Source organism: Streptomyces sp. NPDC102259, from assembly GCF_044766465.1.
Classification (GTDB): Bacteria; Actinomycetota; Actinomycetes; order Streptomycetales; family Streptomycetaceae; genus Streptomyces.
In genome coordinates, this window is the sequence record NZ_JBIWMA010000024.1 from 56,660 (window position 1) to 114,330 (window position 57,671).

48 protein-coding genes (2 of these 48 running past the window's edge) are annotated in these 57,671 nt (G+C 72.9%); 22 read left to right on the forward strand and 26 right to left on the reverse strand.

All coding sequences use genetic code 11. The features are described from left to right. On the forward strand, positions 1–325 hold the 3' end of the coding sequence (locus tag ACIRPU_RS36215) for an SDR family oxidoreductase (RefSeq protein ID WP_403875019.1). 596 nt of this gene lie to the left of the window's left edge; only the last 325 of its 921 coding nucleotides appear in the window; its start codon lies off the left edge, out of view; it ends in the stop codon at positions 323–325. Here the strand turns inward: ACIRPU_RS36215 and ACIRPU_RS36220 are convergent. Together ACIRPU_RS36220 and ACIRPU_RS36225 are read right to left on the reverse strand one after the other, a co-directional pair. After that, positions 291–710 (reverse strand): Tn3 family transposase, encoded by a 420-nt coding sequence (locus ACIRPU_RS36220; protein WP_403875021.1) that lies wholly within the window; start codon positions 708–710, stop codon positions 291–293. The genes ACIRPU_RS36215 and ACIRPU_RS36220 overlap by 35 nt on opposite strands. Before the next feature lie 126 nt (positions 711–836). Then, positions 837–1,889 (reverse strand): PP2C family protein-serine/threonine phosphatase, encoded by a 1,053-nt coding sequence (locus tag ACIRPU_RS36225; protein ID WP_403875023.1) that lies wholly within the window; start codon positions 1,887–1,889, stop codon positions 837–839. Positions 1,890–2,281: 392 nt separating this feature from the next. On the opposite strand from ACIRPU_RS36225, the gene ACIRPU_RS36230 reads away from it, so the two are divergent. Beyond that, entirely contained in the window at positions 2,282–3,118 is an 837-nt protein-coding gene (locus ACIRPU_RS36230; protein WP_403875025.1) for a chitosanase, read from the forward strand. On the opposite strand, the gene ACIRPU_RS36235 is transcribed toward ACIRPU_RS36230, so the two are convergent. From ACIRPU_RS36235 to ACIRPU_RS36245, 3 genes are all read right to left on the reverse strand, one after another. Next, positions 3,103–4,308 carry an acyltransferase family protein gene (locus ACIRPU_RS36235; RefSeq protein ID WP_403875027.1) on the reverse strand — a complete coding sequence of 402 codons (1,206 nt, stop codon included), beginning with the start codon at positions 4,306–4,308 and terminating at the stop codon, positions 3,103–3,105. The genes ACIRPU_RS36230 and ACIRPU_RS36235 overlap by 16 nt on opposite strands. A gap of 138 nt (positions 4,309–4,446) precedes the next feature. Beyond that, positions 4,447–5,064, reverse strand: a complete 618-nt coding sequence (locus tag ACIRPU_RS36240) for a hypothetical protein (RefSeq protein WP_403875029.1) — start codon at positions 5,062–5,064, stop codon at positions 4,447–4,449. Next, entirely contained in the window at positions 5,061–5,708 is a 648-nt protein-coding gene (locus ACIRPU_RS36245; protein ID WP_403875031.1) for an RNA polymerase sigma factor, read from the reverse strand. Before ACIRPU_RS36245 ends, ACIRPU_RS36240 begins: the two co-directional genes overlap by 4 nt. Positions 5,709–5,914: 206 nt before the next feature. Between ACIRPU_RS36245 and ACIRPU_RS36250 the strand changes: the two genes are divergently transcribed. Continuing rightward, on the forward strand, positions 5,915–6,478 hold the full coding sequence (locus ACIRPU_RS36250; RefSeq protein WP_403875033.1) for a hypothetical protein: 564 nt from the start codon (positions 5,915–5,917) through the stop codon (positions 6,476–6,478). A gap of 56 nt (positions 6,479–6,534) precedes the next feature. Then, a complete protein-coding gene (locus ACIRPU_RS36255) occupies positions 6,535–6,978 on the forward strand; it encodes an ATP-binding protein (RefSeq protein ID WP_403875035.1) in 444 nt (147 codons plus the stop codon). Between the two features lie 116 nt (positions 6,979–7,094). Here the strand turns inward: ACIRPU_RS36255 and ACIRPU_RS36260 are convergent, their stop codons facing one another. Further along, a complete protein-coding gene (locus ACIRPU_RS36260; protein WP_403875037.1) occupies positions 7,095–8,420 on the reverse strand; it encodes an alpha/beta fold hydrolase in 1,326 nt (441 codons plus the stop codon). Positions 8,421–8,762: 342 nt separating this feature from the next. On the opposite strand from ACIRPU_RS36260, the gene ACIRPU_RS36265 reads away from it, so the two are divergent. From ACIRPU_RS36265 to ACIRPU_RS36295, 7 genes are all read left to right on the forward strand, one after another. Further along, complete coding sequence (locus ACIRPU_RS36265) at positions 8,763–9,410, forward strand: hypothetical protein (protein ID WP_403875039.1); 648 nt, start codon at positions 8,763–8,765, stop codon at positions 9,408–9,410. 50 nt (positions 9,411–9,460) lie between these two features. After that, positions 9,461–10,432 (forward strand): helix-turn-helix domain-containing protein, encoded by a 972-nt coding sequence (locus tag ACIRPU_RS36270; RefSeq protein ID WP_403875041.1) that lies wholly within the window; start codon positions 9,461–9,463, stop codon positions 10,430–10,432. Positions 10,433–10,837: 405 nt separating this feature from the next. Continuing rightward, the gene (locus ACIRPU_RS36275) at positions 10,838–12,319 is read left to right on the forward strand and encodes an MFS transporter (RefSeq protein ID WP_403875131.1); all 1,482 of its coding nucleotides are present in this window, start codon (positions 10,838–10,840) and stop codon (positions 12,317–12,319) included. Between the two features lie 241 nt (positions 12,320–12,560). Further along, complete coding sequence (locus ACIRPU_RS36280) at positions 12,561–13,451, forward strand: DUF1932 domain-containing protein (protein ID WP_403875043.1); 891 nt, start codon at positions 12,561–12,563, stop codon at positions 13,449–13,451. Positions 13,452–13,462: 11 nt separating this feature from the next. Continuing rightward, positions 13,463–13,909 carry a hypothetical protein gene (locus ACIRPU_RS36285; RefSeq protein WP_403875045.1) on the forward strand — a complete coding sequence of 149 codons (447 nt, stop codon included), beginning with the start codon at positions 13,463–13,465 and terminating at the stop codon, positions 13,907–13,909. Between the two features lie 254 nt (positions 13,910–14,163). After that, positions 14,164–17,214 carry a glycosyl hydrolase gene (locus ACIRPU_RS36290; RefSeq protein ID WP_403875047.1) on the forward strand — a complete coding sequence of 1,017 codons (3,051 nt, stop codon included), beginning with the start codon at positions 14,164–14,166 and terminating at the stop codon, positions 17,212–17,214. Between the two features lie 130 nt (positions 17,215–17,344). Beyond that, positions 17,345–18,382: a YihY/virulence factor BrkB family protein gene (locus tag ACIRPU_RS36295; RefSeq protein ID WP_403875049.1), complete on the forward strand. Its 1,038-nt coding sequence runs from the start codon at positions 17,345–17,347 to the stop codon at positions 18,380–18,382. 8 nt (positions 18,383–18,390) lie between these two features. On the opposite strand, the gene ACIRPU_RS36300 is transcribed toward ACIRPU_RS36295, so the two are convergent. From ACIRPU_RS36300 to ACIRPU_RS36315, 4 genes are all read right to left on the reverse strand, one after another. Continuing rightward, positions 18,391–19,170: a polysaccharide deacetylase family protein gene (locus ACIRPU_RS36300; protein ID WP_403875051.1), complete on the reverse strand. Its 780-nt coding sequence runs from the start codon at positions 19,168–19,170 to the stop codon at positions 18,391–18,393. A gap of 188 nt (positions 19,171–19,358) precedes the next feature. Continuing rightward, positions 19,359–21,299, reverse strand: a complete 1,941-nt coding sequence (locus ACIRPU_RS36305; protein ID WP_403875053.1) for a glycoside hydrolase family 5 protein — start codon at positions 21,297–21,299, stop codon at positions 19,359–19,361. Positions 21,300–21,472: 173 nt separating this feature from the next. Then, positions 21,473–22,045 (reverse strand): hypothetical protein, encoded by a 573-nt coding sequence (locus ACIRPU_RS36310; protein WP_403875054.1) that lies wholly within the window; start codon positions 22,043–22,045, stop codon positions 21,473–21,475. 145 nt (positions 22,046–22,190) lie between these two features. After that, a complete protein-coding gene (locus ACIRPU_RS36315; RefSeq protein WP_403875056.1) occupies positions 22,191–23,636 on the reverse strand; it encodes a hypothetical protein in 1,446 nt (481 codons plus the stop codon). A 113-nt stretch (positions 23,637–23,749) separates the two neighbouring features. Here ACIRPU_RS36315 and ACIRPU_RS36320 point away from each other — a divergent pair, with 113 nt between their 5' ends. Continuing rightward, positions 23,750–25,018: a molybdopterin-dependent oxidoreductase gene (locus ACIRPU_RS36320; protein ID WP_403875058.1), complete on the forward strand. Its 1,269-nt coding sequence runs from the start codon at positions 23,750–23,752 to the stop codon at positions 25,016–25,018. Positions 25,019–25,337: 319 nt separating this feature from the next. On the opposite strand, the gene ACIRPU_RS36325 is transcribed toward ACIRPU_RS36320, so the two are convergent. Genes ACIRPU_RS36325 through ACIRPU_RS36335 form a run of 3 tightly spaced genes read right to left on the reverse strand, consistent with a single transcriptional unit; the run spans position 25,338 to position 27,546 of the window. After that, positions 25,338–26,237: a class I SAM-dependent methyltransferase gene (locus ACIRPU_RS36325; protein WP_403875060.1), complete on the reverse strand. Its 900-nt coding sequence runs from the start codon at positions 26,235–26,237 to the stop codon at positions 25,338–25,340. Next, on the reverse strand, positions 26,234–26,851 hold the full coding sequence (locus ACIRPU_RS36330; protein ID WP_403875062.1) for a DUF2064 domain-containing protein: 618 nt from the start codon (positions 26,849–26,851) through the stop codon (positions 26,234–26,236). Before ACIRPU_RS36330 ends, ACIRPU_RS36325 begins: the two co-directional genes overlap by 4 nt. Continuing rightward, positions 26,848–27,546 (reverse strand): glycosyltransferase family 2 protein, encoded by a 699-nt coding sequence (locus ACIRPU_RS36335; RefSeq protein WP_403875064.1) that lies wholly within the window; start codon positions 27,544–27,546, stop codon positions 26,848–26,850. The genes ACIRPU_RS36330 and ACIRPU_RS36335 overlap by 4 nt, the downstream gene beginning before the upstream one ends. A 114-nt stretch (positions 27,547–27,660) precedes the next feature. On the opposite strand from ACIRPU_RS36335, the gene ACIRPU_RS36340 reads away from it, so the two are divergent. Both ACIRPU_RS36340 and ACIRPU_RS36345 read left to right on the forward strand, forming a co-directional pair. Next, entirely contained in the window at positions 27,661–28,398 is a 738-nt protein-coding gene (locus ACIRPU_RS36340; protein WP_403875066.1) for a response regulator transcription factor, read from the forward strand. Positions 28,399–28,400: 2 nt separating this feature from the next. Next, the gene (locus ACIRPU_RS36345; protein ID WP_384118789.1) at positions 28,401–29,510 is read left to right on the forward strand and encodes a sensor histidine kinase; all 1,110 of its coding nucleotides are present in this window, start codon (positions 28,401–28,403) and stop codon (positions 29,508–29,510) included. Between the two features lie 85 nt (positions 29,511–29,595). Here ACIRPU_RS36345 and ACIRPU_RS36350 read toward each other — a convergent pair whose 3' ends face one another. Continuing rightward, a complete protein-coding gene (locus ACIRPU_RS36350) occupies positions 29,596–30,597 on the reverse strand; it encodes an NAD-dependent epimerase/dehydratase family protein (RefSeq protein WP_403875068.1) in 1,002 nt (333 codons plus the stop codon). A 146-nt stretch (positions 30,598–30,743) separates the two neighbouring features. Here ACIRPU_RS36350 and ACIRPU_RS36355 point away from each other — a divergent pair, with 146 nt between their 5' ends. Then, a complete protein-coding gene (locus ACIRPU_RS36355; RefSeq protein WP_403875070.1) occupies positions 30,744–31,475 on the forward strand; it encodes a flavodoxin family protein in 732 nt (243 codons plus the stop codon). A 342-nt stretch (positions 31,476–31,817) separates the two neighbouring features. Here ACIRPU_RS36355 and ACIRPU_RS36360 read toward each other — a convergent pair whose 3' ends face one another. From ACIRPU_RS36360 to ACIRPU_RS36370, 3 genes are all read right to left on the reverse strand, one after another. Further along, entirely contained in the window at positions 31,818–32,315 is a 498-nt protein-coding gene (locus ACIRPU_RS36360; RefSeq protein ID WP_403875072.1) for a peptidylprolyl isomerase, read from the reverse strand. 96 nt (positions 32,316–32,411) lie between these two features. Then, the gene (locus tag ACIRPU_RS36365) at positions 32,412–33,890 is read right to left on the reverse strand and encodes a glutamate-cysteine ligase family protein (protein ID WP_403875074.1); all 1,479 of its coding nucleotides are present in this window, start codon (positions 33,888–33,890) and stop codon (positions 32,412–32,414) included. Positions 33,891–34,013: 123 nt separating this feature from the next. Then, on the reverse strand, positions 34,014–34,952 hold the full coding sequence (locus tag ACIRPU_RS36370; protein ID WP_403875076.1) for a hypothetical protein: 939 nt from the start codon (positions 34,950–34,952) through the stop codon (positions 34,014–34,016). Positions 34,953–35,119: 167 nt separating this feature from the next. On the opposite strand from ACIRPU_RS36370, the gene ACIRPU_RS36375 reads away from it, so the two are divergent. After that, positions 35,120–35,533, forward strand: coding sequence for a hypothetical protein (locus tag ACIRPU_RS36375; RefSeq protein ID WP_403875078.1), 414 nt, complete (start codon positions 35,120–35,122; stop codon positions 35,531–35,533). A gap of 121 nt (positions 35,534–35,654) precedes the next feature. Further along, positions 35,655–37,280 carry an MFS transporter gene (locus ACIRPU_RS36380; protein ID WP_403875133.1) on the forward strand — a complete coding sequence of 542 codons (1,626 nt, stop codon included), beginning with the start codon at positions 35,655–35,657 and terminating at the stop codon, positions 37,278–37,280. 353 nt (positions 37,281–37,633) lie between these two features. On the opposite strand, the gene ACIRPU_RS36385 is transcribed toward ACIRPU_RS36380, so the two are convergent. After that, entirely contained in the window at positions 37,634–38,824 is a 1,191-nt protein-coding gene (locus ACIRPU_RS36385; RefSeq protein ID WP_403875080.1) for an MFS transporter, read from the reverse strand. A 173-nt stretch (positions 38,825–38,997) separates the two neighbouring features. Here ACIRPU_RS36385 and ACIRPU_RS36390 point away from each other — a divergent pair, with 173 nt between their 5' ends. Continuing rightward, a complete protein-coding gene (locus ACIRPU_RS36390; RefSeq protein ID WP_403875082.1) occupies positions 38,998–40,503 on the forward strand; it encodes a glycoside hydrolase family 3 N-terminal domain-containing protein in 1,506 nt (501 codons plus the stop codon). A 67-nt stretch (positions 40,504–40,570) separates the two neighbouring features. On the opposite strand, the gene ACIRPU_RS36395 is transcribed toward ACIRPU_RS36390, so the two are convergent. Beyond that, positions 40,571–41,602: a glycosyl hydrolase gene (locus ACIRPU_RS36395; RefSeq protein ID WP_403875084.1), complete on the reverse strand. Its 1,032-nt coding sequence runs from the start codon at positions 41,600–41,602 to the stop codon at positions 40,571–40,573. A gap of 268 nt (positions 41,603–41,870) precedes the next feature. On the opposite strand from ACIRPU_RS36395, the gene ACIRPU_RS36400 reads away from it, so the two are divergent. After that, positions 41,871–42,899 (forward strand): N-acetylglucosamine kinase, encoded by a 1,029-nt coding sequence (locus ACIRPU_RS36400; RefSeq protein WP_403875086.1) that lies wholly within the window; start codon positions 41,871–41,873, stop codon positions 42,897–42,899. A 251-nt stretch (positions 42,900–43,150) separates the two neighbouring features. Next, positions 43,151–45,460 carry a glycoside hydrolase family 3 N-terminal domain-containing protein gene (locus ACIRPU_RS36405; RefSeq protein ID WP_403875088.1) on the forward strand — a complete coding sequence of 770 codons (2,310 nt, stop codon included), beginning with the start codon at positions 43,151–43,153 and terminating at the stop codon, positions 45,458–45,460. On the opposite strand, the gene ACIRPU_RS36410 is transcribed toward ACIRPU_RS36405, so the two are convergent. From ACIRPU_RS36410 to ACIRPU_RS36435, 6 genes are all read right to left on the reverse strand, one after another. Continuing rightward, positions 45,424–46,302, reverse strand: a complete 879-nt coding sequence (locus ACIRPU_RS36410; RefSeq protein ID WP_403875090.1) for a carbohydrate ABC transporter permease — start codon at positions 46,300–46,302, stop codon at positions 45,424–45,426. The two genes, ACIRPU_RS36405 and ACIRPU_RS36410, sit on opposite strands and share 37 nt — an antisense overlap. Beyond that, positions 46,299–47,321 (reverse strand): carbohydrate ABC transporter permease, encoded by a 1,023-nt coding sequence (locus tag ACIRPU_RS36415; protein ID WP_403875135.1) that lies wholly within the window; start codon positions 47,319–47,321, stop codon positions 46,299–46,301. The genes ACIRPU_RS36410 and ACIRPU_RS36415 overlap by 4 nt, the downstream gene beginning before the upstream one ends. Continuing rightward, complete coding sequence (locus ACIRPU_RS36420; protein ID WP_403875092.1) at positions 47,321–48,691, reverse strand: extracellular solute-binding protein; 1,371 nt, start codon at positions 48,689–48,691, stop codon at positions 47,321–47,323. The genes ACIRPU_RS36415 and ACIRPU_RS36420 overlap by 1 nt, the downstream gene beginning before the upstream one ends. A 178-nt stretch (positions 48,692–48,869) precedes the next feature. Beyond that, a complete protein-coding gene (locus ACIRPU_RS36425) occupies positions 48,870–49,580 on the reverse strand; it encodes a peptidyl-prolyl cis-trans isomerase (RefSeq protein WP_403875094.1) in 711 nt (236 codons plus the stop codon). Then, a complete protein-coding gene (locus ACIRPU_RS36430; protein ID WP_403875096.1) occupies positions 49,577–53,842 on the reverse strand; it encodes an NEW3 domain-containing protein in 4,266 nt (1,421 codons plus the stop codon). Before ACIRPU_RS36430 ends, ACIRPU_RS36425 begins: the two co-directional genes overlap by 4 nt. Before the next feature lie 106 nt (positions 53,843–53,948). Beyond that, complete coding sequence (locus ACIRPU_RS36435; protein ID WP_171395067.1) at positions 53,949–54,833, reverse strand: MurR/RpiR family transcriptional regulator; 885 nt, start codon at positions 54,831–54,833, stop codon at positions 53,949–53,951. Between the two features lie 171 nt (positions 54,834–55,004). Between ACIRPU_RS36435 and ACIRPU_RS36440 the strand changes: the two genes are divergently transcribed. Then, complete coding sequence (locus tag ACIRPU_RS36440) at positions 55,005–55,769, forward strand: sugar isomerase domain-containing protein (RefSeq protein WP_403875099.1); 765 nt, start codon at positions 55,005–55,007, stop codon at positions 55,767–55,769. A gap of 92 nt (positions 55,770–55,861) precedes the next feature. On the opposite strand, the gene ACIRPU_RS36445 is transcribed toward ACIRPU_RS36440, so the two are convergent. After that, positions 55,862–56,266, reverse strand: coding sequence for a hypothetical protein (locus ACIRPU_RS36445; protein WP_403875101.1), 405 nt, complete (start codon positions 56,264–56,266; stop codon positions 55,862–55,864). 326 nt (positions 56,267–56,592) lie between these two features. Between ACIRPU_RS36445 and ACIRPU_RS36450 the strand changes: the two genes are divergently transcribed. Beyond that, on the forward strand, positions 56,593–57,671 hold the 5' portion of the coding sequence (locus ACIRPU_RS36450; protein WP_403875103.1) for a sigma-70 family RNA polymerase sigma factor. Its footprint extends 568 nt past the window's final position; 1,079 of the gene's 1,647 nt are visible here — the first part of the coding sequence; the start codon lies at positions 56,593–56,595; the stop codon falls past the right edge of the window.

The window sequence follows — 57,671 nt, forward strand, 5'->3', positions numbered from 1 at the left end:
TGCCGACACCCAGAACGGTGAGCGCATCGACATCGGCTGGGACCGGCCCGTCAGCATGCGCGAGGTCGCCGACCTGAGGGGCGACCGCGCCGGAAAGAACATAAAGGTGTGGGCCGTCCCGTCCCCCGTCGCCCGCACCGCCAGCGCCGTCGCCGGCCGCTTCATGCCCCTGCTCAAGGACATGGCCGCGATGTTCCACTGGTTCGACACCGGCCGCTACGTCGCCGACCCCACCCGCCAGGAAGAACTCTTCGGCCCCGCCCCCACCGCCGAACAGGCCTTGGCCCGCTTCACCGACGAACTGCGCACCGCACAGCGCCGGTGACGCCCTCGTCGAGGACCTGGTCACCCACTCCTACGGCCTCGTCCACACGGCGCCGCGCGGAAAGCGCCGATGACCCTGTCGAACCCGCGCTGCCCCTCTTCAGAACGTCCTGCTCCCGCAGCGGTGTGAAATCAACGTCGAGTTTCGCCTCGTACGCCTCGGGCTGGATGCCGAGCTCGTGCGTGCTGTACTCGCCGAACCGGTTGATGTGCTCGGTCAGGTATGGCGAGATCTGCGCCAGGTCCTCCGGCTCGATCTCCCAGCCCTCTGCCAGCAGCTGCCGCACGATCTCGGCGATGTCGGCCCGACCGCCAGACGGCCTGACGGGCGGGAGATCATGGTCGTGGACCAGCCGACTGAGCTGGCCAGCAGTGACGGCAGGCACCGTTGCAGTACCAGGGCCTGTCGTTTGGATCATGCCGCCCGCCGCCAGGCCACCGTGGGTCGGGCCGACCTGATCCGAACGGCAGACCCCAGCCGCCCTCGGTGGCTCGTTGCGAAAGGGAATGGATCAGTGCTCCTGAGCCGGGACGGGCCGGCAGCGTACGGCGAGGGCCGCGATGTCGTCGTCGAGTCGTCCTCCGGCGTAGCGGAGCAAGTCTTTGTGAAGCCGGCTCAGCAGCTCACGGGGCGGTGCCGCGCGGTGCCGACCCATCCAGTCCGGCAGCGGGAAGAACGTGCCGTTGCGATCGCGGGTTTCCGTGACGCCGTCGGTGTAGAGCAGCATCTGATCGCCGGGGACGAAGGCGACGGTGTCCACGTGGTAGTGGTCTCCGAGGAGCGCCGCGAGATTGAGGGGCGTGGAGGGGCGGGTGGGCTCGAGAACGTGGATTTCGCCGCTCTGTACGAACACCGGCGGCGGATGCCCGCAGTTGAGGACCTTGACGTGCCCGCCGCCGTAGGGGATCTCGGTGATCAGAGCGGTGGCGAAGTGCTCCTGTTGATCGTCGGCGGGGATCGCGGCGCTGTAGCGGGTCATCGTGATCTGCAGGCGGTGGATCAGGCCCTTCAGGTCGGGCTGGTCGTACGCGTTCTCCCTGAAGCAGTTGATCACCGCCGCGGCCGCCCCCACCGCTGACAGCCCCTTGCCGCGTACGTCGCCGATGAGCAGGCGGACTCCGTACGGTGTGTCGGCCGCCTCGTAGAAGTCGCCTCCGATCCGGGCCTGCTCCTGGGCCGCTCGGTACAGCGACTCGAGCTCGATGCCCTGGATGTGGTGCGGCAGCGGGCGCAGTAGCACCTTCTGGGCCGCGTCGGCGACGAGGCGCACCTGGAAGAGCGTCTCCTCGCGTTGGAGCCGGAGATGGCTCGCGTATGCGGCTGCGAAGGTGACGGCGGCGATGGCGGCGGCCGTGTACGGCGTTCCCAGATCGGAGTGGACGAAGCTGATGCCGATCATGGCCAGAAAGCAGAATGCCCCCAGCAGGATCGTCGGGAGGACGGGCCACACCGCGGCCGCGAGGGCGGGCGCCGCGGGCAGGAGGCGGCTGAAGGCGACCTCTCTCGGAGTGGCGAAGGCCAGGCCGGCGATGAGGACGGCGACGAACACCGGTGACAGCAGCACGGCCCGCCCCTGACCGCCGGAGGGACGGTGGCGGCGCCGGAGCCGTGCTGACCTGATCACAATTCAGATCTTATCGGGATGATGCGGGTGGCGAATGGGTCCGCCACTCTCCGATCAGTGGCCGTCGGCCCGGCCATGACTCCGAGGCCCTGCCGTGTCATCGGCGTCGAGTCCGGTCGCGACGGTGCGGCGCGCGGCGACGAGGTCACGGTGCGGACCCGCGGGGTTCGGTGGGCGGCAATGGTGTGCGCGAGCCAAGAGTCGGTCGTTCGTTCGATCGTACGAACATGGCTTCGATGGGGTTACTTCTGTCGCCTCGCGCTGATAGGAAACTTTCCTGTCAGTCGCAGTGCAGCAGTCACCCCACCCCCCACTCCTCACCTGGAGCCACTGTGGTGCACATATCCCGGCCGGTCGACGGCCCCACCCCCACCTCCCGCCGCCTCTTCCTCGCCCTCACCGGCGCCCTCGTGGCCGCGCCGCTCCTCACCGCCCAGCAGGCGACCGCGGCCCCCGCGGCGAAGGGCCTCGACGACCCGGCGAAGAAGGAGATCGCCATGAAGCTGGTGTCGAGCGCGGAGAACTCCTCGCTCGACTGGAAGGCCCAGTACCAGTACATCGAGGACATCGGCGACGGCCGCGGTTACACCGCCGGCATCATCGGATTCTGCTCCGGCACCGGAGACATGCTCGACCTCGTACAGCTCTACAGCGACCGCAAGCCCGGCAACGTCCTCGCCAAGTACCTGCCGGCCCTGCGCGAGGTCGACGGCACCGACTCGCATTCGGGTCTCGACCCGAACTACCCGAAGGACTGGCGCAAGGCCGCCCAGGACACCGCGTTCCAGCAGGCCCAGAACGACGAGCGCGACCGCGTCTACTTCAACCCCGCCGTCCGGCAGGGCAAGACGGACGGCCTGCGGGGCCTCGGCCAGTTCGCCTACTACGACGCCATCGTCATGCACGGTGACGGAACCGACCCCACCAGCTTCCGCAACATCCGCAAGCGCGCGCTGACCAAGGCGAAGCCGCCGGCCCAGGGCGGCGACGAGACGACGTATCTGAACGCCTTCCTCGACGCCCGGGTCTGGGCCATGAAGCAGGAGGAGGCGCACAGCGACACCAGCCGGGTCGACACCGCCCAGCGCGTCTTCCTGCGCAACGGCAACCTCGACCTCGACCCGCCCCTGAACTGGAAGGTCTACGGCGACAGCTACCACATCGGCTGACCGCCTCCGCGTGATCCCGGCTGGAAGCGGCGCGCCAGTCTGCGGCCCCACGCCCGACCAGGTACCTCGACGTACCGGTAGCTCAGGGCGCACAGCGGCAGCAGCACGGCGACGAACGCCGCTTCCAGCAGGGGAGTGTCGTGCCGCCATCGGCCGATCGTGCCGTCGGTCACCGCCAGCAGCACGGGGTGCACCAGATAGACCGAGTAGCTGATCGTCCCCAGTGCGGTCAGCGGGCGCGGTACACGCCGGTGGCGCGCCGTCAGTCCGGCGCCGAAGGTGAGCGCGGCCATCAGGAACGCCAGGATCCAGCCGCGCCGGGTGGAATGGGCGCCGTCGCCGTACCGGTACGCACTTCCCACGGCGCAGGCGACCACCACGGCGGCCGTGCCGGCCACGCGCCGCAGGCCGCTCCCATCGTGCTCGGCCCGGTGGACCGCGGTGCCGAGGAACATCACGGCGAGAATCACCAGGCCCTCCCACGTCGCGACCGTGCCGTTGAAGGCGACCAGGACGAGCGCCGACACCCCGCCCAGCGCTCCACCGGCCACCCGGAGCGCGGGTGTCCCGGCGCCCGCACAGCAGACGGCGAGCACCAGGGCGATCGTGGCGAGCCCGACCAGCGGGCCGGTGCCGACCGCGCGGGACAGCGCGGAGACCGGCAGCGTGCTCCCCACTGCCGCGCTCACGGCGGCGAGGGCGGCGAGGGTGACGGCGACCGTCGCCGATCGACGGTGCAGACGGGCCGTGAAGAGCGCGACGACCAGCAGGTAGAAGGCCGTCTCGTAGGAGAGGGTCCACAGGACGAGCAGGACGCTGGGAGTCCCCAGCAGCTCCTGGAGCAGGGTCAGGTGGGCGACGGCGATCGTGGTGAGGCTCTGCCGGCCCGGACCGGCGCGCAACTCGGCGACCCCCAGGAGATGGAGCGCGAGCACCGCGGTGACGGCGACCGCCCACAGCGGGTACATGCGGAACACCCGCCCGATCCAGAACGTCCGGACGCAGCCGCGGCGCTCCAGCGACGCGGGGACGATGTACCCGCTCACCAGGAAGAACAGCATGACGCCGTAGCGGCCGACGGTGAACTGCGGCACCAGCTCCTGACGGAACTCCGGCAGGAACGCGTACGACGAGTGGTCGAAGACCACGGCGAGAGCCGCCACGGCGCGCAACGCGTCCAGCCAGCCCAACCGTGCCGACGGGAGCGAATCGAGTGACGGTACCGTTACGGGGGGTGACTCCTCCGGGCGTGGGGGAACCAAGGGCGGGGGGTGCATACGTGGACCGGATCCTGTGCGGGGGAGGGGTTCGTCAGACGGGGTCGGGCATCAGTCGTCGGGCAGGGCGACCTTCAGCGGAACACAGGGCTCGGCCTGGCTCTTGGTGGAGTACAACTCGACCGCGCGCGGTCGGGACATGCCCTCCATGTTCTCGAAGGTCAGTACGTTGCCCCGGCGCAGCGTGAAGTCCCAGCCGGCCTTGATCGGGATGACGGGGACACGGTTGCCGTGCCCGTCGACGGCCCAGCTCGAGAACGGGGTGAACTCGCTGCGTTCGCACACGTAGCCGTTGGCCAGCACGTCGATGGTCACCTCGATGCCCCACGGGCGCACCCTCCTCGCGAGCTCGCGCTGGGCCGCGACGTCGATCGACTGGTCCTTCACGGTGAGCGTGACAGTGCCGTCCCCGTGGCGCTCCACCGCGTAGGCCGTCGAGTAGGCCGACGAGCCGGGCATCGCCGCCGCGCCGAACCAGGCCACCGCGCAGGCCACCGCGACGACGGCGATCCGGGGCGGGGTGAAGAGTCGGCGCACGGCTGCTCCCGCCCCGCCGCCGGCGGGCTCGACCGCGGTCGGCGTGGTCCGGCGGACTCCTGTCCCGCGCAGCTCGATCTCCGCCTTGAGCTCGTCCAGGAGCCGGTCCTCGAACGTCCGCCTCGTGCTCATGCTTCCCCCCTCGCGATGTACAGCAGCGGCGCGTCCGGCGTCGTGGCCTGCGCGGACCCCGTGCGGGCGGCCGGCCCCGTGGTCTCCGGGGCCTGGGCCCCCGCCTCCCGCCGCAGCGCCTTGCGCGCCCGGTGCAGTCGTACGCGGGCCGTGACCTGGCGTATCCCCAGCGCGGCCGCCGCCTCCGTGACCGTGAGCTGGTCCACCGCGATCAACTCCATGACGGCCCGCTCGCCCTCGGGAAGCCGCGCCAGGGCGGCCAGGGCGCGCCGCCCCGGGCTCTCCGCGTCGAGTCTGTCCTCGATGCGGACGATGTCGTCGGCCTCGAGCAGTCGCCGCCCGGAGAAGCGCAGGTCGCGTTCGGTCTCCCGGGCGACCCGGCGGCGCTCCGACGACACCACGTTGCGGGCGATGCCGAACAGCCAGGCCGTCTCACTGCCGAGGTGCGGCCGGTAGGAGTGCGCCGAGTGCAGGACGGCGAGGAAGATCTCGGCCGTCAGGTCGGCCGCGGTGTGCGGGTCGTCCACGCGCCGGGCCACGAACCGCATCACCGCGTCCACGTGGCGGCGATAGAACTCCTCGAAGAGCCGCGGGTCGCGTGCCGCCGCGGCGGGCCCACCCCGTAACCGTTCCGCGTCGTCCACAGGCGTCTCCTTCTCGTCTCCTTCAAAGGCGCTACACCCGTTCTTGGAACGAGGTGCGAAAAGCGTTACAGAGTGGACCCGGACCCGGCGCGAGAAGGAGGATCCGCCGGAAAGCGTGTCACTGTTGCGCCGATGACGATCACTTGGCACATGGCTGAAGCCGGACCTGACAGAACGTGGCAGAAGCGGAAGGGGATCCCTCGGACGTGTTGGGCCTTCTAGGACTGGCGGCTCTGTTCGCGAGCCCGCTCTGGTGCATCGCCGTCCTCGTCAAACTCGTCTCCGTGGCGTTGCCGGGACGACGGCCGGACTGGGCCGTGCACCTGCTGCGCTGGTCGGCCCGGATGGCGGTCGCGGCGGCCGTCGGCTGTTATCTGCTCTCCAGCGGAGCGGTGGCGTTCGCCGAGCACGAGTCCCGCTCCGGCGCTGACTCGTCCCCCGCGCCGGCCTGCCGGGGGGAGGAGGTCCCGCGCGACACCCGTTTGCGCCTCGTGACCCACCGGGCCTCCTACCTCCCGCCGGCCTTCGACTGCGTACTCGACGACGGGACCACCTACGAGAGCAGCGGCCTCTACGACCGGCTGAACACGTGCGTCGTCGTCTTCGCGGTCGGCGCCGGCGCCCTCGCGGCGTCCGCCGGGTGCGTGGCGGCCCGCCGGGACCGGGCGCGGGCCGTGACCGGTGCGGGCGGCGTCCTGGGCGGACCTGCGGATGCCGCTTCCGACGACCGGGGGCACGATGACCGAGTGAGTGGTGCGCCTGGGGCGTAGGGGGTGGGTTCGCGGGTAGTCGCGGCGATATGAACGGGGTAGTGAAGGCGGTCCGGATGGAACCTGTCCCGCCCGACCAGCGTGCTGACGCGTCCGACGGGAGCCCGACGGAGACGACGGTGGCGCTGGACGGCAAGGACGGTTGCATCGCCCGGGCGCGCAGGCTCACGGGCGACTTCCTCCGGCGGGTGCAGAGCCGGCACGGCCTGGCCGTGTCGGCCCGCGCCGTGGATCTGTCGCAGCTCGTGGTCAGCGAGCTGGTCACGAACGCGCTCAGATACGCGCCCGGGCCGGTCCTGCTGCAGCTGCGCATCGCCGGGGCCGCGGTGGAGATCGCGGTCTGGGACAGCGATCCGGTGCTGCCGGTGCCCCTCCCACCGGATCCGACGCGGGTGGGCCAGCACGGCCTGGAGATCGTGAGGGCGGTGGCGGAGGACGTCGACGTCGCGCAGGAGTCGGTCGGCAAACGGATCGTCGCCCGTCTGGGCCTGTCCGACTGACGCCGACTAGCTCCGATCGGCTTCGGCCGGGACCACGCGCCCGGCCCGTACAGGTGACCGGGCGGCGGCCGGTACGTCGCGATCGCGACGCACCGGCCGCCGCCGGCTGACTCGTGTCAGGGTTGCAGAGGAAGGGTGGCGCAGTTGGACGTGACCGGCCTGCTGTTGAGCCGGTCGGTCAGCCAGGAGATCGCGTCGCCCTGGTCGACGAGCAACGGCGTGAAGTGGTTGATCAGGGACCGGCCGAGCCCGGGCAGGATCACCGGCTTGTAGGTGACGTCGGCGCCCTTGGCGCACCACGCGACGGCGAGGGCCCGCGCCTGTGCGTGCGGTACCAGGTCGTCGGCGGTGCCGGTCGCCACCCGGACCGGCGACGCCGGCTCGCGGGTGCCGATGCGCTGGTCGGCCAGGAACGCCTTGAGGGCCGGCTCGGACTGGACGACGTCGCTGAGCGAGCGCCCGTCCGTGGTCCAGGCGGTGCTGCTCGCCGAGTTGTAGGAGAGCAGGGCGTCGCCCACGCACATCGTCGACAGGTCCTTGAGCGCGGCGCGGCCGGCCGCGTTCAGGTGCGCTTCGGCGATCGGCACGAGAGCGGGATCGGACTCCAGGAAGCCGTTCACCGACCAGCCCAGCGCGCCGGCCAGGTCGCTGCCGTCGATGGCCTTGGTGACGGCGACCAGGTCGGCGGGCGGCGCCCCGCTGTAGGTCCCGGCGAGGGTGACGTCGGGGGCGTACGAGGGCTGGAGTTCGGCGGCGGCGGCCGTGGCCCCGCCGCCCTGGCTGTAACCGAACAGCGCCACCCGGGAGCCGGCCGTCAGCGACGTGGCGTCCAGGGAACGGGCGGCGCGCACGGCGTCCAGGACTGCGTGGGCCTCGTCGACCCGGTTGACGTAGGTGTGCAGCCGGTCGGTCGCGCCCAGCCCGGTGTAGTCCGTGACCACGACGGCGATGCCCCGGGCGAGGAGACGGTAGATCGCCAGGTCCTCGTAACCGACCGACAGCGTCTGGCCGTTGACGAGGAGCGGGTGTTCGAGGCCGAGGGAGGCGGCGCACTGGTCGCCCTGGCCCATCGTGCCGGGGGCGACGACGACCAGCGGGCGTGGTCCGCTGCCCGTCCAGCGGGCCGTCGGTTCGATGTATGCGCCGGTGACCGCCATGGGCCGGCCGGCCGAGTCGGTGGACTTGTACATCAGACGGGTCGCCGTGCCCGGCAGCGGTCCGTCGACGCCCGGCAGGCTCAACGCCAGCGCGAGCGGTTCGGAGCGGATCAGGGCGCCGTCGGCCGCCGGAAGGGCGGCGGGCGGGTTGTAGAACGTGGGGATGGTGACGCCGCGCGAGACGACGGCGTCCGACTGCGAGGTCGCGTCGGCGGGTACGGCGGTGACGCCGAGGCAGGCGGCAGCGGTGACGGCTGCGGCCAGCAGGCGGGTGGGGGCGGGCATGGCGGACCTCCGGTGAGGGGGAGGCCCGAGCCTTCGTCTGCGGCTCGGGTGACGGACGGCCCGGTGGGGTACGGACCGTGACGACCGAGCGGTACGAGGCTCCGGTCGTCCACCGTTGCCCCGTACCGCTCTTAGACGAACTGTCAGGACCGTAGCGAGGGCAGAGTTACCTCGGGTAGCGGTCGGTAGGTTACGGTTCAGTAATATGACTGCGCGGTAGCAAGTCCGATGCGGTGCGTTCGCCGGTCGCACGCACCCCAATGAACGCCTATAAGTGGCCTCTTGGCGGCAATCTCGGACAAAACAAGACCACGGGGTTGTCTGTCGCTAGCGTCCCCAGCCATGAACACCGACCGCATGCGCGGCGCGCACCTCGGCGACCACGACTCCCGCGACGACGCCTTCGCGCCGCCCCGGCCCGGCACCCACCACTCCTCGACACAGACGGCGACCGCGAGCGGCAGCGCCAGGATCACGCAGAAGAACACCCAGATGAAGTTCTCCCTCCCGGTGATCGGGCCCCTGCTCAGCGTGGCGTACGCGCATCCGCTGATCGCCGGGCTCACCGCCGTGGCGGTCGTCGGGGGAGGAGGCGCGGCAGTCACGGCCGCCCTGCCCGACTCGACGTCCTCGCCCTCGACCGCGCTGGTGCGCGGCTTCGTCATGGAGCAGTCGGACGGTCAGGAAGCCCCCACGGGTTATGACTTCACCCCCACACCGCCCGTGGTCGCCGACGCCGGCACGGACGCCCTCTACGTCCAGGGCGGCTATCTGATGTCCACCAGCGGCAGACTCGCCTCCTGGGGTTCGTCCGAGGTGCCCACGGCCGAGGGCTGCCGGAAGGCCGTCACCGACGACCCGGTACGCAAGACGTCCGTCTCCGTCGGGTACGCGATGTGCTTCCTCGACCGCAACGGCGATCCCGGCTACATCACCGTCACTGCCTCCGACAGCGGCTCCGTCACCGTCGACACCGCCCACCTGGGCTGACCCGACCGCTGCCAACAGGCCTGTGTCACCGGTGTGGTTGACTACGTTTCGTGTTGCACGAGTCGGTCTTCCGCACCACGGACCTGCCGGTGAGCGACCGGTTCGAGGCCTGGACGGAGCGCATGGGCCGAACCCACGCGCCCATGCGGCTCAGCAGCGACCGCCACGCGGACTACCGCGGCACTCAACGCGTCATCGAGCTGGGCGACGTCGTCGTGTGGCCGGCCACCTTCGATCAACTGGTCTTCCGTCGCACGCCGAAACTCATCCGTCAGTCCGATCCCGAGTCGTACCACCTGTCCCTCCTGCTGAAGGGGGAGGGAGCGGCCGACTGGGGCAGACAGCAGGCCGCCTACCGGATGAACGACTTCCACATCAACTCCTCCTCGCGCTCCTGGGAGGTGCAGACCGGCTCCGAGCCGGTCACCGTCCTCGGCGTCGAGGTGCCGCGAGCTCTGGTGGCCGTACCCGGGCAGCGAGCGGACCAGGTCCCGGGGAGCCTCCTGTCCGGCCGCGAGGGGATCGGCGCGCTGCTCTCGCAGTTCCTCCGCCAACTGGTCGCGGACACCTCCCCGTACCAGCCCTCGGACGCGCCCCGGCTGGGCACGGTCGTCGCGGACCTGGTCACGGCCCTCTTCGCGCACACCGTGGACACCGACCTCCGGCTCCCGCCGGAGACCCGCGACCGCACCCTCACCCTGCACGTCAAGACGTTCATCCACCGGCATCTGAACGATGCGGACCTGACCCCGGCCGGGATCGCCGCCGCACACCACGTCTCCCGCAGCTACCTGTACCGCCTCTTCCAGGCCGAAGGCCTCTCCGTGGCCGCCTACATCCGCCACCAGCGACTGGAGAACGCCCGCCGCGACCTCGCCGACCCCCGACTGCGCGACCTGCCCATCCGTGCCGTCGCCGCCCGCTGGGGCTACCCCCGGGCCGCCGAGTTCACCCGGGCGTTCCGCACCGCCTACGGCCTCCCGCCCAGCGAACTGCGCGAACAGGCGCTGACCGAGGCGTAGGACGTCCCCCCTCGGCATCGCCGGTGGACGCTGTGCCAAGCAGTTGTGGACCGTCCGCCAACGACACGCCACCCGCCCCTCCCGCATGCTGGTGATCATCGCGGCGCACCGCCGCGATGACCCGGGGCCGTGCCAGGACGACGGGGGAGTCCTGGCACGGCACGGACACACGCCCGCCCACCCGCGCGCACCGGCCGCGGACGGCCCACGGACGCCCACGGATGATCGAGTGGTGACGGTCCGGCCACGGGCGTAGCGTTCTCACGGTGGACCCGACAGCGGACGACTCCGTCCACTGACCTCTCCCAGGGCCCGCTCCCGAGCGGGCGACACGTCATGAGCAGCCTCCCGCAGCCGACCTCAGCGCCCCGGACCACCGCCCGACAGGGTGGTGGGGGCAACGCGATGGCGCTGCTGGTCATCGCGTCGTGCCAGTTGATGGTGGTCCTGGACATCACCATCGTGAACATCGCGCTGCCGGACATCCAGCGCTCCCTGGGCTTCTCCACCACCAGCCTGGCGTGGGTGGTCAACGCCTACACCCTCACCTTCGGCGGCCTGCTGCTGCTCGGGGGCCGGGTCGGCGACATCCTCGGCAGACGGCGGGTGTTCATCTTCGGCGTGCTGCTCTTCGTCCTGGCCTCCCTGCTCGGCGGACTCGCCCAGAACGAGGCCCAACTCCTGGCCGCGCGCGCCCTTCAGGGCGTCGGCGGCGCCATCGCGTCCCCGACCGCCCTCTCCCTGGTCAGCACCACGTTCCCGGAAGGACTCGAGCGCAACCGGGCGTTCGGGGTCTTCGCCGCGGTCTCGGCGGGCGGTGGCGCGATCGGCCTGCTCGCGGGCGGAATCCTCGTCGAGTACCTGAACTGGCGGTGGGTGCTGTTCGTCAACGTGCCCATCGGACTGCTCATCGCCTTGGCCACCCCGCGCTACATCAGGGAATCCGACCGCCATCCCGGTCACTTCGACATCGCCGGCGCGCTGACCTCCACCGTGGGCATGGTGCTGCTGGTGTACGGGTTCATCAGAGCCGCGCAGGAAGGGTGGCGCGACCCGCTCACGGTGGCCTCGTTCGTCGCGGCCGTCGTCGTCCTCGCGGTGTTCATCCTGGTCGAGCGGCGCTCCCGGCAGCCGATCACACCCCTGCACATGTTCGCCGACCGCAACCGGGCGGGCACCTACGGCATCATGCTCTGCCTCGCCGCCGCGATCTTCGGCATGTTCTTCTTCCTCACGCTCTTCGTGCAGAACGTGCTCGGCTTCAGCCCGCTCGCCGCCGGGTTCGCCTTCCTGCCGGTCAGCGCGGTCATCGCGGTCGGCGCCGGCCTCGCCTCACGGTTCCTGCCCACGTACGGCCCCAAGCCCTTCATGGTGGTGGGCGCGATCCTCGCGGCCGGCGGCCTGTCCTGGCTGACCCTGACCGACGTCGACTCCACGTACGCGGGCAGCGTCCTCGGCCCGATGCTCGTCTTCAGTCTGGGCATGGGCATGGAGTTCGTGTCGCTCACGCTGATGGCGCTCTCCAACGTGTCCCCGCTGGAGACCGGTGCGGCCTCCGGCCTCCTCAACGCCACCCAGCAGGTGGGCGGTTCGCTCGGCCTGTCCATCCTGGTCACGATGTACGGCACGGCCAGCCGCAACGAGGCGGAGAACCAGGTCCCCGACTTCCTGGCCCAGGCGACCCCGGCCGAGCGGCTGAACTTCCGGCGCACCGGGCAACTCCCCGCCCCCTGGTCCGACGAGGTCCTCACGGCCGGCGTCTCGGCCGCCTTCGTCATGGCGGCGATCTTCACGGTCCTGGCCGCCCTGATCGCGATCGTGGTGATCCAGGTCCGCCCCTCGGACCTGGAACGCCTCAAGGGCGGCACGGCCCCGGGCGGCGGCTGAGGCCCGACCGGTCGTCAGCCGCGGTGCGTGCGCAGGACCATGCGCGCCGTCACCTTTGTCGGCTGCCACCGGCCGCTGTTCTATGGCCGCTGTTCCGTGGCCCGTGTCCGTGTCCGTGGCCGGTGGGCCCGTGACTGGTGATCCGGTGGCCCGGTGATCCGGTGGCCCCTGGGTCAGTGATCCGTGCTCCGGGGTGCGTGCTTCGTGGTTCGAGGCACAACCCGCCGGTTAGGGTCCGCACATGGGGCATCGAGACGTGGGAATTCTGCATCCGGGAGCGATGGGCGCGCGCGTGGCGGCGCAGGCGGTGGCGGCGGGAGCCGCGGTGTGGTGGCTGCCGCAGGGGCGGTCGGCGGCGAGTCGGGACCGGGCGGCCGAGTACGGGCTGCGGTCCGCCGCGAGCATCCGGGAACTGGCCGCGACCTGTGAGGTCGTGCTGAGCGTCTGTCCCCCCGCTGCCGCGCTCGACGTCGCCGGGCAGGTGGCGGCGGCCGGTTTCCGGGGCGTCTACGTGGACGCCAACGCGGTGAGTCCCGAGCGGATGGCCGAGATCACCGGTGTGTTCGAGGACGGCGCCGTGACCGTGGTGGACGGCGGGATCACCGGACCACCCCCGCGTGAGGCGGGGCGGACCCGGCTCTATCTCTCGGGCGACGACACGGCCGTGGCACGGGTCTGCGCCCTGTTCGACGGCACCGCGCTCACCCCGGTCACCCTGGCGGGGCCGATCGGGCGGGCGTCGGCGCTCAAGTCGGCCTTCGCCGCGTACAACAAGATCTCGTACGCCCTCGCCGCCCAGGCCTGCGCGCTGGCCGACGGTCACGGGGTGCTGGACGACCTGCTCGACCTGGCGAAACAGATGCTGCCGGACACCCCGCTGGCCGCGACGGCACACCTGGCCGCCGCCGGGCCGCGGGCCTGGCGCTGGGAGCCGGAGATGCGCGAGATCGCCCGGGCCTGCCGGGGAGCGGGCGTGTCGTCCGTCTTCGCGGAGGCGGCCGCGGAGACGTTCGCCCGGTGGGAAGCGCACAAGGACGACCCGTCCGTGACCGGTGAGCAGTTGATCGCCGATCTCGTTCAGGGAACTCCGTCGTCCATGTCGTGCGACCGGACGGGTTTGCCGTCGCGGTGAGCGGCAACGCGATGTCCATGAGTGAACCGAACAGGAAGACGAATGAACAGTCCGCAGCCGAGCGGGTGACCGCGTCCAAGGCCCGGCGCACCGCGGACAAGGCGACCGCTCCGGCGGCCCGGGCCGCGAAGAGTGCCGCGACGAAGACGGACGACGCCGCGTCGGCCACCAGGACCGGAGTCCAGCGCTCGGCCGAGGTGACGACGGGTGCCGTGCAGAGCGCGGCGCACAGTGCCTCGCGCGGTGTCGAGGCGGGCCGTCAGGCGATCGTCGCGACTTCGGGTCAGGTCGCCGCGACCGCGAAGACGGCGTGGACGGTCATCGCACACCGGAAGCTGATCGCCGCCGGTGTCGGCGCCGGTCTCTCCGCGCTGACCGCGGCCTCGTACGCCGTGGGCCGGCGCTCCGGCCGCCACCCGCAGGGCCCTCTCACCCGGCTCACCGGCGGTCGGATCTGACCCTTCTCGGTCGCGGTCAGGAGATCGGCCCCCGGCGGGAAACCGCCGGGGGCCGGGTCGTGTCCGCCTCGATCTTCGCTTCCGGGAATCCGTCGGGGGCCGGATCGAGCCCGCCTTGATCTTCGCTTCCGGGAGCCCGCCAGTGACGTGAAGCGTCAGACATCTTGACCTTGCTCAGGACCGAGGCTTAGCGTTCCCGCGTTCGAGTCGGATTGAAACGATTCAACACCGAGAACGATCATCTGGGAGCGCTCATGCGGGAACCGGTCGAGCAGGTCGAGCAGGGTGAGCAGGGCGACGGAGTGTCACGGCGAGCGGTGCTCGCCGCAGGGGCGACGGCGGGCATCGCTGCCGGGATCGTGGCCGCCCTGGGATCCGGGACGGCCGCCGCGGCGACGCCGTCCGTCGCCGGGGCGTCCAGACCGGCCGCCGACTGGTTCGCCGCTCCCGCCCGTTCGGTGCGGCCCAAGTTCCGCTGGTGGTGGCCGGACGGTCTGGTGAACACCGACGAGATCGCCCGCGAGGTCGACCAGATCGCGGACGCGGGATTCGGCGGCGCGGAGATCGCCGCCGTCCATCACAGCATCAAGGACAAGTCGGTCCTGGACACCGCGCGGCACGGGTGGGGCAGCCGGCCGTGGCGCGACGGCGTCGAGGCCGCGCTGCGCCGGGCCGCGAGACGGGGCCTCACCATCGACCTCACGCTCGGCCCGAGCTGGCCCGTCGCGGTCCCCGGCGTCACCCCGGACGACGATGCGGCCGCCAAGGAACTCGTCCACGGCCGGGCCTCGTTGAGCGGCGGAGCCACCTTCCGGGGACCGGTGCCGCCCCCTGTGCACGCGCCCGCCGCCGGTGTGACCCGGCAGCGGCTCCTCGCCGTACAGGCCGCCCGCGTCGAACCCGCGTACTCCACGCGCAAGGAGACCGGACTCGACCCCGCCAGCGTCCTCGACCTCACCGCCACCGTCGGCGAGGACACCACCCTGACCTGGACGGCTCCCGACACCGGGGAGTGGGTGCTGATCTCCTACTGGACGCGCGGCAGCGGCCAGCAGCCCGAGTCCGGCCCGCACTCCGCGCCCGCCGCCTACGTCGTCGACCACCTCGACACGGCGGGCACCACGGCCGTCACCCGCTTCTGGGAGCAGCACGTGCTGACCCCCACCGTGCGGAGCCTGCTGAAGGCGGCGGGCGGCGCCTTCTTCGAGGACTCCGTGGAACTGGAGACGGACGGCCTGACCTGGACTCCGTCGCTGCCGGACGCCTTCGCCGAGCACACCGGCCGGCCTCTGCTGCCCTACCTGCCCGCCCTCGTACTGAGCGACAGCAACCAGGTGTTCGCCTTCGAGGCGCAGCTGACCCGGCAGATCAGACACGACTTCTGGGAGACCTTCTCGGAACTCTTCAACCGGCACCACGTGCGCGCGCTGCGGGACTGGGCGCACTCCCTCGGCATGACCCTGCGCGCCCAGCCCTACGGACTCCAGACCGACGCGATCGGGTCCGCTTCGATCCTCGACATCCCCGAGGGCGAATCCCTCGGCTTCAAGAACCTCGACGACTTCCGCTGTCTCGCGGGCGGCAGGGACATGGCGGGCCACACGGTGCTGTCCTGCGAGGCGGGCGCCTACAACGGCTCCGCGTACAGCACCACCTGGGATCGCTTCCTGCGCACCATGGGCGGCGCCTACGCGGCCGGTGTCAACCAGACCGTCGTCCACGGGTTCTCCTACGCCACCGCGCCCGGCGTGAGCTGGCCCGGTTTCGCCGCCTTCAGCCCCTACAACGGCGCCTCCGGGTACGGCGAGTCGTGGGGACCCCGGCAGCCCACCTGGCAGCACGTCGGGGACATCGCCGCCTACCTCGGCCGGGTGCACGGCGTACTCCAGTCCGGCACCGCCCGCGCCGACGTCGCCGTATTCCGGCAGACCGGCTACGCCGCCACCGGCATCGGCGCGTCCTGGTTCACCGCGACCGGCGTCCCGCTCGGCTGGACCCACCAGTTCCTCAGCGGTCCGCTGCTCGACCTGCCGAACGCCACCGTCTCAGGCGGCCGGCTCGCCCCGAACGGACCCGCCTACAAAGCCCTGTTCGTCGAGGGCGACTTCTTCTACTCCTCCACCCCCACCCTCGCCACGGCCGACGCCCGTCGCCTGCTGACACTCGCCGAGGCCGGGCTGCCGATCGTCCTGCTGGGCGCCTTCGACCAGCCGCTCACCCCGGGGGTCCCCGACGACGGCGAGGCCGAGCGGCTGCGGGCGCTGCTGGCCCGGCTGCTCGCTCTGCCCCACGTCACCCGGATCACCGACAAGGCCGCCGTGGGCGACGCCCTCGCCGGGCTCGGAGTCACCCCGGACGTACGCCACGCCACCCCCTCCACGCTCCTGAACGCACACCGCGTCACCCGCGACGCCGACTTCTACTACCTCTGCAACGGCAAGCACGCGGAGACGGTCAAACCGGCCGTGGCCGCGATCGACCACGAGGTGACGCTGCGCCACACCCGCCGCACACCGGGCGGGACGACGATCCCCTACCTGCTGGACCCCTGGACGGGGGAGGTCACGCGGATCGCCCGGTACACCGAGGCCGACGGCGTCGTCACCGTGCGGGTCGCCCTCCAGCCCGGCCAGGTGACGATCGTCGCCCTGGGACGTCCGGGACTCTTCGGCGACCGGAACGGGGCACGGCCGCACGTCCTCGACACGGACGCGTCCGAAGCCCTGTTCGACGGACGCTCGCTGACGGTCCGTTCGACGGAGGCCGGCACCCGCACGACCCGGCTGTCCTCGGGCCGCACGGTCACCACGACGATCCCGTCCGTGCCCGCCCCCATCACCCCGAGCCGCTGGCAGCTGGACGTCGACGACAGGTACCCCGGATCCACCCCGACCCGGACCGAACACGTACACCGCACGCTGACCCTCGACACGCTGCTGCCCTGGTCGGGGATCCCGGAACTGGCCGACTCCGCGGGCATCGGACGCTACCGGACGACGATCGACCTGCCGTCCGGATGGACCTCCGCGCACGGCGCCCACCTGGAACTCGGCCAGGTCTCCGACACCGCCCGCGTCACCGTCAACGGCACCGCCGCCCCGGTCGTCGACCGTCTCCACCCGGTCGTCGACGTCGGCCCCCTGCTCCGGCGCGGCCGCAACGTCATCGAGGTGGAGGTGGCGGTCCCCCTCGTCAACCGGCTCCGGGTCGTCCAGCCCGCGGTCTTCGGCGCCGTCGCCCGACAGGCCTTCGGTCTCGTGGGACCGGTACGACTCGTGCCGTACGGGCAGGCCACGGTCGGCTGAGGAACCGGGGCCGGGGCGCGACACCCGCCGGGCGTCGCCTTTTCGGACGCGTCCCGGCCGCCGGAACGACCACCGGCCCGGCCCCCGCACGTCGACGCATGGATCGTCCGGTTGCGGTTACTCCGTTGTCATGGCACGCACATCGAAATCCGACCACGACGACTCCACGGCGTCGACGGGTCGGGAGCCCACGGCGGGCCCGGACGAGCAGGTGGAACGGCGGGCGCCGGACGGTCCGGGACAGTTGCCGAAGCGCTCCTGGCCGGCCGTGCTCAAAGGGGTGCTGCGGGAGTTCAAGGACGACGAACTCACGGACCGGGCCGCGGCACTGACGTACTACGGGGTGCTGTCGATGTTCCCGGCGCTGCTGGTGCTGGTGTCGCTCCTGGGGCTGGCGGGGAAGTCGGCGACCGACGAGGTGCTGGACAACCTCCGCAAGGTGGCGCCGGGTTCGGCCCGCGACATCATCAGCGACGCCGTGCAGCAGTTGCAGGGCCGGGGCGGCGTCGGCTCGGTCATGGCCATCGCCGGTCTCGTGCTGGCGGTGTGGTCGGCGTCCGGCTACACCGCCGCCTTCATCCGCAGCGCCAACGCGGTGTATGACATGCCCGAGGGGCGGCCGGTGTGGAAGGTGCTGCCGCTACGCGTGGGGGTGACGGTGGTGCTTCTGGTGCTCGCGGTCGCCAGCGCGCTGATCGTGGTGTTCACCGGCGGTCTGGCCCGCCAGGCCGGCGCCGCGCTGGGTATCGGGGACACGGCGCTGACCGTGTGGTCCATCGCGAAGTGGCCGGTGCTGGTGGTCCTGGTCACGATCATGATCGCGCTGCTGTACTGGGCGACGCCGAACGTCCGGGGGCGCGGCTTGCGGTGGATCACGCCCGGGAGCGTGCTGGCGCTGGTGATCTGGCTGATCGCCTCCGCCGGCTTCGCCTTCTACGTGGCCAATTTCGGCTCGTACAACAAGACGTACGGCACGCTCGCCGGAGTGATCGTCTTCCTGGTGTGGCTGTGGATCAGCAACATCGCGATCCTGCTGGGCCTGGAGTTCGACGCCGAGCTGGCCCGGCAGCGGGCCGTCGCCGGCGGGCTGCCCGCGGACGAGGAGCCCTACGTCCAGCCCCGGGACACCCGGGCCTGGAGCGAGGACGACCGGCGCGGCGTGGAGTGACCACGCGCTCAGCGCACCGGGAAGCCGAAGGAGTACCCCTGCTCCCGTAGCCACGGCAGGACCTCGCGCAGGGCCGCCACGGTCTGTGAGCGGTCCCCGCCCGCGTCGTGGAAGAGGATCGTCGGGCCGTTCGACACCTCTTTCTCGACGGTGGCGACGATGGCGGCGGCGCCGGGCCGCTCGAAGTCCTTGGTGTCGACGTTCCAGCCCAGCGGCCGCATCCCGCGAGAGGCGGCGAGATCGCGGCTGTAGGGGGTGAAGGCGCCGCCCGGCGCCCGGTAGTACAGCGGGCGGACGCCCCCGGAGGCTTCGGTGATCATGCGTTCGGCGTCCAGGATCTGCTGCGACTGGTAGGCGTCGGGCTTGGTGTCCATCGTGGTGTCGTGCGAAACGGTGTGGTCGCACAGCCGGTGCCCGTCCGCCACCACGGCCTTGACCAGGTCCGGGTGGGCCTGGGCCTGCGTGCCCACCATGCAGAAGGTCGCCTTGACACCGTTCTCCCGCAGCACCTGCAGGACCTGCGGCGTCCAGTCGGGGTCCGGACCGTCGTCGATGGTGATGTTGACGCCGCGGGCGCCGTGGTCCGAGGCGTGGGCGATGTCCACCGACACCCGGCCGGGCGCGGAACCCGCGGCGGAGGGGCGCGCCGAGGCGCCCGCTCCCGCCTGCCCTCCGTCCACCGGTCCGGCCTGCGCGGTCCACACCGAGGTGACGGCGGCCATCGCCGTCACACCGACCGCCGCCGCGAGAACCCGGCCGTACCATCCCCGCCCGCCATGCCGCGCCATGTCTGCCCTGTTCGTGTCGTGTCGGTGGATCCCCTGCCCCGGCGACCCCCTGCAGCTGTCAGGACGGGAAAAGGGCGCGGCCGGATCCGCCTGTTACCGATCACGGACAATTTAGCGGAGGTTCCGGGACGCAAGAGCCCGCGAGCCCCCAACGGAAGTGCGTGCGAGGCCCGTTGCGGGCTCGTTGCTCACGGGCCCAGGGGGACGCACAGCAGGGCGGCGGGGCCCGGCGTGCTGCCGAACCGGGTGGTGAAGGCGATGCCCGCGGCGAACTCGTCGGCCGCGCACTGGCCCTTGTACTGGCCCTGGGCGAAGTCGCCGCCGGTGTCGACGGGCCGGTTGTCGGACCGGTCGAACCAGACGGTCCGTCCGGCCAGGCCCAGCGTGGTGCGGGCGGGCACGCACAGCGCGGCCGACACGCGTTCCCCGCGGCGGCTGTAGCCGATCAGGAACTGACCGGCGGGGCACTGGAGTTTGGTGTAGCCGCCGGCCCAGTCGCCCCCGGCGGGGACGTGGCGCTCGTCGGTGACGACCGACTGCGTGTCGCCCGGGGCCCGCAGGTCGCCGCCGGTCGTGTCGGTGCACAGACCCCGGCCGCCGGTGTGGCTGAGGCCGATCAGCCGGAGGCCGTCGGGGCAGGCGGCCTTGGACGCCCCCGCGTCCCAGTCCCCGCCGGCCCGTACCCGCCGGGACTGCACCGCGTCGCCGTGGTCGGTGGCCAGCATGCGCCGGACGGGCGTCGGCGGGACGGTCCCGGTGCGGGTCGCGGACGTCATGAGGTGGTCCCAGGCGGCGCCGCGCCAGTCGGCCTGGTCGAGGAGGCCGTACCGTCGCCCGGCGGTGTCGTAGCGCAGCAGCGCCCAGTCGTCGTGGCCCTCCCAGCCGACCAGGGGCCAGTAGGCGAAGTCGGCGTCGTGGTCGGCGAAGTAGTCGGTGAGGTTGCCGAACCAGGTGCGGGCGGCGGCGCCGGTCTCCTGGGCGCCGATGCCGAACTCGCTGATCCACACGGGGGCGGTGTAGTGCTGTCCCTCCGTGGTGACGAAGAAGGCCTGGTCGGTGAGGACCTGGGACAGCTGGTCGCGGGTCAGGTCCTGGTAGCGCGGGTCGTGGGTCTCGCCGATCCCGGTGGCGCCGCTGTGCCGGGGCCCGGTGTAGCCGTAGAAGTGGGCGGAGTAGACCAGCTTGTGCGCGTCCAGGAGGGTGTGCGAGAGCGTGCGGACGGGCGTGAGGGTGGGGCGCTCGTGCGGCAGCCCGTCCACGGGCAGACCGGTCCAGTTGATGCCCTCGACGACGATGAGGAGGTCGGGGTCGGCCTCGGTGAGGATGCGGTCGGCGGCGAGCTGGGCCGCCGCGTACCAGTCGTGGTCGTCGCCGAGGCCCCAGTTGGGGTCGTCCAGTACGTCACGGCGCACCTCGTTGTAGAGGTCCGCGCCCACGACACGGGAGTTGGCGGAGTAGCGGCGGGCCATGAGGACCCAGTCGTCCGTCCACTGTCGGGTGGAGCGACCGCTGTTCCAGCGTTCGTTGCCGTCCACGCCGCAGCACCAGCGGGTGGTGTTGGTGTGGTTGTTGAGGATGACGGCGAACCCGTCCTGGGTCAGGGCGGCCACGACGGCGTCGAAGATCTGAAGGGGTGTGCCGCCGCGCAGTTGCGGGTTGGCCGCGACCGCGGTGTCCGGCACCGGGGCCGTCGTGCGGATCATCTCGTTGGAGAACGGCAGCCGGATGCTGTTGATGCCGAGCCGGTGGAAGTCGGCGAGCAGCTGGGACAGCGGGGCGCGGTCCAGGCCCAGGGGGATGCCGGAGGAGTTCTGGCCGGCGTGGTGGTTGGCGGGATCGGCCGTGCTGCCGCTTCCCGACCACGAGCCCTGGGCGCCGTCCCAGTTGGCGGACTTCAGGCGGAAGCGGCGTCCTTGCGCGTCGACGATGTAGCGGCCCCGGGTGGACAGGGGCGGCTGCCAGTCCTCCGCCGCCGGGATCGCGGCCCCGGCGGCGGAAGCGGAGCCGAGGGTGCCCTGGGCGGCGGTCTGGGCGGTGTCCTGGGCGGCGGACGCGATCGGCGCCGGTGTCAGCAGCATGAGCGTCACAGCCACTGATGTCAGGTACTTGACAATTCTGAAGGTCTGCATCCGGTCCTCTGCGGGGCGCGGTGGGGGTGGCGAGCGGCGACCGACAGCCTACGAAATCCCGGCCGGGATGTCCCGAGGGCTGCATGGACCCACGCTCACGCCGGCGTGCCCGCGCCGCGCCCGGCGTTCGGCCTCGGGAGGCCGAACGCCGGGGATCGTCCGGGCGGCCGGCGTCACCAGGTGTGCGCGACGTCCACCACGAGGTGGTCGGCCAGGCGCAGCACCCGGAACGGCAGGTGCGCTCGCACGCCGAGCCCGAACTGCGTCACACCTTCGAAGCTCCCGGCGTACCGGGTGTCACGGAAGGTGCTGTACCCGGTGAGGTTCACGCCCGGCAGCGGCTGTGCCACCCGTCCCGGGTAGGTGGGCGTGCCGGTCTCAGGGTTGTAGGAGGGCGCGTTGACCCGCACCTCCAGGACGGCGCCGCCGCCGACGGCGATGGGGCGGCCCGAGCCGTCCTGGTAGAGCCGGTCGACGTACGCGACGGAGAAACCGAGTTCGGCGGCGCCCGCGCCCGGGACGTCGACGACGAACCGGTCGTAACAGTCGTGGCGGCCGGTCCTGACGTTGGTCAGCGGTGTCGCCGTGCCGGCCGAGTTCGTCTTGCCCAGGCTGCCCCAGCCGGTGGGGCAGACCGTGGCGGCCCGGGCGGCCGTGGCCGGGGCGGCGGTGGCCGGGACCGCGGCCACACCCAGTGTGGTGGCCAGCAGGGCGGCGGTGACCCAGAGGGTTCTGTTTCGCACCATGATCTCCCCCGAAGGACGTGTGTGGTGGTGTGTCGGATATAAACAGAGACAACCTGATTGCCCCGAAGGTTGCACTGTTCTCCGTCTCGATATGGCGTCGGTGCGCCCGGCCCGTCTCCCCGGGCGGGCGCGGTCGCGCCCCGGATCACCAGCCGGTCAGCAACAGGTGGTTGAGCAGCAGGGCCAGGGCGGCCTGGGCGGCCAGCCAGGCACGCGGGCGGGGGAGGAACGCGCAGGCCGGGAGGAGCCACATGGCGAAGGGGAGCCAGATGCGTTCCGTCTCGGCCTTGCTCATGCCGGACAGATCGGCGACGAGCAGGGCGAGCAGGGCGGCGGCCACCAGGAGGGCGAGGCGGGCGTCCGCGCCGGAGCGGTGCGGGTCGTCCGGTCGCGCGAGGCGCCGGCCACGGTGGCGGAGGCTGTGGCTGTGGCTGAGGAGCGTCGCGCCGGTCCGCCGTAGGCCGGCCGCCGTCGCCAAGCCTGTGATCAGGACCGTGCAGGCGAGGTTGGCCCACACCCAGTAGCCGTACGGACGAACACCGCCCGCGCCCTGGCGGTAGCGCGTGACCAGCAGCCGGTACGCCTCCCACCAGTCGAAACCGGCGAGAGTGAACGCCGTCGGCACGACGGCCGCCCCGGCGAGCAGAAGCACGAGCAGCTCGGGACGCTCCCGCACGCGCCCCCGGCCGAGCAGCAGCACCGCCGCGCCGATGAGCACGAAGAGCGTGAGGCCGTAGGAGAGGTAGCAGGTCAGGCCGAAGAGCAGCCCCGAGCCCAGCGCCCCGCTCCGGACCCGCCGTCCCGTGACCGCCAGGGCCAGCAGCGCAACGGACCACGCGGCGACCGCCGCGAAGTACGCGTCGGCCGACGTCCCCATCCACACCGCGGCCGGAGCCAGCGCCAGGAAGGGCGCCGCCCGCCGCGCGAGCCCCTCGCCGGCCAGCGCCCGCACCGCGACCAGCACGGCCACACAGGCCGTCGCGCCGACGACGACGCACCACATCCCGGCCCAGCCCCCGCCCCGCAGCCCGATCCGGTCGAGCAGGACGAAGGTCAGCGTGGCCGCCGGGGGATGACCGGCCACGTGCGCGGGCCAGTTGTCGGGGGACTCCAGCAGGATGTGCCCGGTGAAGTCGCGCAGGGTCGCCGGGATGTCGTGGAAGCGGTCGACGACCTGGAGGTACTCATGGCGGCTGGTGAGCCGGCCGGCGACGCCCCGCTGCCAGTCGTCGATCAGGGCGAGGGAGAGGATCCAGGCCGTGGCCGTGCCCCAGGCCGCCCCGAGCAGGGCCCGCCAGGGCAGGCGGGCGGCCAGGGCGGGACCGTATCCCACGGTCGCGGCCGCCAGCACGACGGCCGCCGGCGTGCCCGGCCCCATATGAGGGCCCCAACTGCCCAGCAGCGGCGGCCAGTCGACCCGAAGAGTGTGATGGGTGTGCTGGATGTGGCGGCCGATCAGCACGGCCGCCGTCACGAGCAGGACGGCGGCGCCCGCCGCGTACAGGTCACGGCGGAGATGGCGGCTGAGGTCGCGGGTGGGGCCACCGGAGCGCGGGGCTCGCGGCTCGGCGGAGCGCAGGGTGCGGGTCACAAGGGCACGCTAGGCCGAGCGGGGGTCCGCGGACGGCCGTCCGGGCCGGACGTCAGCGTTTCGTCATGGGTCGCGCACCCTTTCCCGGGGGTGCCGCGGCCTACGGTCGGGGCATGCGAGACGACTCACGGCTCCCCACCTCTCCCGGCTTCTGGCGCAGCCCGCTGCGCGGCCCCTGGTTCACCTCGGTGCTCGGCCTGGTGCTGCTCCTCGGCATCACCGCGCTGTTCTTGACGGGCCTGGTCTCGTACGCCGCCTACAACCCGGACCTGTCGCCGGTGAACGACAAGACCCCGGACAAGGGGATCCTCGGCTTCTACCTCTTCGCCTGGCCGACCGACCCCCACTGGCTGTACCGGGTCAACCAGGGAATCCATGTCACCCTCGGCATCACCCTGATCCCCGTCCTGCTGGCCAAACTGTGGTCGGTGGTGCCGAAGCTGTTCACGTTGCCGCCGGCCCGCTCGATCGCCCACGCGCTCGAGCGGATCTCCCTGCTGTTGCTGGTCGGGGGCGCGCTGTTCGAGTTCACCACCGGTGTCCTCAACGTCCAGCTCGACTACGTCTTCCCCGGCTCCTTCTACCCCCTGCACTTCTACGGCGCGTGGGTCTTCTTCGCCGCGTTCGTCGCCCACGCCGTCCTGAAGACCCCGTCGGCCGTGCGTAACCTGCGCCGCCTGCGGGAGGAGGGGGAGCCGGTCGCGTCGCGGGGGCCGGCGGCCGGGCAGGAGCTGGTCTCGCCGCGGCCGGACGCCCCGACCGTCTCCCGGCGCGGAGCGCTGTGGTTCGTCGGCGGCGGCTCGCTGCTGCTGTTCGTCACGACGGCCGGACAGAGCTTCGACGGGCTACTGCGACGCACCGCCCTGCTCGCGCCGCACGGCGGAGCCGATCCGGGGAGCGGCCCGAACGGCTTCCAGATCAACAAGACGGCCGCGTACGCCGGGATCGACACGGCGGAGACGGACGAGGACGCCTGGCGCCTCGTCGTCACGGGACGCACCGGCACCCTCCGGCTCAGCCGCGCCCAGCTCCGTGAACTCCCGCTGCACAGCTCGGCGTTGCCCATCGCATGCGTCGAGGGCTGGTCGACCTCGGACCAGTGGTGGCGGGGCGTCCGGCTACGGGACCTGGCCGCGCTCGTCGGCTACGACGGCGACCCGCCGGACGTGTTCGTCGAGTCCCTCCAGCGGCACGGCGCCTTCCGCCACGCGGCCCTGCGCGCCAACCAGGTCGCCGACCCACGCTCCCTGCTCGCCCTGTACGTCAACGGCGAGCCCCTGACCCCCGACCACGGCTACCCGGCGCGCGTCATCGTGCCCGCCGCGCCCGGCGTGCTCAACACCAAGTGGGTAACCCGGATGACGTTCGGAGAGACACGATGACGCCCGTGCGACGACGGCCGGTGATCGGCAGTCCCTTCCAGATCCTTCTGCTCGCCTGCTCGTTCGCGCTCGCCGCCTACGCGGGCGTACGACTCCTCGCCGACGACTGGTTCGGCGTGGCGCTGTGGTGGGTGGGGGCGGCGCTGCTGCACGACCTCGTGCTGCTGCCCCTGTACGCCGTGGCCGACCGGGCTGTCGTCCAGGGGCTCGGCGCGACCGGCCATCGGCGGTGGACGATGTACGTCCGGGTACCGGCCGCGCTCTCCGGGCTGCTGCTGCTCGTGTGGTTCCCGCTGATCAGTGGGATGGTCGACCTCCGTTACCGGTCGGCCACCGGCCGCTCGGCGGACGGGTTCCTCGCCCACTGGCTGCTGATCACCGCGGTGCTCTTCGGCGGCTCGGCGCTGCTGCTCGCGCTGCGACTGCGCAGGGCGACGAAGCAGCGGCCGCCGGCCGTCCACTGACCGGCCGTCCGCCAGTCCTCGCGGCCCGCGTGGCGCAGCAGACCCGGCGTACCGAGCCGCGCCCAGGGGAACGCGCGGCCGGTGCCGCGCGCCCCGGGTCGGTCGACGACCTCGACCTCGGCCCGCTCGTCCACGTCCACCGGAGCGGTCTCGGCGATCAGCAGGCCGCCCGGGACGAGCAGAGCGGCCGCCCGGCGCAGCAGGGCGAGCGGGTCGCCGCCGATGCCGACATTGCCGTCGATGAGCAGCACGGTCCCCCAGCGCCCCTCGCCCGGCAACAGGTCGAAGACCGACCGCCGCAGCGCCTGTCCGCCCAGCTCCAGGGTGTGGGCGACGGCCGCCTCGCTGACGTCGATGCCCAGCACGGTCCGGCCGCGCGCGGCGAGTTCGGCCACCAGCCGGCCGGGGCCGCAGCCCACGTCCAGCACGGCTCCCTCGCACCGGTCCAGGATCGCCAGATCGGCCGGGTCGGCGCGGGAGCACCACCGCTCCACCTCCAGCGGCAGCAGCCAGCCGTCGGCGCGACGCAGGAACAGCGGGCCCCGGCCGGTGCGCAGGGCGGCGCTGTATGGGTCGGCGGCGGCCCAGTCGGTGGCCACCCCGGCGACACGCGCCACCCCGGCGACATCCCCCACTCCAGCCACCTCAGCCACTCCAGCCACTCCAGCGACTTCCGCGACTCCCACGGCATCCGCCAGGCCGCCGTCGACGGGGCCGACGGGGCCGGCCCCGTCGAGGTCGTACGCGGTGCTCATCGGCTCACCGCCGCCGTGCACTCGGCGAGGCGGGCGGCGAACCGGCCGTGCGGGGCCAGCGCGGCGACGGCCGCCGCGTCCGGGGCGGTGTCCACGTCCCGCAGACACGGCAGGTCGCGCACCCGCAGCCCCGCGTCGACGAGCCGCGCCCGCTGCACGGCTCCTGTCCGGGGCGTCGACATGGGCACGCCCCGCAGCAGACCGGGATCGGGCTTCGCGAGCCCCAGGGCCCAGAAGCCGCCGTCCAGCGCAGGGCCGAAGTACGCGTCGCAGCCGTCGAAATCGGCGGTCAGCAGCTCCGGCGTCACCTGCGGAGTGTCCATCCCGATGAGGAGGACCGGCCCGTCGCACCGGGCGAAGGCGTCGGCGAGCCGTTCGTCGAGTCCGCCCGCGCACTGCGGCACGACGTCGAACCCGGGCGGCAGCCAGGGCCCGGGGGCGCCGTCCAGCACCAGGACGCGGCGGGTCGCGGGCGTGTCCGCCACCGCCCGCAGGGTGTCGGACAGGGCCGCCTCCGCGAGCGCGGCCGCCTCCTGCGGGCTGAACGGCGGGGTGAGCCGGGTCTTCACCCGACCCGGCAGCGGCTCCTTGGCGATGACGAGCAGCGTGGTCACCGTGCGACCCCTTCGCGCGCCGGGACGCCGCCCAGGACGCGGCTCATGTCCCGGACCGCCTGCCAGGTGCCACGCCAGGTGCCCGTCACCTTCGAGACGCCCGTGCGGGGCAGGTAGGGAACGTCGTGCTCGGTGATCCGCCAGTCCGCGTCCGCCGCGCGCACCACCATCTCCAGCGGGTAGCCGCTGCGCCGGTCGGTGAGACCGAGGTCGAGCAGCGCCTCACGGCGGGCGGCCCGCAGTGGGCCGAGGTCGTGCAGGCGCAGCCCGGTGCGGCGGCGCAGCAGCCGGGCGAGCGCGAGGTTGCCGGCCCGGGCGTGCGCGGGCCACGCGCCCCGGCCCAGCGGCCGTCGGCGGCCGAGCACCAGGTCCGCCGTGCCGGCGCGGACCTCGTGGACGAACGGCACGAGCAGCGCCGGGTCGAGGGAGGCGTCGCAGTCGCAGAAGCAGACGACGTCGGCGGTGGCCGCGGTCAGTCCGGCGTGGCAGGCGGCGCCGAAGCCCCGGCGGGGCTCGTGGACGACTCTCGCGCCGAGCGCGCGGGCGATCTCCGCCGAGCCGTCGGTGGAGCCGTTGTCGACGACGATGGCCCGCCAGCCGCTCGGAACGCGGGCGAGCACCCAGGGGAGTGCCTCGGCCTCGTTGAGACAGGGGAGCACGACATCTACTTCTACGTCCGTGGTCACGGTCCTCACCCTACGAACGCGAATGGGGCAAACCGGTCTTCGGCACCTTACGAAACGCGGACGTCCGGGCGCCGGGGCGCCCGACACGCGGCACGGACCGGGGCGCGGTGCGAGGCTGGGCGCATGCAGCAGCACGAACCCCCACCCCCTCCGCCGGGATCGGCCCGGGTCCTGGTCGTGGACGACGACCCCACCGTCTCGGAGGTCGTCGCCGGATATCTGGACCGGGCCGGCTATGTCGTCGACCGGGCCGACGACGGCCCGACCGCGCTGACCCGGGCCGCCGCGCACTGGCCCGACCTGGTGGTGCTGGACCTGATGCTGCCCGGCATGGACGGTCTCGAGGTGTGCCGCCGGATGCGCGGGCACGGTCCCGTGCCGGTCATCATGCTGACCGCGCGCGGCGACGAGGACGACCGCATCCTCGGCCTGGAGGTCGGCGCCGACGACTACGTCACCAAGCCCTTCAGCCCCCGCGAACTCGTGCTGCGGGTCGAGTCGGTGCTGCGCCGCAGCCGGCCCGCCACCGGTGCGCGGGTGCTGACCGCGGCCGGCCTGACCCTCGATCCCGGCGCCCGCCGCGCCAGCAAGGACGGCGTCGAACTCGCCCTCACCCTGCGCGAGTTCGACCTGCTCGCGTTCCTCCTGCGGCATCCCGGGCGGGCGTTCGGCCGGGAGGACCTGATGCACGAGGTGTGGGGCTGGGAGTTCGGCGACCTGTCCACCGTGACCGTCCATGTGCGCCGGCTGCGCGGCAAGGTCGAGGACGACCCCGCCCGGCCGCAGCTGATCCGGACGGTGTGGGGTGTGGGCTACCGCTTCGAACCCGGACCCGACCGACCCGACCGAGAGGGGGGGTGACCGTGCGCGACACCCTGCTGATCGCCCTGTTCGCCTTCCTCGGCGCCCTGCTCGCCGGGCTGCTCGGCGCGGGCGCGCTGTGGCTGCTGCGCCGCCGTTCGCTCACCGCGTCGCTCACCGTGGTGGCCGCCGTCGCCGTGACCGCGATGCTGGCGGGCACGCTGGCCGTGGCGCAGGCGATGTTCCTGTCCGGGCACGACCTGAGCGTCGTGACGACGGTCGTGGCGATGGCCGCCGTGGTCTCGCTGGCCACCGCCCATCTCCTCGGCCGCTGGATGGTCGCCCGCAGCCGTGAACTCACCCGTGCCGCCCGCTCGTTCGGCGACGGCGGGGCCTTCACCGCCCCCGACGGCCCGACCACCGCCGAACTGGACGCGCTGAGCCGTGAGCTGGCGGCGACCAGCGGGAAGCTCGCCGAGTCCCGGGACCGCGAGCGCGCGCTGGAGGCGTCCAGACGCGAACTCGTCGCCTGGATCTCGCACGACCTGCGCACTCCGCTGGCCGGACTGCGCGCGATGTCGGAGGCGCTGGAGGACGGCGTCGCGGCCGACCCCGCCCGCTATCTGCGCCAGATCCGCACCGAGGTGGAGCGGCTCAACGACATGGTGGGCGACCTGTTCGAGCTCTCCCGCATCCACGCCGGGGCGCTCGCCCTCTCCACCTCCCGCATGTCCGTGTACGACCTGGTCGGCGACGCACTCGCCGGCGCCGACCCGCTCGCCCGCGAACACGGCGTACGGCTCGTCGGCGGCCGTGTCGAGCCCCTTCCCGTCGAGGTGGACGGCAAGGAGATGAGCCGCGTGCTGGGCAATCTGCTCGTCAACGCCATCCGCCGCACGCCCGCCGACGGCACGGTCGCCGTCGCCGCCGAACGCTCGCCCGCCGGGGTCGTCGTCTCCGTCACCGACGGCTGCGGCGGCATCCCCGAGGAGGATCTGCCACGGGTCTTCGACACCGGGTGGCGCGGCACGCACGCCCGGACGCCGCCGGCCGGGGCGGGGCTGGGCCTCGCCATCGTGCGGGGGATCGTGGAGGCCCACCAGGGGTGGGCGACGGTACGCAACATCCCGGGCGGCTGCCGTTTCGAGGTGACCCTCCCGACGGCCCCCTGAGGGCCACCGGCCCCCGCCCCGGCCGCTCCCGCCCCGGCTGCTCACCCCGGCCGCTCACTCCCCGCGAAGTTCCCGCCCCGGCTGCTCACTCCCCGCGCAGTCCGGCGCGCGCGAACTCCCGCATCCCCTCCTGGAACCCGACCTGGGGCTTCCAGCCCAGCTCGGCCCGCAGCCGGGCGGAGTCCGCCGTGATGTGGCGGACGTCGCCCAGCCGGTACTCGCCGGTGACGACCGGCCGGGGCCCGCCGTACGCGGCGGCCAGCGTCTCCGCCATCTCGCCCACCGTGTGCGGCTCCCCGCTGCCGGTGTTGTACGACGTCAGCGCGCCCTTCGGCGTGTCGGCGTCCAGCGCGGCCAGGTTGGCGGCGGCCACGTCCCGCACCTGCACGAAGTCCCGTCGCTGCCGCCCGTCCTCGAAGACGCGCGGGGCCTCGCCCCGGGCCAGCGCGGAGCGGAAGAAGGAGGCGACTCCGGCGTACGGGGTGTCACGGGGCATCCGGGGCCCGTACACGTTGTGGTAGCGCAGCGACACCGCCGTCCCGCCCGTAGACCTGGCCCAGGCGGCGGCCAGGTGCTCCTGGGCCAGCTTGGTCGTGGCGTACACGTTGCGCGGGTCGGCGGGGGCGTCCTCGGCGACGAGCCCGGGGGCGAGAGGCCGGCCGCACTGCGGGCACGGCGGCTCGAACCGTCCCGCGTCCAGATCGGCGACGGCCCGCGGCCGCGGCCGCACCACCCCGTGCTCCTGGCATGCGTAACGCCCTTCCCCGTACACGACCATCGACCCGGCCAGCACCAGCCGCCCGACGCCCGCCCCGGCCATGGCGGCGAGCAGGACGGCCGTGCCCAGGTCGTTGCGGGAGACGTATTCCGCCGCGTCGGCGACCCCGTCGCCGAGCCCGACCATCGCCGCCTGGTGACAGACGGCGTCGACGCCGTCGAGGGCGCGGGCGACCGCCACGGGGTCGCGCACGTCGGCGGCGGGATCCTGCCGGACGTCGTACACGAGCGCCTCGTGCCCGCGCGCACGCAGGGCGTCGACGACATGGGACCCGATGAACCCGGCACCGCCGGTGACCAGTACACGCATACGGCCACGCTAGGGCCGCGGCCGCGTCGCGCCGCGTGACCCGCCCGGCACGTCATCACTCCGTAAGACGCGGCACCGCGCGTCGGACCGGGACGTGGCGGTCTCTCCGCGAGACGCTTCGCAGGCCTTCAGCAAGGGAGACCGTCATGGCAGCCTCGCCCTCCTCCGGCGACACGTACCGCTTCGCCGACCTCAGCGCCCTGTTCGTCAACTGCACCCTCAAACCGTCCCCGCAGCTCAGCCACACCCAGGGCCTGGTCGACAAGAGCCGGGCCGTGATGGACGCGCACGGGGTGAGCACCGACGAGATCCGGGCCGTCGACCACGACATCGCCCCCGGCGTCTACCCCGACATGACCGAACACGGCTTCGCCGACGACGCCTGGCCGGCCCTGTACGAGCGGGTGATGGCGGCCGACATCCTGGTGCTGGCCGGACCGATCTGGCTCGGCGACAACAGCTCGGTGACCAAGAAGGTCGTCGAGCGTCTCTACAGCTGCTCCGGCCTGCTCAACCCGCAGGGCCAGTACGCCTTCTACGGCCGGGTCGGCGGCTGTCTGATCACCGGCAACGAGGACGGCGTGAAGCACTGCGCGATGAACATCCTCTACAGCCTCCAGCACCTCGGCTACACGATCCCGCCCCAGGCGGACGCCGGCTGGATCGGTCCGGCGGGTCCCGGACCGTCGTATCTGGATCCCGGCTCGGGCGGTCCGGAGAACGACTTCACCAACCGCAACACGACCTTCATGACGTGGAACCTGATGCACCTCGCGGCCCTGCTCAAGCGCAACGGCGGCGTCCCCGCCCACGGCAACCAGCGCTCGGAGTGGGACGCGGGCTGCCGCCTCGACGCGCCCAACCCCGACTACCGCTGACGTCCGACGCCCGGTGACTCACCGGCATCGAGACCCCGACGAACGTTGCCGGAACCCGGCAATGCGCTGGCTCGCGCCGGTCGCGCATCATGGCTCGCGGGGAGCACCGCGGAGGGTTCCGGCGCCCAGCGGCACCAGCTGCCGGGCACCGGAACCCGGGAACGGCCGGCCGGCGAGGTCCCGCGCGTGCGGTCCGACTTCGTCGACGGCATCAGGAAGCCGCCGGTCGAGGTGACCCTGGCCTGACCACGTCAAACCTGCCCGTGCACCCGCGCCCGGTACGACGGCGCTCGCCCGCCGGCCGGGGGCGGGCCCCCGGCCGGCGGGCGCTCGAGGCACCGGTCAGAGCTGGCCGGACTCCGCGATGGTGATCTTCGCCGAGGTCTTGCCGCTGCCCGAGCCGTAGGACTCGATCTTCTTGACGAGGGCCATGCTGGCCTCGTCGGCGACCTCGCCGAACACCACGTGCTTGCCGTCGAGCCAGCCGGTGACGACCGTGGTGACGAAGAACTGCGAGCCGTTGGTGTTGGGGCCGGCGTTGGCCATGGAGAGCAGGCCGGGCCGGTCGTGCTTGAGCTTGAAGTTCTCGTCGGCGAACTTCTCGCCGTAGATGCTCTTGCCGCCCGTTCCGTCGCCGCGGGTGAAGTCGCCACCCTGGAGCATGAAGTCGGGGATGACCCGGTGGAAGGAAGAGCCGGCGAAACCGAAGCCCTTCTCGCCGGTGGCCAGCGCGCGGAAGTTCTCCGCCGTCTTGGGGACGACGTCGTCGAACAGGTTGAAGTTGATCCGCCCGGCGGGCTCGTCGTTGATGGTGATGTCGAAGTAGATCTTGAACGTCATGGTTCTATCCTGCACGGTCGCGCGAGCGCTGCCGAATCGAGGGGGTCGTGTCGGCCCTCACACTCTCCGATCGGGGCGGTCGCAGGGGGGCGCCACTCAGTCCACGGGCCAGGTGTGGGCAGGGGCGTTGAGGTGCATGTAGTCGATGTAGAGCTGCGTCATCCGCCGCAGCGCCTCGTGGCGCCCGGCCTGGGCGGAGGCGGTGATGCGATGGAACATCTCCTTCTGCCAGACGGCGCCGTTACGGCCGGTGACACACCGCTGCTCGATGATCCCGAGCAGCGGCTCCCGCCAGGCCGCGTCCATCCCGGAGAGTTCCAGCCCCCGGTGGGCCAGCGGCAGCAGGCGCCGCAGGACGAGCTCGGCGACCGGCGCCTCGCCCATGCCGGGCCAGTACAGCCGGGCGTCGATGCCGTCCCGGGCCGCCGTGTGCAGATTGTCCTCGGCGGCCCGGAAGGACATCCGTGACCACACCGGCCGCTCGTCCTCCACCAGGGCCCGGGTGAGGCCGTAGTAGAAGGCGCCGTTGGCGAGGGTGTCGGCGACGGTCGGACCGGCCGGCAGACAACGGTTCTCCACCCTCACGTGCGGCTGGTCGTTGGCCACGGCGTAGACCGGCCGGTTCCAGCGATAGATGGTGCCGTTGTGCAGGGTCAGCTCGCCCAGTTCCGGAACGTCCCCGCCGGCCAGCGTCTCGCGCGGATCCTGCTCCTCGCACAGGGGCAACAGCGCGGGGAAGTAGCGCAGGTTCTCCTCGAACAGATCGAAGACGCTGGTGATCCACCGCTCGCCGAACCACACCCGGGGCCGTACTCCCTGCACCTTGATCTCCTGCGGGCGGGTGTCGGTCGCCTGCTCGAACAGCGGGATACGGGTCTCGTGCCACAACTCCTTCCCGAACAGGAACGGCGAGTTGGCCGCCAGCGCCACCTGCACGCCGGCGATCGCCTGCGCCGCGTTCCAGTAGGCGGCGAACTCGTCGGGGGAGACCTGGAGGTGGAACTGCGTACTGGTGCACGCCGCCTCCGGACTGATCGTGTCCGCGTAGGTCCGCAGCCGGTCGACGCCGTCCAGCTCGATGTGCAGGTCCTCGCCCCGCGCCGCGAACACCTGGTCGTTGAGCAGCCGGTAACGGGCGTTCTCCGACAGCGCCGACTCGCCGACGTCCTCCTGCCGCAGCGTGGGGAGAATACCGATCATGATCAGATGCGTGCCGACCGACCGGGCACGCTCCTCGGCGTGATTGAGCGCGGCACGGATCTCGGCTTCCCAGGCGTCGGGGCCGCCCTGCGTCAGACGGCGCGGCGGTACGTTGATCTCGAGGTTGAAGCGGCCCAGCTCGGTGGCCCAGGCGGGATCCGCGATCGCGTCGAGCACGTCGTTGTTGCGCATCGTCGGCTCGGCCTCGCCGTCGACCAGGTTCAGCTCGATCTCGAGGCCCACCTGGGGCCGCTCGGACTCGAACCGCGACTCGCGCAGCATCTGCGCGAACACGTCGAGGCACTCCTGCATCTTGATCCGGTACCGGCGGCGGTCCTCGCGCGTGAAGACCAGCGCCGGGACATCACGTCCCATCGACCCTCCAGGCTTGTCCCGGGTCGGACGCCCTCACCTCCAGCGTCGCACCACCGGACGCCCCTCACCATGCGGGAATCGCGGCCCGCGGCGCGGCCGCCGGGGGACCCGACACCAGGAGGCCTACGTGATCGGTTCGGTCAGCCGGGCCACCTCCTGTGCGGCGTCCCGGGCCGCCCGCTCGGCCCGGTCCACCGCTCCGGCGGCGGTCCGCAGCCGTTCCTCGGCCTCCTGCTGCTCCTGCTCGGCTCGCCGGAGCTCCTGCCGTGCCTCTCGCAGCCGCTCCTGCGCCTCGGACTCGTGCTCACGGGCCCGGTCGTGCCGGTCGCGGGCCCGCCGGAGCGACGCGGCGGCGTCGTCCCGTCCGGCGCTCAGCTCATGGAGCCGGTGATCGGCGGCTTCGGCCGACCGGCGGGCCACGCCGAGCTGCTGCTGCCGTCGGCGGCGCCGTTCGGCGAGTTCGTCCTTCGCCCGGGGCCGCGTTTCCGGCGGCGCGGGCGCCGGCCGGGCCACCCGGTGCGCGGGGACGGCCGTCGTGGCGTCGGGGGACGGGAAGTCGGCCGGCGGGGTGAGGGCGCCCTCCAGCCGGCCGGCGGCCCAGCGCCGTGCCGCGTCCTCGTCGGCCAGTACGGCGCGCAGGGTGGATTCGACGTCCTGCCGGGCCGCGTCCGACAACCCGTGCCCGGCCTCACGCGCGAGCTGGGCGGCCTGCCGGGAGAGCGCGGAGACGATGCTCCGGCGCTGCTCGGACAGCTCCTTGATCCCGTCGGCGTCCAGGGTCCGGTACGCCTCGCGCAGTGCCCGGCCCAGCTCCAGGAACCGCCCGCTCTCCTGCGGCTGTGAGCGCAGCAGCAGGTTCGCCGCCCAGGCCGCGAGCGTGGGGCGCCGGGCGCCGTGGATCCGACGGGCGTCGTCCGCGCGCCCGTCGCGCTTGGCTTCGGCGGCCAGCCGCTCACGTCGGGACACGAAGTCGGACGGCGGTGTGGCGTAGAGCTCGTCGAGGGTCCGTTCCACGTCGTGCCCCGCAGCGGGTCGAGCGGGTCGTACACCCTTTCGCGCCATGATCATCAGAGTCCACCCGGCCCGGCTCCCGCGCATCCCGACGGCCGAGGAGCCGGGGCAGGACCGAGTTCCGGCCAACCTGAACGCCCCTGAGTACGCGTACTCAGGTCCGGGGACGATCACCCCGGCAGAGTGTGGAGTTCATGACATCTCACGGAGGAGCGAACATGAGCCCAGCGAGAAAAGCCCTGGCCATGACGGTGCTGACCGCCTGTGCGCTGACGGGTGCCGGCGCCGTGCCCGCCGCCGCGGCCGGGGATCCCCTGCTGCCGCACCCCGGTCCGGACGGCCTGGTGTGGGTGCAGGAGTGGACGGGCGACGGCGGGGTCGCGTCGGGTGGCGCCTGGGAGGGGCTGCCGACCGTCCTCACGGTGGCGTGCGAGGGCGGCGGCAGTGTGCGGGTGACGATGCGGCAGGAGGCCGAGGTCGCCGCGTTCTCGGTCGACTGTCCGGCCGGAAGCGCCGGGGTGGGCTCGGTGACCATGGCCGCCGGCGTGGTGCGAGCGGGCTCCTTCACCGTGGGAGTGGACGCCTCGACGGACGACCTCCGCTGGTCGCTGACGGTGACTCAGCCGGAGTAGCGGACGACCACCCCCGTGCGGTGAGCGCCCCGGGAGCGGCGCGGAGACCTCCTGCGCCCGGCGGTGCGGTGCACCGGATGCGTGGTCGGCGGAGCGGGTTCAGACTGAACGCGTGACTGGCATGTACACCAAGCAGCCGTCGGGGAGTGCGCAGGAGGGCCCGCGAAAACCGTCGCAGTCGATGGCGCTCGCGGCCATGATGTTCGCGGTGGCGATGACGTTCATCGACCAGACCATCGTGTCGATCGCCACTCCGGACATCGTCGGCGAACTCGGACTGTCCGCCTCCGGCATGCAGTGGGTCGTCAACGCCTATCTGCTGGCGTTGGCCGCGTTCTTCGCCCTCGGCGGACGCCTGGCGGACCTGCTCGGTCCCCGCCGCGTCGTCGTGGCGGGCACGGTGGTGTTCGTGGTCTCGTCGGTCCTGTGCGGCTGCGTGCCCCAGGGCGACTTCGCGCTGACCTGGCTCATCGTCTTCCGGGCGACCCAGGGGCTCGGCGCGGCCCTGCTCTTCCCCGCGGCGCTCGCGGTGGTCGTGGCGGTCTTCCCGGTGGAGCGACGCGGCCGCGCGCTGGCTCTGTTCTTCGGTGTCACCGGGGCCCTGACCGCCATCGGGCCGCTCCTCGGCGGCTGGCTCACCGGGTGGACCTGGCGGGCGATCTTCTGGGTCAACGTGCCCGTGGCCGTCGTCGCGTTGATCCTGACCGCGCTCGCCCATGTGTCCGATCGCCGCCGTGACGAGCCGCTGGACGTGCCGGGCGCGGTGCTGATCGCGATCGGCATGGGCGTGAGCGTCCTCGGCTTCCAGCAGGCGTCGGCGTGGGGCTGGGACAGCGTGCTCACCTGGGGCTGCATCGTGGGCGGTCTGGTCGTGCTGTGGCTGTTCTGCCGCTACGAACTGCGCACGGCCCACCCGTTGGTCGAGCTCGCGGTCTTCCGGGACCGCGCCTTCGTGGCCGACGGACTCGTGCTGTTCTTCTCCATGCTCGCGTTCGTCCCGCTGTTCTTCTTCGCCTCCGTCTATGCGCAGGTGTCCCTGAGCGCCTCGCCCAACCAGGCCGCCCTGTACCTGCTGTACGTCTTCGCGGGCTTCGCGCTCGCCTCGCAGTGGGGTGGGCGGATCCTGGACAAGCGCGGCGCGCGGCCCACCATGAAGATCGGCTGCGTGGTCGGGGCGGTGGGCTTCGCGCTCTGGGCCGGGAAACTGACCGACCTGTCGATGCACGACCAGTGGCCCTACGCGGCTCTCGCGGGGGCCGGCATCGGCTTCATCCTCGCGCCCGCCTCCACCGACGCCGTGAACCGGGCGATCGACGCCTCCTACGGTGAGGTCACCGGCATCACCCAGACGATCCGCAACTACGCCGCGAGCGTCGGCCTGGCCCTCTTCGGCAGCCTGCTGACCCACCGCATGACCGAGAACGTCGACGACACGCTCCAGTCGGGCGGAATGCCGGCCGCGACCGCGCGGAGCACGGCGAGGAGCGTCGCCGAGGCCATCACCGGCAACGCCGACGACCAGCAGCTCAGCGCCGGCGGCTCGGCGGTCGCGCGGACGGTCCAGGAGTCGATGCCGGAGATCCGGATGGACTTCGCCGAGGCCAACCAGTGGGTGTTCTACGGGATGGCGATCGCCCTGGGCGTCGGCTACCTGTGCGCGCTGCGGCATCCCGGCGGCACGCGCGGCACGGAACGGGTCGACGAGCCGTCGGCCGACCGCTCGCACGCCCCCGGCCGATCTTCCTGACGACGGCCGGAAGCCGGGGAGGCCCGAAGGCTTCCCCGGCTTCCGGCGCCGGGTCTCAGCGGCTGCGAACGGCGCTGGTGGTGAAGAATCCCATGGCCGCGGCGCTGAGCAGGGCGCAGACGGCGAGGAGGGCGGTACGACGCATCGAGGGGCCTTTCCGGTGATGACGGATGGGTTCTGCACAACGCCGGTCGGCCCCGTGTCGCTTCGCCCCCGGACCGACCCCACCCGTACGGGTGCGGCCAAGCGTGTGTGCGCGCGGATGCGGCCAAGTGTGTGTGCGCGCCGCCCGGTCCCGCGAGACCGGTGCCGTACCCCGGGTGCGCGGACTCGGCGTGCGCCCGCTCAGGCGTTCACGCGTCCACCGGTACGGGCCGCCGGAGCAGATAGGCCCCCGCCGCCGAGACGAGGACGGCCATGCACGCGATGAACACCAGCCCGGCGCCCTCCAGGCCGAGGGGACCCACCAGCACGCCGACGCCGATCACCGGCACCGAGATGCCCGCGTAGGCCACCACGAAGAGCGTCGAGATCACCGCGGCTCGCCGGTCCTCGGGAGACGCCCCGGCCACAGCGGCCAACGCCCCGCGGAACGCCAGCCCCTGCCCGACCCCGCCGACGATCGCGCTCAGCACCACCAACGGCAGCGACTCCCACCGCAACGCGCCCGCGAGCAGCGCCAGCCCGGCCAGGAGCGCGGCGCAGCCCAGCGGCAGCGACCGCCCGACCCCGACCCGGCCGACGGCCAACTGCCCGGCGGTCGAGGCGAAGAAGGCCAGCGCGACGACGAGACCGCTCACGGCGTGGTTGCGCACGTCGAGGGAGTCGGCGAGGAACGCCGGGCTGACCGACGTGAACACGCCGAACAGGGCGAACCCCACGAACGAGGCGATCGCCGCCGGCCCGAACACCGTCCGCACCTGAGGGGGCAGGCCGGGCCGCTGCGGCCGTACGGTGCTCAGCGATGTCCGGTGCCGCACGGTCTCCGGGAGCCGCGCCACGACGGCGACCGAACAGCCCACCAGGACGAGATGCACGACGAACGGCAGGTACAGCGGCGAGTCGGCGTACTGCGCGAGCACTCCGGCGAGCAGCGGACCGCAGCCCAGCCCGCCCATGTTGGCGGCCGTCGCGACGAACGTGGCCCGGGAGGCGCCGCCGGGCGGCGCCAGGTCCATCACGTACGCCGTGGCGGCGCCGGTGAACAGCCCGGCGGACAGCCCCGACAGCAGCCGCCCCGCGTACAGCCAGCCCAGTCCGGTGGCGGCCAGGAAGCACACCGCGCTCGCCGCGGCGCATCCCAGGCCCGCCATCAGCACCGGACGTCTGCCGACGGTGTCCGAGGCGTTGCCCGCCAGCAGCAGCGCACCGATGACTCCGAAGGCGTACACCGCGTACACGACGGTGACCATCAGCTCGGAGAAGCCGAACTTCTCCTGGTAGAGGCCGTAGAGGGGGGTCGGCAGCGTGGTGCCGGCCATGCACACGGCGAAGACGGCTCCGCCGAGCAGACAGGGGAGCCATCCTCGGTGATCACGGTCCATGCCGGCGACAGTAACCCCGCACGGGGCCGTGCCGAGGCTCGACGTGCCCGACATCCCGCGAGTCGCCGCGGCCGTCCCGGCTGCCTGAGCGGAACCCCTCCGTGATCGACGTGATGAATCGTCAATCCACCGCTATATTGACTTTCGGCTTGATGAGCCAGAGGATTTCGGGGGTGACGCACTCCGCCCCCGGGCCGGCCGGCCCGACGCTCCCTGCCTACCTCGACGAGGCGGTCCACCGCCTCCTCGTCGCGGGCTTCGACGGCACGACCGCCGTCCCCGACACCCTGAAACGGCTCGTCGACCGCGGGCTTGGCGGGGTCATCCTCTTCACCCGCAACGTCCGCAACGCCGACCAGGTCCGCGAACTCACCGACACACTGCGGACGTTGCGCCCGGACCTGCTGATCGCCATCGACAACGAGGGCGGCGGCATCGGTCACCTGGTGGCAGCGGGCGCCCCCGAGGTGCCCGGCTCCTGGGCGCTCGGCGTGGCCGACGACCCGCTGCTCACCGCCGCCTGCGCCGACGCCCTGGCGGGACACCTGCTGACGCTCGGCATCACCGCCTCCTACGCCCCCGTCGCCGACGTCCAGTGCCGGCCCGAGAACCCCATCGTGCGCACCCGCGCCTTCGGGGCCGACCCCGAGCTGGTCTCCCGGCATCTGCGCGCCTGGATCGCGGCCACCGAGGCGCGCGGCGTGGCCTCCTGCGCCAAGCACTTCCCCGGCCACGGCAGGACCGTCACCGACAGCCATCACGAGCTCGCGGTCGACCCGCGGCCCTACGACCGGCTCGACCTCGCGCCCTTCCGGGCGGCCGTCGAGGCGGGCGTGCCCATGCTGATGAGCGCCCACGTCGTGTTCCCGGCCCTGGACCCGGACCGGCCCGCCACCCTCAGTCCGCGCATCCTGTCCGACCTGCTCCGCGGCGAACTCGGCTTCGACGGCGTGCTGGTGAGCGACGCGTTGGAGATGAAGGCCATCGCCGACCGCTACGGCGAGGCGGCCGGCGCGCGTCTCGCGCTCGCCGCGGGAGCGGACCAGGTCATCGTCGCCGTACCGGACCTGGAGGTCACCCTCGCCTGCCGGGACGCCGTGCTCGACGCCCTGCGGTCGGGGGAACTGGCCGAGGCGCGGGTGACCGAGGCCGCGGAGCGCGTACGGCGGCTCGCGCTGCGGTACGCGGTGCCGTACCGGCCGGGCGCGGTGGCCGCGTGGGACACGGGGGCCGGGCTGACCGCGGCGCGGCGGGCCGTGCGGAGCCCGGTACCGGCACCGGCACCGGGCCCGGGCGCCCATGTCGTCGACCTGTTCCCGGCCCCGCACCCCGCCCTCAACTGGGGCGGGGAGGATCTCCCGACCGCCTGGTACGACCTGGACCCGACGGTCACCGGGACGGCGGTCGCCGGGGAGCCGGAGGACGCCGGGGGCGTCGTGGAGGTCGTCGTCCGGGAGGTGCTGCGGGCGGCCGAGGGGCGGCCGCTGGTCGTCGCCGTGTGCGACGCCGGGCTCTATCCCTGGCAGGGGCGGCTGCGGGACGCGTTGCTGGCCGCGCGACCGGACGCGCTGCTGGTCTCCACCGGGTTGCCGGAGCCGGGCAGCGCGGTGTGCGCGCACGGCAGAGGGCGGGTCAACTTGCGGGCCGTGGCGGAGGTGCTGACGGGCCGCACGCCCTGACCGGGCGGAGTCTGCGGGGCCGGAGTTCCGGCCGGCCCCGCAGACTCCGCCCCCGCACCCGGGCGTCTCACTTCCCGTCGACCAGCTCCGTGATCCCCCGCGCGGCCAGGTACGCCGTGTCCGCCGCGCGCTCCGCCAGGACCACCGCCGGGCGGGTCCCCTCCCGGCGCAGCCGCATCCAGGCTTCGAAGAACGCGCCGCCGGGGCCGGACACCGAGCGCGTGGCCGGGGTGCAGTGCAGAACCAAGGCCGTGGTGCGGGTCGGCGGAGGGGCGGGGGCCGCGCGGAGCTCGGCCACCGTGGCGGACAGGGCCTTCGCGATCGGCTTGGGGCGGCCCGAGGAGTCGAACAGGCCCAGCGTGTACTCCAGCTCCGGGAAGTCGGCCAGCGAGCGGTCGACGTCGTGGGAGCACCACCAGGTGACACCCCACAGCCGCGCGGAGCCGGCCGCGTTGAGCAGCGTCGCGCGGGCGAAGTCGGGGGCGTCGGCCGCCGGGATGTGCGGCTCGGGCGCCCCGGTCTCCTGGACCCAGACCGGGCGGGCCGGATCGGTGGCGTAGGCCGCCGCCAGTTCCGTCCCGTACTCCGCGAGATGGTGCACCTGCGGCGAGCGCGGACCGTAGCGCCGGGCGCAGTCGGCGGAGAACACCCAGGGGTGGACGGTGGTCAGATCGCCCTTGCGGGCCGAGGCCTGCGGGGTGAAGGGGTGGTCGTCGCCGTACCAGGCGGCGTCGTACGCCGAGTGCGTGACCAGGCCGACGCCGTCGCCCAGGCCGTCCCGCGCGGCGGCCAGCAGGGTGTCGAGGTAGTGGTCCACCTCGGCCACCGACACCGGGTTGTGCTCGACCAGGTTGTTGAGCTCGTTGCCGAGCTGGAGCCCGAGGAGACGGGGGTGACCCGACAGGGCCCGGCCCAGCGTGCGCAGCAGCAGCGCCTGGGCCTCGATCGCCTCGGGATCGGTGAACACGTTGCGGTGGTGCCAGCCGCGCGTCCACTCCGGGTAGAAGTCGAAGCTCGACAGATGCCCCTGGACGCCGTCCACCAGGACGTCCAGGCCGCACTCGGCGGCCAGGTCCAGCAAACGGACCAGCTGGTCCACGGCCGACGTGCGGATCAGGGTGCGGTTGGGCTGGAGCAGCGGCCACAGATGGAAGACCCGGACGTGGTCCAGACCCAGCCCGGCGATCTGCGCCAGGTCCTCGCGCGCGAGCCCGGGGTCGAAGTCGTGCCAGGCGTGGAACCAGCCCCGGCGTGGGGTGTAGTTGACACCGAAGCGGAGCTCGGGCGCGGACCGGTGCGTGTCGATGGTGTCCTCCTCGCGAGACGGACCTTGTCTCGGGCGAATGTATCAACCACCATGGGATGCAATGAATAGTGATTTGAACCAAGGCCGCGATCTCGTGGTCGGTCTCGACGCAGGGGGCACGCGCACGCGCGCCGTCCTGGCGGGCCTCGACGACGGCCGGACCCGGGGCGAGGGCACGGCGGGGCCGGGCAACGCGCTCACCGTGCCCGGCCCCGAACTCGCCGACCACCTCGCCGAGGCTCTCGCACAGGCGGTGCCCGAACCGCTGCGCGGGCGGGTGGCGGCGGTCGCGGGCGGTTTCGCCGGCACCGGCCACCAGCGCCAGGGCGCCGACGAGCCGGGCCGGCTGCGGGCCCGCACGGCCCTGTCCGGCGCGCTCGCCCGGCTGGGTTTCACCGCCACGACGGTCGAGGTTCACAGCGACATCGAGACCACGTTCGCCACCGCCCCCGGCCACCCCGCCGACGGCCTGGTCCTGGTGGCCGGCACCGGCGCGGTCGCGGCCCGGATCGCCGCCCGGGCGCCGACCGCGACCTCCGGCGGCGACGGCTGGCTCCTCGGCGACGACGGCAGCGGCTTCTGGATCGGCCGCGCGGCCGTCCGCTCGGCCCTGCGGGCGGCCGACGGCCGTGGCGCGCCCACCGTCCTCGCCCGCGCGGTGGGCCGTGAACTCGGGCTGCCGCCGGGCGTCCTTCCCCCCGAGGCGTACGGCGTCACGGACACCGCCGCGTGGAGCGCGGTCCGGCGCACCGCCTACCGCGCGCATCTGCTGCCCGCCGTCATGGACCGGCCGCCGGTCCGGCTGGCCGACCACGCGCCGTTGGTCGTCCGGGCGGCCGAGGAGAAGGACGCCGTCGCCGGGGAGATCCTGCGGGAGGCCGCGCGCCGGCTGACCGAGACCGTGTTGGCTCTGGCCCCGCGCCCTGGCGAACCCCTGGTCGTCACCGGCGGACTGCTCGCCCCGCACGGCCCCCTGCTCACCCCCCTCACCGAACGCCTGGCACACCTCGCGCTCACCGTCACCCCCGTGTCGGACGGCTCCCCGGGCGCCGCGGCCCTGGCCCGCCTCGCCCACCGCACCACCGACTGACGCGCCCCCGCAAGGTCGCCCCATGTCCCTCCGAGGCCGCCCGGCCGCTCCGCACCGGGCTACCGCCTCGCCCCCGCACCGCTGGCTGCCGCCCCCCCCCCCGCAAGGTCGCCTTATGTCCCTCCCGGGCCGCCCGGCCGCTCCGCACCCGGGCACCCGTCCTCGCCCCCCGCACGCCCCGCTGACGCACCCCCGCGCCCGGGCTCCCGTCCCGCCCCCCGCTGACGCGCCCCCGCCCGCAAGGACGTTCCATGCCCTCTCAGGATCACTCGGCCGCCCGCTATCTCGACCCGGCCGCCCCGACGGCCGCCCGCGTCGCCGATCTTCTCGCCCGGATGACCACGGGCGAGAAGGTGGGTCAGCTCAACCAGCGGATGTACGGCTGGGACGCCTACCGGCGCACCCCGGACGGCGGCTTCGCACTCACCGAGGCCCTGCACGCCGAGACGGAGCGCTTCGAAGGACTCGGCGCCCTCTACGGGCTGATGCGCGCCGACGCCTGGTCCGGCGTAGACCACGGCGACGGACCGGGCGTCGAGGACAGCGCCGACCTCGCCGACCTGGTCCAGCGCCATGTCCTGGAGCGCAGCCGACTGCGGATCCCCGCCCTGTTCGTCGAGGAGGTGCCGCACGGTCACATGGCCCTCGACGGGACCGTCCTCCCCGTCAACCTGGCGATCGGCGCCACCTGGGACCCCGCCCTGTACGAGCGGGCCGCGGCCCATGCCGCCGCCGAACTGCGCGCCCGGGGCGGGCACCTGGCGCTGGTCTCCGCGCTGGACATCGCCAGGGACCCGCGCTGGGGCCGTACCGAGGAGTGCTTCGGCGAAGACCCGTATCTCGCGGCCCGGCTGACGGAGGCACTGGTCCGGGGGATGCAGGGCAGGGGGGAGCGGTTCGCCGCGGACAAGGCGCCCGTCGTCCTGAAGCACTTCGCCGGTCAGGGCGCCACGGTCGGCGGCCGCAACTCCGCCGAGTCCGAGCTCGGCCCGCGCGAACTGCACGAGATCCATCTGCCGGCCGCCCGGGCCGGAGTCCGGGCCGGGGCCGCCGCCGTGATGGCGGCCTACAACGAGGTGGACGGACTGCCGTGCTGCGGCAACCGCACCCTGCTCACCGGACTGCTCCGCGACCGCTGGGGTTTCGAGGGCCTGGTCATGGCCGACGGGCTGGCCGTGGACCGGCTGGCCCGCATCACCGGTGACCAGGTCTCCGCGGGTGCTCTCGCCCTCGACGCCGGGGTCGACCTCAGCCTCTGGGACGAGGGCTTCACCCACCTGGCGGAGGCCGTCGACCGGGGCCTGGTGAGCGAGGCCGCCCTGGACGCCGCCGTCGCCCGCGTCCTGCGCCTGAAGTTCCGGCTGGGCCTGTTCGAGCAGCCGTACACCCACCGCGCGGCGGTCTCCGCGGACACCGGACGGGAACTGAGCACCGAGCTCGCCCGGGCCTGCGTCACCCTCCTGCACAACACCGGCGGCGCCCTCCCGGTCGGGCCCGCCGTGCGGCGCGTCGCCGTGCTCGGCCCGCACGCCGCCACCACCGCCCACCAGCTCGGCGACTACACCGCCCCACAACGCCCCGGCACCGGAGTGAGCGTCCTCGACGCGCTGCGCCGCCTCGCCCCGCCCGGCACGGACGTCCGGCACGCCCGCGGCGCGGCCCTCACCGGCGCCGACCTCACCGGCGTCCCCGAGGCGGTCGCGACGGCCGCCGCCAGTGACCTGGCCGTGCTGGTGCTGGGCGGCAGCAGCGCCCGCACCCCCGACACGGAATTCGACGCCAACGGGGCGGCGCGGAGGGTCGCGTCCGAGATGACCTGCGGCGAGGGCGTGGACCTCGCCGGGCTGCGGCTGGGCCGGGCCCAGCGCACGCTCCTGGACGCGGTCGCGGCCACCGGCACCCCCACCGTCGTCGTCCTCCTCCAGGGCCGCCCGCACGCCGTCCCGGAGGCCGCGGAGAAGGCCGCCGCGCTGCTCACCGCCTGGTACCCGGGCCCCTGGGGCGGCGAGGCGGTCGCCGAGGTGCTCCTCGGGCTCGCCGAACCCGTCGGCCGCCTGCCCGTGTCCGTGCCGCGCTCGGCCGACCGGCTGCCCGTCCACTACAACCACAAGGACACCGAGTACGGCTCGTACGTCGACGGCGACGCCGGGCCGCTCTACTCCTTCGGGCACGGGCTGTCGTACACGACGTTCCACCACGGACCGCCGCGGCAGGTCGGGCACGCCGTCGAGGTCGACGTCACCAACACCGGTACCCGGCCCGGTCGCAGCGTCGTCCAGCTCTACGTCCGCCGGCTGCGCTCGCCCGTCTGGCCGCGCACGCTCGAACTGCGGGCCTTCCGGAGCGTGGAGCTCGCGCCGGGGGAGCGCCGTACCGTCGCGATACACCTCGGCGCCGACCAACTGGAGCTGGTCGGCGCCGATCTGGAGACGGTCGTACCGTCGCAGGCGGTGGAGATCCGGGTCGCGGCGTCCGCACGGGAGGCGCTCACCGCCGTCCCCCTCGTGTTCGAGGCCGGGCGCGCTCAGAGTTTGACGGCCCCCGACGACACGCCCTTGTAGAACCACCGCTGCGTGATCACGAACAGCACCAGCACCGGGACCACGGAGATCACCGAGCCGGCCATCACCACCCGCTGGTCGTAGCCGAACGATGAGCTCTGCAGCCGGGAGAGTCCCAGCGTCAGCGTCATGTGGTCCTCGGAGCGCAGCACGATCAGCGGCCAGAGGAAGTCGTCCCAGGCGGTGATGACGGTGTTGATCGTGACCACCAGGATCGCGCCCCAGGCGGACGGCAGATACAGGTACCGGAAGCGCTGCCACTCGTTCGCGCCGTCGAGCATCGCCGAGTCCTCGATCTCGCGCGGCACCGCCAGGAACGCGCCGCGCATCAGCAGCACGTTGATGGCGCCGACGAACCCGGGCAGCCACACGCCCGCCAGGTTGTCGACCAGACCGAGGTCGCGGATGCTCAGGAACAGCGAGACCATGATCGACTCGAAGGGGAACATCATGGAGGCGATCAGGACGACCCAGACCGCCCTGCGGCCCTTCCAGCCGGGCTTGGAGAGCATGTAACCGGCCGTGGTGGAGAACAGCAGCTGGCTGGTGACCGACAGGGCGACCACGATCACGCTGTTCCTGATGTAGGTGGCCGTCGGCACCTGGTCGAAGACCTGCCGGTAGGCCCGCAGCGTCGGGTGGTGCGGCAGCAGCGAGGCGTCCGCCCCGAAGACGTCCTCGCTCGTGCTCTTCAGGGAGGCCAGGAACTGCCAGACCAGCGGGCCGACGGTGATGCCGAGCACGAAGAGCAACAGCAGGTAGCGGACGACCAGTTCACGGGGACGGCCGTAGTCCCGCCGGCGCGGCGCGAGGCGCCGGTGCTTGTCCACCGCCGTCGTCATGACTCGTCCTCCTTCGTCAGGCGCTGTGCCAGCAGGGTCAGCCCCAGCGTCAGCGCGAACAGGGCCACACTGACCGCCGAGCCGTAGCCGGCGTTGCCGGTGAGCGGGTCCAGGCCGACGTCCCGGATGTAGAAGGGCAGGGTGCGGTCGGCGCCGCCGGGCCCGCCGGTGGAGCTGCCCAGCATGTAGATCTCCGTGAACACCCGCAGCGAGCCGATGCCGGTCAGGGTGCCGACCAGCGTCATGGCCTGCCGCACCCCCGGCACGGTGATGTGCCAGAAGCGGCGGACCGCGCCGGCGCCGTCCATGGACGCCGCCTCGTGCAGCTCCTTCGGCACGTTCCCCAGCGCGGCCAAGTAGAAGATCATGTACCAGCCGAGCCCCTTCCACAGGGTCAGGCCCATGGCGGAGAAGAGGATCAGCCAGGAGTCGGACAGGAACGGGATGGCGTCCTTGATCAGATGGGCCTTCTCCAGCCAGGTGTTGATCAGCCCGTCGTCGGCCAGCAGCCACTGCCAGCTCAGTCCCACGACCACGCTGGAGGCGAGCACCGGCGTGTAGAAGGCGGAGCGGAAGAAGCCGATGCCGGGCAGGTTCTTCTCCACCAGAACGGCCAGCATCAGCGGCAGCAGCACCATCAGCGGCACCACGACCACCGCGTACAGGATGCTGTTGCGGGTCGCGAGCCAGAAGTCGGAGTCGTCGAGCATCCGGGTGTAGTTGGACAGTCCGACGAACTCCGCGGCGCCGCCGAGCGGCTTGGCGTCGGTGAACGAGAGCAGGACGGTGTTGAGGAACGGGAACACGCCGAAGACCACCGCGCAGACGACGGCGGGCGCGGTCCACAGCCAGGGCAGCCACCAACGGCGGTACAGCGCCGCTCCGTTGGCGCCGGCGACGGGGCCGGGCAGCAGGGCCCGGCCGAGTCGGCGGACCCGGGACGGGGCCGGGCACGGCAGGGAGACCGCACGCTCCGTGCCGGGCACGGACACCGGGTCCGTGGTCTGGGTCGCCACGATCAGCCCGCCTGCTTCAGCAGCTCGTCGACCTTCGACTGGGCGTCCTTCACGGCCTGTTCGGGGCTCTTCTTGCCCTGCATCGCCAGCTGCACCTGCGCCACGATCGCGTTCTGCGCGGCCGGGGAGAGGTTGGTCTGGTACGCGGTGGTGGTCTTGAGCTGCTCGGCGACGAGCTTGCGGGCCTCGGAGAACGGGTCGCTGCCGGTCGCCTTCTGGAAGAACGGGTCGTCCAGCGAGGTGGTGGTCGTCGGGAAGATCACCACGTTCGGGTCCTTGCACCAGGCCGTCTGGTTCTCGGCGTCGGTCAGGAACTCGGCGAAGGCGAGGGCGGCCGGCGCGTGCTTGCTGGTCGCGGCGACCCCGATGTACTGCGGGGCGGCGGTGACGTGGCCGAGCCGGTCGTAGGGCTGCTGGCCGACGGCGGTCTCGGCGTAGACCGAAGGGCTGTTCTGCTTCACGAACCGCACGAAGCTCGGGTTCGTCGAGCCGTAGGCGACCTTGCCCTGGCTGTACAGCGTGGAGGGGTCGTTGCTGGAGGACAGCGAGTCCTTCGGCATGGCCCCCTCCTTGTACAGCTTGGCCATCCAGGAGACCCACTCGGTGGTCCGCGGATCATCGGCGAAGACGGCGGACTTGCCGTCGTCGGCCAGCACCTTGATGTCCATCTGGTCGAAGTCGGCCGGGATCCGCCAGATCGGGTTCGCCATCGTCGCGTAGTACTTGCCGTGGCCCGCCTTGGCGACCTTCTCGTAGTCGGCGAACAGCCCGAACAGGGTCGTCGGAGGCTTCGCCGGGTCGATCCCCGCCTTCTCCAGCAGTGCGGTGTTGTACGTCAGGATGATGCCGCCGGTGTACCAAGGGAGTACGGTGTGCTGCGGCATGCCCGAGGCGTCCTTCATGGTGCTGGAGTTCCAGAACGCCGGGACGAACGGCTTCTTGGCGTCCGGGGCCTTGACGCCGAGGTTGAGCAGGTAGCCGGCCTTGGTGAGGGCGGTCCCGGTCTCGGAGTTGAGGTTGAGGACGTCCGGCAACGTACAGGCCTGGGCGTCGGCGACGGTGCGCTGGGTGAACGTGTTGTCGCCGGGGTCGTCGATCCACTTGACCGACGCGTCGGGGTGGGCCTTCTCGAACGCCTTGATCACTCCGTCGAAGAAGTCGCCGAAGTCCTTCTTCAGGTTGGTCGTCTGGAAGGTGATCTTCCCCTCGACGTCCCCGGTGAGCTTCCCGGAGCCGACGTTGCCCTGGTCGACCTCGCAGCCGCCGGCCGTGGAGTCCCCGCCGTCGGAGCCGCCCGACAGGCCGCAGCCGGCGGCGGTCAGGGCCAGGGCTATGACGCCTGCCACGGTTCCGGTCAGTCTTCCCGCACGCATGTTGCCTCCTGCGATCCGGCAGCCGCTGACGCGGGCTGCTGGCCCAAGGTGGTGGTGGTTCACGTTGCTGGTTCAAACCACCAACTTGGACTCCGATTGATGAAAAGGTGGACCAGAATTCATCGGAGGTCAATGGCTTGCCGTGTTGCTTTTAGGTTCCGGGCGGTTACCGGCGTGTTCAGTGCCGGTGCTCGTGGTCCGGGTGCGACGGGTCGCCCGGATGCTCGTGCCCCGGCGCGTACTCCACCGCGGCCCGGGCCCGGTCCAGCCAGTCGAAGAAGGCCTGCCGGCCCACCGCCCGCCGCAGCTCCCGCACCACCGCGTCCCGGACCTCCGCGTACGGCCGGAAGTCCCGGGCCCGGGCCACCGCGTACGGGTCGACGCCGCGCCGCAGCGCCTCGGGGGTGAGGAACCGGTCCGGATTACGGTCGTAGTAGGCCCGCGCGGCCCGCTCGGACACCTGCTGCTCGGCCTCGAACGCCGCCAGCAGGGCGCGCACGGCGGGGGAGTGGGCGAGGGCCACGGCGACGATGCTGCCCAGGTCGGCCACCTCGGTCCCGGACACCGCGAGCACCCGCGTCGGGGACACCTCCGGCGGTGGTGCGAGACCGCGCTCGGCGCAGGCGCGGCGGGCGAGTTCGTCGACCACCACGACCTGCGTGGCCCAGCGTCTGCGCTGCCGCTGCGCGCGCGCCGCCGCCTCCGGGCGGGTCTCCCGGTCCCGGGCGGGCACGGCGTCCAGCACCGCGTCCACCCGCTCCTCGAGCACGGCCTCCCCCCGCACCAGCGCCGCGTGCCCGCCCGGGGTGTGGTGTGTCGTCGGTGCGGGCTGTCCGGGTGCGGGCTGTCCGGGTGTGGGCTCGTCTCCCACCGGGAGGGGCCCGGTCATGACGTCACCTCCAGTACGACCGCCTCCGTGTAGGCCACGCAGCCGTGCCAACCGGCCTTCGCCATCAGCCAGTACGAGCCCGGCGGCACCGCCGAGCCGTCCACCTCCACCTCGCACACCGCGCTCTCCCCGGCGGGCACCGCGAACCCCTGGCAGCCCGGCCCCACACCGGCCCAGGTGCCCCAGGACGACAGTGCCCACAGCGTCCCGCTCACCGGACCGCGCGTCGTGTTGCGCACGTGCACCGGCACCCGCACCCGCTCCCCCCGGCGCACCTCGATCCGGTCGACGCCCAGCTCCATCACCAGACTCGGCCCGGTGCGCCCGTCGGGTCCGCCGGGCGCGGCCTCCCCGGGCACGTCCAGGGCGACCACGTCCTCGTACGTCTGTCCGCCGTACGCCAGCCGCGCGGCGAGCGGATACCGGCCGGGCACCGGGTCCGCAGGCGGGGTGACGGTGACCTCGGTGAGGGTGAAGCCGCCCGGCCCGAGCGCGTACGGCAGCGCGGCGGGCTCGGCGCTCCAACCGGGCGGCGCCTCCAGGGCCACCGTGCCCGACAACGGCGCGTCGGTGAGCTCGGAGGAGATGCGGACCGTAACGGTGACCGGGCCGTCGGCGCTGAGCGCGGCCGGTGCCAGGTGGACGGCCACGGGCAGGTTCCCCCGGGGTGCCGGCCCGGAGTTGTGCAGCCAGTAGCGGGTGTACACCGGCTGGGCGGGTTCCCGCGCGGCGACTCCGGGCCCCTCGACCCGCGGTCCGGCGGACGGCGAGGCCAGCACGGTGGCCACCTCGAAACCCGTCAGGTCCAGCTCCAACGCGCCGTCCGCGCCGGGCTCGAGAGGCTGACCGGGCCGTTCCAGCACGTCCGCCCGGCTGCCCTCCGCCCACGGCGAGGGCCCCGCCAGCCGCGCCCGCACCGGCCGTCCGTCCACCTCGTGCGCCCGTACGACGACCTCGCGCACGGGGTCCGGCGGCACGGTGCCGCCCCGGGCCAGCGGGGAGCCGGCCGGCTTCAGCGCGTCCAGCAGCACCCGGCCCTCGGGCCGGAGCGTCAGCAGGGTCGCGTTCCTCGGCAGGTCGGCCGGTGTGTCGCCGGGCTCGCGCAGCCGCGCGGTGAGCGGATGGTTGAAGGCATGTCCGGCGCGCGGCCAGCCCAGCTCGCGCCAGTCGCCCTCGCCCGCGACGACCGCGTACTCGAAGGTGTGCGACCAGCGCTGGAGCTGGAACGCGGAGCCGTCCGGCGTGGTACGCCGGGGCGGGTCGACCCAGATTCCGGACGGCCAGCCCGTGCACGAGCGCATGAGGGACATGTAGAGGTCGCCGCAGGAGGTGACCACGCAGCCCGGCGTGCCCCGGTTGAGGACCGCGAAGCCCCGGCCGTCCCACGCGTCGCCCGGCGGCAGCGCCTCCCCGCCGCCGGCCGCCGTGGCCCGTACGGTCGCGTCGTCCAGGTCGGCGACCAGCGCGTCGACGGCCTGCACGTCCTCCTCGGGGCCGGCGCCCGCCACCACCAGCAGCGGCAGCCGTTCCAGGTCGCGCAGGTCGGCGCCGGGCACCCACTCCTCGCGCAGCGAGGCGCGCGGCGCCACCCACACGACGGCCAGGCCCTCCTCGGCCAGCTGGCGGCGCACCTCGCGGGCCGCCGCCGGGTCCCAGCCGAGCGCCTCGGCGACCACGGGATTGCGCTCCGGGCCGCCCACGGCGATCCGGATGTCGGGCAGGTTGGAGTCGACCTCCAGGTCGCCGTAGCGCGGGCCGCCCGCGATCGTCGAGGTCGCCGTGACGCCCACCCGCACCAGGGCCGCGGCGAGCGGGGTGCCCAGCTCGCCGGCGGTGTCCCAGTCGGCGAACACCAGCTCGGCGACGCCGATCGCCCGGTGGCCGAGCAGCCTGCCCGCGCCGTCGTGGACGGCGACGCGGGCCGTGGAGCCCAGGCCGAACCAGGAGTTGGCGGGGTTGTCCAGGGTCCAGGGGAACCGCTCGCTGTCCACCTCCACGAACCCGAAGCCGCGCCCGATGACCGCGTCCGCGACCTCGTGCACCGGCAGCCCGCCGCGCACGTCCGAGGGCCAGCGCGCCCGGATCAGGTGGTCCGCGCCGTCGTAGCCGTCGACGGTCGTCGTCACGTCCAGCCGGTCCACGCCCGCCCACAGGGTGAGCCGCTGGGTGTAACGGAACAGCCCGAGGTCGGCCCGGACGGTGATGCGGGAGCCGGCCGGCGCGTGCTCGACATCGATGTCAGCGGTCACGTCACGGCTGCGGGCCGCGGTGGCGCCGGTCGGGGTGAGGTGCCAGGGGCCCTCGCCGAAGCGCGGGTGCCTCGGATACTCCTCCTGCACCACCAGCTCGTTGCCGATGTCCCCGGGCCGCAGCAGTTCCCGGCCGCCCTCGGTGAGCGCGCGCAGACTGCTGACGCCTCCGCCGCGCGCGGGGTCGACCGTCACCTCGTAGAACGTGTTGCGGATCGTCGTCCCCTCGCCGGCCGTCCAGCCGGGCGCCCGGCCCTCGGCGAGGGAGAGCGCCTTGAGGCCCATGCCCGGCACCTCGGGTACGACGACCCGCAGTTCACCGTCCTCGAGCACCGCGGGCAGCGGCAGGCCGTCGAGGTCCAGCGGGACCAGACCGGGGTCGGTGACGGTCAGCACGTCCTTGCGCCGCCAGGTCGCGGAGTTGAAGACGACCAGGTCGGGCGCGCCGCCGGGCAGCGCGACCACCTTGCGGGCCAGCGCGTCGGTCGCGTCCGTGTGCACCGCCCCGGCGAGGTCGTACAGTTCCCGCCAGCCGGTGAGCAGGTCGATGTAGACCTGGTCCGACTCCGAGCCGGTGATCGCGTCGTGGTGGGCGCCGTAGACCAGCTGCCGCCAGGCCTTGTCCAGGGCCGCGTCCGGGAAGGGGTGTCCGGCGACGAGGGAGGCGAGGGTCGCCCAGGCCTCGGCGTCGGCGAGCAGCGTCTCGCCGTACCGCTGGGCCTGTTTGGTGTCGATGTAGGAGACGTCCTTGCCGGTGTAGACCGGGTTCATGTCCCGGGTCTGCGGGGACGCCGTCCGCTCCTCCCGCTCCAACTCGGCCCGGACGGCGGTGAAGAAGTCGCGGGGGACGCCGCTGACGAACCGGGGCCAGACGTAACGGGCGTTCCAGTCGCGGTGGATGCCCATCACCCAGCGGCACGGCGGGGCGTAGTCGCCGCCGACGGGCAGCAGGACGTTGCGCGTGAGCGCGACCTTCTTCAAGCCCTGGAAGAGCTTGAGCGCGGCCGCCTCCGCCTCGGGCAGCGTGGGCGCGTTGTCGATGGCCCAGCCGGCGCCGTAGTGGTTGACCATGTACGCGGTCAGCAGTCCTCGCCCGGAGGGGGCGATCCAGCTGAACTCGGCCGGGAACTGCATGCGCCGCGGGTCGCGGGGCTCCTCGCCGAACACCGACAGGGCCGGCCCCCACTGGTGGAACGGGCCGCGCGCCCAGGAGCTGGACGTGACTCCGGCGTCCGCCATCAGCCCCGGGAACTGCGGGTCGTGTCCGAAGGCGTCCAGTTGCCAGGCGGTCTCCGGCGCGGCCCCGATGATCCCGCGCTGGAAGCCGTCGCCGTACAGCGCGTTGCGTACGGTCGCCTCCGCGCCGGTGAGGTTGGTGTTGGGCTCGTTGTAGGTGCCGCCCATGATCTCGACCCGGCCGGTGCGGATCAGCTGGCGCAGGAAGGCCCGCTCCTCGGGGAAGGCGTCCCAGTACGGCTTGAGGTAGTCGACCTCGGCGAGCACGAAGGTGTAGGCCGGGTCGCGCCGGGCCAGGTCGCAGTGGGCCCGCACCAGGCTCATGCCGGACTGGCCGCGCGAGTCGAAGGTCCGGGCGGGCAGTCCGGTGACGGCCGGGTCGTCGGCGACGTCCCAGGTCTCGGTGTAGGCGGCCTGGGTGTTCCACCAGACGGGGTCGTAGTGGAAGTGGCTGACCATGAACATCGTCCAGCCGGGCTCGGCGGCGGTGAACTCGGCGGTGTGCCGGACCAGTCGGGATCCGTCGGCGACGGTGACGGTGATCTCGCGGCGGTCGCCGGGGGCGAGGCCGTCGACGGCCACGGGTATCTCGGCGCGTGCGGTGCCGTCCTCGCCGACGGTGACTGCGGTCTCGCCGACGCCGTGCACGTCCGGGCCCGCCAGGGTCAGCCGGACCGACACGCCTGGGTCGTGCCCGACGTCGACGGCGACCACCTGGTGCGGCTCGTCCTCCGTGCCGGTGAAGAGCTCGGTCGACTCGACGGCGATGACACGCATGGGGCTCCTAGGAGTGCGCGGGGGAGCCCCATCCTGGCACCGCAGGGTGGTTCAATCAACCATTTCTTGTCGTTTCGGTTGGCTCATCCATGCATGACCGCTCGGCTCAGCGGGCCCGCCGGGCCTTCACCGCATGCGCCCCGGCGATGTGGTCGGTCAGCGCGAGGGAGGCGCTGGCCCGCTGGTAGGAGAGCTGGCCGACCCGTACGTAGAGACAGTCGATGAGCATGAGCACCGAGTGGCGCGCACCGATGCTGCCGGTGCGGAAGCTGGTCTCCGAGGAGGAGGAGATCAGCCGGACGTCGGCGGCGCGGGCCAGTGGTGAGCGCGAGTCGGCGGTGAGGGCGACGGTCGTGGCGCCGCGCTCCTTGGCCAGCTCGAACGGCTCGATGGTCTCCCGGGTGGCCCCCGAGTGGGAGATGCCGATCGCCACGTCCGCCGGGGTCAGCAGGGCGGCCGAGGTGGTGGCCGCGTGCACCTCGGTCCAGCCGCGCACCGCGCAGCCGATGCGGAACAGCCGGGTCTCGGTCTCCTGGGCGACCGCGCCACTGCCGCCGACGCCGTAGACGTCGATGCGCCGGGCGCGGGCCACCGCCTGGGCCGCGCGCTCGATCGCGTCCAGGTCGATCCGGTCGATGGTCTGCTGGACGGCCCGCAGGTCGGCGGTGCCGACGACCTGGACGACCCGCTCCAGGCTGTCGTCGGGGGAGATGTCCGGACCGATCTCGGCGCTGCCCCAGTCGGAGGATTCGCCGCGACCGCGCTCCTGGGCCAGTTCGATCAGCAGATGCTGGTACGAGTCGAGGCCGACGGCCCGGCAGAAGCGGGTGACGGTGGCCTGGGAGGTGCCGGTGCGGCGGCCCAGCTCCGCGGCCGAGCAGTGGGTGACGGCGGCCGGATCCTCCAGGATCAGCTCGCCGACCTTCCGCAGGGAGCCGGCCAGCCGGGGCAGCTCGGTGCGGATCAGGGTGGTGACATCGGTCGAGGGCATGCGAAGAAGGTATCAGCCACCCATTGGGGAAGGCTCTGAATACCAGGACCGATGGTCGACGGCGGACGGCCGACCCCGCCGGGCCCGTTGCCCGAGGGCCTGAGCCTATGATTTATTGATTCATCGATAGCCGTGTATGGGGTGGTTCAATCCACCAGGTAGGAGTGTGACGTGACCGTCGAGTCCGTGAGTGCCGAGACCTTCGCGCGCGAGAGCCTGGCCGTCCTGCACGGCCTCGGCGAATCGGCGCGCGGCGACGTGAGCGCGGCCGGCGGGCTGATCGCCGACTGCGTCCGCGAGGACGGAGTGGTCCAGGCCTTCGGCACCGGCCACTCCCAGGCCCTCGTCCTCGAACTCGCGGGCCGGGCAGGCGGACTCGTGCCCACCAACCGCCTTCAGATGGCCGACCTCGTCCTGCACGGAGGCGACCACCCCGGCGTCCTGGACGACCCGCTCCTCGAACGGCGGCCCGGCATCGCGCTGCGCCTCTACGAACTCGCCGCCCCCCGCCCCCAGGACCTCTTCGTCGTCATCTCCAACTCCGGGGTCAACAGCGTCGTGGTCGAGATGGCCCTGCACGCCAAGGAGCGGGGACACCGGCTCCTCGCCATCACCTCCCTCGCCCACACCGCGGCCGTGCCGGCCGTCCACCCCAGCGGCAGGAAGCTCGCCGACCTCGCCGACGTCGCCCTCGACAACGCGGCCCCGCCCGGTGACGCCCTCCTCCCGCTGCCCGGCGGCGGCGCGGTCTGCGCCCTGTCCACGCTCACCGGCGCCCTGTTGGTGCAGATGACGGTCGCCGAGGCCGCCGCCCAGCTCCTCGCCTCCGGCGACCGCCCCCCGGTCTACGTCTCCGCCAACGTGCCCGGCGGCTTCGAGGGCAACCTGGAGCTGGAGCGGCGATACGCCGGACGGATCCGGCGCACCGCCAGCTAGCGCCTCGGGCCGGAGAGGGCGAGCGGGGCGGGTGCGGGGGTGGCGACATCGCCGTGGGGGATCGGAGTCACCGGACCGACCAGGAGCGCTGATCAGGCACGCGAAAGGCGCGTGCGCCCGAACCACTCCCTGGTCGCCGCACCGCTGGAGAGGGCCACCAGTACGGCTCCCAGGGCGGTGCCGGCGCTCCAGGCGAGGTGATGGGCGAGCGCCGCGACCGAGCTGCCCAGGACGATCACCCAGCCGACGGCGACCGCGCCCCCGCGCACCGCGCCACCGCCGTCGGCGAACCTCGCCGAGATGACCAGCGACGCCACGGCGAGCGCCGCGCACCCCGTCGCCGCGAGCAACAGCACCCCGACGACCAGGCCGCCCAACGCGCCGGACTCGAAGACGGCGGCGGCCACGGCCAGTCGCACTGAACAGGCGAGGCCCGAAAGGCCCAGGGCCAGAAGCAGCACGCGGGCATATCTGGCCGTAACAGGCATTCGAGTCATAGGGATTCCTTGTGCCGTGCGGACGTCGGTCACCGGGGGCGTGGGACACGGCGGGCCGGCCCGGCCACCGTAGTCGTCGAGGTCAGCAGGCCGACACCCCTTCGACGAAGGCGGCGACGACCCGTCGCGAGCCCGTCGCGCACCCTCGAAGCGCGACATCGCGGCCGACGCACCACGCCTGATGTGACGGCTCCCATTGCACTCAGGGCACCGAAGCGGTGAGTCTCTCCTCGCACGAATTTCCGAGGAACTGTTATCCGGTGGGACCGCGGAGATCCCCCATAGGACGGACAGCACCGTTCGGCGTCGAGGACAGGGAAGTCGCAATGAGTACACGGCACACGGTGGAGGCGGTGGCGCTGGTCACCGCCGCCCGAGCGGGCGACCAGGCGGCCCGGGACGGGCTCGTCGGCGCGTACCTTCCGCTCGTCTACAACATCGTGGGCCGGGCGATGAACGGTTCGGTGGACGTCGACGACGTCGTGCAGGACACCATGCTGCGCGCCCTCGACTCGCTGGGCACGCTACGGGATCCCGCGAGCTTCCGCTCCTGGCTGGTGGCCATCGCGATGAACCAGGTCCGGGCGCACTGGAACCGGCAGCAGCCCGTCCAGGGCGCCATCCAGGAGGCCGACGACGTCGCCGATCCGGGGGCCGACTTCGTCGACCTGACCATCGCGCAACTCCAGCTCTCCGGCCAGCGGCAGGAGACCGCGCGCGCGACCCGCTGGCTGGAGCCCGACGACCGGGGACTGCTGTCCCTGTGGTGGCTGGAGTGCGCCGGCGAACTGACCCGGGCCGAGATCGCCGCTGCCCTGGACCTGACGCCGGAGCACACCGCGGTCCGCGTACAGCGGATGAAGGCACAGCTCGAGGCGGCCCGTGTCGTCGTGCGGGCCCTGGACTCGCGACCGCAGTGCCCGGAACTGCGCGGCGCCCTCGCGGGCTGGGACGGCCGGCCCTCGGCGCTGTGGCGCAAGCGCACCGCCCGGCACGCCCGCGGCTGCGCCCGCTGCTCGGGCCTGTGGAGCGGGCTGACGCCCGCCGAGGGTCTGCTGGCCGGCCTGGCGCTGGTCTCGGCGTCGTCCGCGCTCCTGGCGAGGACGAACCCGGCCACCGACACCATCGCCATGGTCGGCTCGGCGTCCCCGCTCGCCGAGGGCGAGCACCTGGGCGGGTCCCTCCCGCCGGTGAACCGCCGCGCCCCGAAGGACCGCGCCACCTCCCGCACCGACGCCCGTCGCAGGCGGCGCACCCGCCGAAGGGCGGTCGGCGGCGCGGTCGTGGCCGCCTGCGTGGCCGGCGGCGGTCTCTACCACTTCGCCACGCAGTCGGACGGCGGGACGGGGGAGAGCACCGCCGTACAGCCCGCGACGGACGCCCTCGTCTCGGACCGTCCCACGCC

Coding starts and splice junctions, on each gene's coding strand:
- ACIRPU_RS36255 (WP_403875035.1), top strand. CDS start 6,535: ATGGAACCTGTCCCGCCCGACCAGCGTGCTGACGCGTCCGACGGGAGC.
- ACIRPU_RS36425 (WP_403875094.1), bottom strand. CDS start 49,580: ATGACCGGGCCCCTCCCGGTGGGAGACGAGCCCACACCCGGACAGCCC.
- ACIRPU_RS36380 (WP_403875133.1), top strand. CDS start 35,655: ATGTACACCAAGCAGCCGTCGGGGAGTGCGCAGGAGGGCCCGCGAAAA.
- ACIRPU_RS36400 (WP_403875086.1), top strand. CDS start 41,871: ATGAATAGTGATTTGAACCAAGGCCGCGATCTCGTGGTCGGTCTCGAC.
- ACIRPU_RS36295 (WP_403875049.1), top strand. CDS start 17,345: ATGGCACGCACATCGAAATCCGACCACGACGACTCCACGGCGTCGACG.
- ACIRPU_RS36275 (WP_403875131.1), top strand. CDS start 10,838: ATGGCGCTGCTGGTCATCGCGTCGTGCCAGTTGATGGTGGTCCTGGAC.
- ACIRPU_RS36365 (WP_403875074.1), bottom strand. CDS start 33,890: ATGGGACGTGATGTCCCGGCGCTGGTCTTCACGCGCGAGGACCGCCGC.
- ACIRPU_RS36290 (WP_403875047.1), top strand. CDS start 14,164: ATGCGGGAACCGGTCGAGCAGGTCGAGCAGGGTGAGCAGGGCGACGGA.
- ACIRPU_RS36320 (WP_403875058.1), top strand. CDS start 23,750: ATGCGAGACGACTCACGGCTCCCCACCTCTCCCGGCTTCTGGCGCAGC.
- ACIRPU_RS36280 (WP_403875043.1), top strand. CDS start 12,561: ATGGGGCATCGAGACGTGGGAATTCTGCATCCGGGAGCGATGGGCGCG.
- ACIRPU_RS36325 (WP_403875060.1), bottom strand. CDS start 26,237: ATGAGCACCGCGTACGACCTCGACGGGGCCGGCCCCGTCGGCCCCGTC.
- ACIRPU_RS36370 (WP_403875076.1), bottom strand. CDS start 34,952: ATGGCGCGAAAGGGTGTACGACCCGCTCGACCCGCTGCGGGGCACGAC.
- ACIRPU_RS36430 (WP_403875096.1), bottom strand. CDS start 53,842: ATGCGTGTCATCGCCGTCGAGTCGACCGAGCTCTTCACCGGCACGGAG.
- ACIRPU_RS36405 (WP_403875088.1), top strand. CDS start 43,151: ATGCCCTCTCAGGATCACTCGGCCGCCCGCTATCTCGACCCGGCCGCC.
- ACIRPU_RS36265 (WP_403875039.1), top strand. CDS start 8,763: ATGAACACCGACCGCATGCGCGGCGCGCACCTCGGCGACCACGACTCC.
- ACIRPU_RS36350 (WP_403875068.1), bottom strand. CDS start 30,597: ATGCGTGTACTGGTCACCGGCGGTGCCGGGTTCATCGGGTCCCATGTC.
- ACIRPU_RS36355 (WP_403875070.1), top strand. CDS start 30,744: ATGGCAGCCTCGCCCTCCTCCGGCGACACGTACCGCTTCGCCGACCTC.
- ACIRPU_RS36340 (WP_403875066.1), top strand. CDS start 27,661: ATGCAGCAGCACGAACCCCCACCCCCTCCGCCGGGATCGGCCCGGGTC.
- ACIRPU_RS36285 (WP_403875045.1), top strand. CDS start 13,463: ATGTCCATGAGTGAACCGAACAGGAAGACGAATGAACAGTCCGCAGCC.
- ACIRPU_RS36435 (WP_171395067.1), bottom strand. CDS start 54,833: ATGCCCTCGACCGATGTCACCACCCTGATCCGCACCGAGCTGCCCCGG.
- ACIRPU_RS36240 (WP_403875029.1), bottom strand. CDS start 5,064: ATGAGCACGAGGCGGACGTTCGAGGACCGGCTCCTGGACGAGCTCAAG.
- ACIRPU_RS36420 (WP_403875092.1), bottom strand. CDS start 48,691: ATGCGTGCGGGAAGACTGACCGGAACCGTGGCAGGCGTCATAGCCCTG.
- ACIRPU_RS36385 (WP_403875080.1), bottom strand. CDS start 38,824: ATGGACCGTGATCACCGAGGATGGCTCCCCTGTCTGCTCGGCGGAGCC.
- ACIRPU_RS36360 (WP_403875072.1), bottom strand. CDS start 32,315: ATGACGTTCAAGATCTACTTCGACATCACCATCAACGACGAGCCCGCC.
- ACIRPU_RS36260 (WP_403875037.1), bottom strand. CDS start 8,420: ATGCCCGCCCCCACCCGCCTGCTGGCCGCAGCCGTCACCGCTGCCGCC.
- ACIRPU_RS36410 (WP_403875090.1), bottom strand. CDS start 46,302: ATGACGACGGCGGTGGACAAGCACCGGCGCCTCGCGCCGCGCCGGCGG.
- ACIRPU_RS36375 (WP_403875078.1), top strand. CDS start 35,120: ATGAGCCCAGCGAGAAAAGCCCTGGCCATGACGGTGCTGACCGCCTGT.
- ACIRPU_RS36300 (WP_403875051.1), bottom strand. CDS start 19,170: ATGGCGCGGCATGGCGGGCGGGGATGGTACGGCCGGGTTCTCGCGGCG.
- ACIRPU_RS36305 (WP_403875053.1), bottom strand. CDS start 21,299: ATGCAGACCTTCAGAATTGTCAAGTACCTGACATCAGTGGCTGTGACG.
- ACIRPU_RS36310 (WP_403875054.1), bottom strand. CDS start 22,045: ATGGTGCGAAACAGAACCCTCTGGGTCACCGCCGCCCTGCTGGCCACC.
- ACIRPU_RS36445 (WP_403875101.1), bottom strand. CDS start 56,266: ATGACTCGAATGCCTGTTACGGCCAGATATGCCCGCGTGCTGCTTCTG.